The 42,860-nt window shown below is 69.7% G+C and carries 42 protein-coding genes and 2 pseudogenes; 25 read left to right on the top strand and 19 right to left on the bottom strand.

Annotated elements, in window-relative coordinates; genetic code table 11:
- Window positions 1-229: 229 nt before the first annotated feature.
- Window positions 230-577 (bottom strand): ArsR/SmtB family transcription factor, encoded by a 348-nt coding sequence (locus tag IE265_RS35610; RefSeq protein ID WP_190039914.1) that lies wholly within the window; start codon window positions 575-577, stop codon window positions 230-232.
- Between the two features lie 293 nt (window positions 578-870).
- Between IE265_RS35610 and lplAB the strand changes: the two genes are divergently transcribed.
- The 3 genes from lplAB (at window position 871) to IE265_RS35595 (ending at window position 3,203) form a co-directional block, all read left to right on the top strand.
- On the top strand, window positions 871-1,935 hold the full coding sequence (lplAB, locus tag IE265_RS35605) for a lipoate-protein ligase LplAB (protein WP_190039913.1): 1,065 nt from the start codon (window positions 871-873) through the stop codon (window positions 1,933-1,935).
- Window positions 1,936-2,270: 335 nt separating this feature from the next.
- The gene (locus IE265_RS35600; RefSeq protein ID WP_229916926.1) at window positions 2,271-2,564 is read left to right on the top strand and encodes a hypothetical protein; all 294 of its coding nucleotides are present in this window, start codon (window positions 2,271-2,273) and stop codon (window positions 2,562-2,564) included.
- A 123-nt stretch (window positions 2,565-2,687) separates the two neighbouring features.
- Entirely contained in the window at window positions 2,688-3,203 is a 516-nt protein-coding gene (locus tag IE265_RS35595) for a hypothetical protein (RefSeq protein WP_190039911.1), read from the top strand.
- A 367-nt stretch (window positions 3,204-3,570) separates the two neighbouring features.
- Here the strand turns inward: IE265_RS35595 and IE265_RS35590 are convergent, their stop codons facing one another.
- The gene (locus IE265_RS35590) at window positions 3,571-4,794 is read right to left on the bottom strand and encodes an NlpC/P60 family protein (RefSeq protein WP_190039910.1); all 1,224 of its coding nucleotides are present in this window, start codon (window positions 4,792-4,794) and stop codon (window positions 3,571-3,573) included.
- A 248-nt stretch (window positions 4,795-5,042) separates the two neighbouring features.
- Here IE265_RS35590 and IE265_RS35585 point away from each other — a divergent pair, with 248 nt between their 5' ends.
- The 4 genes from IE265_RS35585 (at window position 5,043) to IE265_RS35570 (ending at window position 7,355) form a co-directional block, all read left to right on the top strand.
- Window positions 5,043-5,417, top strand: coding sequence for a hypothetical protein (locus IE265_RS35585; RefSeq protein ID WP_190039909.1), 375 nt, complete (start codon window positions 5,043-5,045; stop codon window positions 5,415-5,417).
- A 204-nt stretch (window positions 5,418-5,621) separates the two neighbouring features.
- The gene (locus IE265_RS35580; protein WP_190039908.1) at window positions 5,622-5,987 is read left to right on the top strand and encodes a hypothetical protein; all 366 of its coding nucleotides are present in this window, start codon (window positions 5,622-5,624) and stop codon (window positions 5,985-5,987) included.
- 505 nt (window positions 5,988-6,492) lie between these two features.
- Window positions 6,493-6,927 (top strand): hypothetical protein, encoded by a 435-nt coding sequence (locus tag IE265_RS35575; protein WP_229916925.1) that lies wholly within the window; start codon window positions 6,493-6,495, stop codon window positions 6,925-6,927.
- Between the two features lie 2 nt (window positions 6,928-6,929).
- Window positions 6,930-7,355, top strand: a complete 426-nt coding sequence (locus IE265_RS35570; RefSeq protein ID WP_190039907.1) for a group III truncated hemoglobin — start codon at window positions 6,930-6,932, stop codon at window positions 7,353-7,355.
- A 119-nt stretch (window positions 7,356-7,474) separates the two neighbouring features.
- On the opposite strand, the gene IE265_RS35565 is transcribed toward IE265_RS35570, so the two are convergent.
- Window positions 7,475-7,969: a hypothetical protein gene (locus tag IE265_RS35565; RefSeq protein ID WP_190039906.1), complete on the bottom strand. Its 495-nt coding sequence runs from the start codon at window positions 7,967-7,969 to the stop codon at window positions 7,475-7,477.
- A 207-nt stretch (window positions 7,970-8,176) separates the two neighbouring features.
- On the opposite strand from IE265_RS35565, the gene IE265_RS35560 reads away from it, so the two are divergent.
- Window positions 8,177-9,376 (top strand): epoxide hydrolase family protein, encoded by a 1,200-nt coding sequence (locus IE265_RS35560; RefSeq protein ID WP_190039905.1) that lies wholly within the window; start codon window positions 8,177-8,179, stop codon window positions 9,374-9,376.
- A gap of 128 nt (window positions 9,377-9,504) precedes the next feature.
- Here IE265_RS35560 and IE265_RS35555 read toward each other — a convergent pair whose 3' ends face one another.
- Window positions 9,505-9,909, bottom strand: coding sequence for a RidA family protein (locus tag IE265_RS35555; protein WP_190039904.1), 405 nt, complete (start codon window positions 9,907-9,909; stop codon window positions 9,505-9,507).
- A gap of 504 nt (window positions 9,910-10,413) precedes the next feature.
- On the opposite strand from IE265_RS35555, the gene IE265_RS35550 reads away from it, so the two are divergent.
- Complete coding sequence (locus IE265_RS35550; RefSeq protein ID WP_229916924.1) at window positions 10,414-11,091, top strand: RraA family protein; 678 nt, start codon at window positions 10,414-10,416, stop codon at window positions 11,089-11,091.
- Window positions 11,092-11,217: 126 nt separating this feature from the next.
- Window positions 11,218-11,922: pseudogene (locus IE265_RS35545) on the top strand (ADP-ribosylglycohydrolase family protein); the annotation flags it as partial.
- Between the two features lie 236 nt (window positions 11,923-12,158).
- On the opposite strand, the gene IE265_RS35540 reads toward IE265_RS35545, so the two are convergent.
- The 4 genes from IE265_RS35540 to IE265_RS35525 form a co-directional block, all read right to left on the bottom strand.
- Window positions 12,159-12,374 (bottom strand): DUF6243 family protein, encoded by a 216-nt coding sequence (locus tag IE265_RS35540; protein WP_190039903.1) that lies wholly within the window; start codon window positions 12,372-12,374, stop codon window positions 12,159-12,161.
- A gap of 393 nt (window positions 12,375-12,767) precedes the next feature.
- Window positions 12,768-14,402: a phytoene desaturase family protein gene (locus IE265_RS35535; protein WP_190039902.1), complete on the bottom strand. Its 1,635-nt coding sequence runs from the start codon at window positions 14,400-14,402 to the stop codon at window positions 12,768-12,770.
- A complete protein-coding gene (locus IE265_RS35530; protein WP_190039901.1) occupies window positions 14,395-14,901 on the bottom strand; it encodes an SRPBCC family protein in 507 nt (168 codons plus the stop codon). The genes IE265_RS35535 and IE265_RS35530 overlap by 8 nt, the downstream gene beginning before the upstream one ends.
- Before the next feature lie 608 nt (window positions 14,902-15,509).
- Window positions 15,510-16,253: an SOS response-associated peptidase gene (locus IE265_RS35525; RefSeq protein WP_190039900.1), complete on the bottom strand. Its 744-nt coding sequence runs from the start codon at window positions 16,251-16,253 to the stop codon at window positions 15,510-15,512.
- A gap of 326 nt (window positions 16,254-16,579) precedes the next feature.
- Between IE265_RS35525 and IE265_RS35520 the strand changes: the two genes are divergently transcribed.
- Window positions 16,580-16,930, top strand: a complete 351-nt coding sequence (locus IE265_RS35520; RefSeq protein ID WP_190039899.1) for a PRC-barrel domain-containing protein — start codon at window positions 16,580-16,582, stop codon at window positions 16,928-16,930.
- Between the two features lie 108 nt (window positions 16,931-17,038).
- Here IE265_RS35520 and IE265_RS35515 read toward each other — a convergent pair whose 3' ends face one another.
- Together IE265_RS35515 and IE265_RS35510 are read right to left on the bottom strand one after the other, a co-directional pair.
- Entirely contained in the window at window positions 17,039-17,419 is a 381-nt protein-coding gene (locus tag IE265_RS35515) for a hypothetical protein (RefSeq protein WP_190039919.1), read from the bottom strand.
- Window positions 17,420-17,529: 110 nt separating this feature from the next.
- Entirely contained in the window at window positions 17,530-18,339 is an 810-nt protein-coding gene (locus IE265_RS35510; RefSeq protein WP_229916923.1) for a leucine-rich repeat domain-containing protein, read from the bottom strand.
- Between the two features lie 161 nt (window positions 18,340-18,500).
- On the opposite strand from IE265_RS35510, the gene IE265_RS35505 reads away from it, so the two are divergent.
- The 7 genes from IE265_RS35505 (at window position 18,501) to IE265_RS35475 (ending at window position 23,713) form a co-directional block, all read left to right on the top strand.
- Window positions 18,501-18,788 (top strand): putative quinol monooxygenase, encoded by a 288-nt coding sequence (locus tag IE265_RS35505; protein WP_190039898.1) that lies wholly within the window; start codon window positions 18,501-18,503, stop codon window positions 18,786-18,788.
- Window positions 18,789-19,096: 308 nt separating this feature from the next.
- Complete coding sequence (locus IE265_RS35500; RefSeq protein WP_190039897.1) at window positions 19,097-19,423, top strand: hypothetical protein; 327 nt, start codon at window positions 19,097-19,099, stop codon at window positions 19,421-19,423.
- A gap of 426 nt (window positions 19,424-19,849) precedes the next feature.
- Complete coding sequence (locus tag IE265_RS35495) at window positions 19,850-20,092, top strand: DUF5302 domain-containing protein (protein ID WP_190039896.1); 243 nt, start codon at window positions 19,850-19,852, stop codon at window positions 20,090-20,092.
- Window positions 20,093-20,293: 201 nt separating this feature from the next.
- On the top strand, window positions 20,294-21,124 hold the full coding sequence (locus IE265_RS35490) for an endonuclease/exonuclease/phosphatase family protein (RefSeq protein ID WP_190039895.1): 831 nt from the start codon (window positions 20,294-20,296) through the stop codon (window positions 21,122-21,124).
- A 141-nt stretch (window positions 21,125-21,265) separates the two neighbouring features.
- Window positions 21,266-22,048 (top strand): sulfite exporter TauE/SafE family protein, encoded by a 783-nt coding sequence (locus IE265_RS35485; RefSeq protein WP_190039894.1) that lies wholly within the window; start codon window positions 21,266-21,268, stop codon window positions 22,046-22,048.
- Window positions 22,049-22,190: 142 nt separating this feature from the next.
- The gene (locus IE265_RS35480) at window positions 22,191-22,688 is read left to right on the top strand and encodes a hypothetical protein (protein WP_190039893.1); all 498 of its coding nucleotides are present in this window, start codon (window positions 22,191-22,193) and stop codon (window positions 22,686-22,688) included.
- A 167-nt stretch (window positions 22,689-22,855) separates the two neighbouring features.
- The gene (locus tag IE265_RS35475) at window positions 22,856-23,713 is read left to right on the top strand and encodes a DMT family transporter (protein ID WP_190039892.1); all 858 of its coding nucleotides are present in this window, start codon (window positions 22,856-22,858) and stop codon (window positions 23,711-23,713) included.
- A 296-nt stretch (window positions 23,714-24,009) separates the two neighbouring features.
- On the opposite strand, the gene IE265_RS35470 is transcribed toward IE265_RS35475, so the two are convergent.
- A complete protein-coding gene (locus IE265_RS35470; protein WP_190039891.1) occupies window positions 24,010-24,405 on the bottom strand; it encodes a hypothetical protein in 396 nt (131 codons plus the stop codon).
- Window positions 24,406-24,546: 141 nt separating this feature from the next.
- Entirely contained in the window at window positions 24,547-24,714 is a 168-nt protein-coding gene (locus IE265_RS38840; RefSeq protein ID WP_229916922.1) for a hypothetical protein, read from the bottom strand.
- 564 nt (window positions 24,715-25,278) lie between these two features.
- On the opposite strand from IE265_RS38840, the gene IE265_RS35460 reads away from it, so the two are divergent.
- Window positions 25,279-25,449, top strand: coding sequence for a DUF5670 family protein (locus tag IE265_RS35460; protein WP_190039890.1), 171 nt, complete (start codon window positions 25,279-25,281; stop codon window positions 25,447-25,449).
- 351 nt (window positions 25,450-25,800) lie between these two features.
- Window positions 25,801-26,151: a ribosome maturation factor RimM gene (locus tag IE265_RS35455; protein ID WP_190039889.1), complete on the top strand. Its 351-nt coding sequence runs from the start codon at window positions 25,801-25,803 to the stop codon at window positions 26,149-26,151.
- A gap of 244 nt (window positions 26,152-26,395) precedes the next feature.
- Here IE265_RS35455 and IE265_RS35450 read toward each other — a convergent pair whose 3' ends face one another.
- Complete coding sequence (locus IE265_RS35450) at window positions 26,396-27,325, bottom strand: LysR family transcriptional regulator (RefSeq protein WP_373303101.1); 930 nt, start codon at window positions 27,323-27,325, stop codon at window positions 26,396-26,398.
- A 282-nt stretch (window positions 27,326-27,607) separates the two neighbouring features.
- Here IE265_RS35450 and IE265_RS39050 point away from each other — a divergent pair, with 282 nt between their 5' ends.
- Both IE265_RS39050 and IE265_RS39045 read left to right on the top strand, forming a co-directional pair.
- Complete coding sequence (locus tag IE265_RS39050; protein ID WP_268255912.1) at window positions 27,608-27,730, top strand: hypothetical protein; 123 nt, start codon at window positions 27,608-27,610, stop codon at window positions 27,728-27,730.
- A 58-nt stretch (window positions 27,731-27,788) separates the two neighbouring features.
- Window positions 27,789-27,911: a hypothetical protein gene (locus tag IE265_RS39045; RefSeq protein ID WP_268255911.1), complete on the top strand. Its 123-nt coding sequence runs from the start codon at window positions 27,789-27,791 to the stop codon at window positions 27,909-27,911.
- A 315-nt stretch (window positions 27,912-28,226) separates the two neighbouring features.
- Here the strand turns inward: IE265_RS39045 and IE265_RS39525 are convergent.
- Window positions 28,227-28,848: pseudogene (locus IE265_RS39525) on the bottom strand (NF041680 family putative transposase); the annotation flags it as partial.
- Window positions 28,849-28,884: 36 nt separating this feature from the next.
- Window positions 28,885-30,363, bottom strand: a complete 1,479-nt coding sequence (locus IE265_RS35440) for a glutamate-cysteine ligase family protein (protein ID WP_190039887.1) — start codon at window positions 30,361-30,363, stop codon at window positions 28,885-28,887.
- A 471-nt stretch (window positions 30,364-30,834) separates the two neighbouring features.
- On the opposite strand from IE265_RS35440, the gene IE265_RS35435 reads away from it, so the two are divergent.
- Window positions 30,835-32,058 carry an MFS transporter gene (locus IE265_RS35435; protein WP_190039886.1) on the top strand — a complete coding sequence of 408 codons (1,224 nt, stop codon included), beginning with the start codon at window positions 30,835-30,837 and terminating at the stop codon, window positions 32,056-32,058.
- 166 nt (window positions 32,059-32,224) lie between these two features.
- Here the strand turns inward: IE265_RS35435 and IE265_RS35430 are convergent, their stop codons facing one another.
- Window positions 32,225-32,794, bottom strand: coding sequence for a DUF2231 domain-containing protein (locus IE265_RS35430; RefSeq protein WP_190039885.1), 570 nt, complete (start codon window positions 32,792-32,794; stop codon window positions 32,225-32,227).
- A gap of 361 nt (window positions 32,795-33,155) precedes the next feature.
- Here IE265_RS35430 and IE265_RS35425 point away from each other — a divergent pair, with 361 nt between their 5' ends.
- On the top strand, window positions 33,156-34,343 hold the full coding sequence (locus IE265_RS35425; RefSeq protein ID WP_190039884.1) for a zinc-dependent alcohol dehydrogenase: 1,188 nt from the start codon (window positions 33,156-33,158) through the stop codon (window positions 34,341-34,343).
- 80 nt (window positions 34,344-34,423) lie between these two features.
- On the opposite strand, the gene IE265_RS39420 is transcribed toward IE265_RS35425, so the two are convergent.
- The 3 genes from IE265_RS39420 to IE265_RS35410 all read right to left on the bottom strand — a co-directional run bounded on the left by IE265_RS39420 (window position 34,424) and on the right by IE265_RS35410 (window position 38,738).
- Window positions 34,424-34,600 (bottom strand): hypothetical protein, encoded by a 177-nt coding sequence (locus IE265_RS39420; protein WP_190039883.1) that lies wholly within the window; start codon window positions 34,598-34,600, stop codon window positions 34,424-34,426.
- A 325-nt stretch (window positions 34,601-34,925) separates the two neighbouring features.
- Window positions 34,926-35,345, bottom strand: coding sequence for a nitroreductase family deazaflavin-dependent oxidoreductase (locus tag IE265_RS35415; RefSeq protein ID WP_229916920.1), 420 nt, complete (start codon window positions 35,343-35,345; stop codon window positions 34,926-34,928).
- Between the two features lie 384 nt (window positions 35,346-35,729).
- Window positions 35,730-38,738 (bottom strand): 3-keto-alpha-glucoside-1,2-lyase-like domain-containing protein, encoded by a 3,009-nt coding sequence (locus IE265_RS35410; protein ID WP_190039882.1) that lies wholly within the window; start codon window positions 38,736-38,738, stop codon window positions 35,730-35,732.
- 1,119 nt (window positions 38,739-39,857) lie between these two features.
- Here IE265_RS35410 and IE265_RS35405 point away from each other — a divergent pair.
- Window positions 39,858-42,650, top strand: a complete 2,793-nt coding sequence (locus tag IE265_RS35405; protein WP_190039881.1) for a glycosyl hydrolase — start codon at window positions 39,858-39,860, stop codon at window positions 42,648-42,650.
- Window positions 42,651-42,860 lie beyond the last annotated feature (210 nt).

Below are 42,860 nucleotides of genomic sequence, written 5' to 3'. Positions count from 1 at the left end.
CACGACGCCGGGCGCCCCGCGCCGCCCCACGGCCGCGACGTGCGCTCCGACTTCGGCGAACCTCTCGACAGCGCGGGTCGCCCGCCCGATCACACTGTCGGGAGCCGAGGGTCACACCCTCAGCGGAGAGGGAACACCGTACGGGAGCCCGCTCGACGGCGACGATCACTTAACGTGACGTCCTCGAATGGGGAAGCCTACTCCGAACGACGTCGCACAGGCCGAGCCCTTAGCCCTCCGCGGCCATGCCCACGTGCGTACCCACGCCCTCCGCGGCCGCGGCGGCGAGGAGGGACGGCAGCAGCCCGGGGAACCGCTCTTCCATCTCGTCGATACGCAGCGTCACGTAACAACGAGTGCCCTCGCCCCGGACCTGTGTCAGGCCCGCCTCGCGCAGCACCTTCATGTGGTGGCTGAGGGTCGACTTCGCGACCGGCACCCGAAGGCTCCCCCAGCCGTGCTCGGCACCGTCGGCCAGCGTGCGGACAATGCCGATCCTGGTCGGGTCGCTGAGCGCGGCGAGCACGCGCGGCAGCGTCGCGTCGTCACGCGCGGAGGAAGCAGTCCGGTCCACCATCCTCACAGCGTAATCCACCTTCGGAACCCAGCGGACAAGGCCGGCGGGCCGCTTCTCGGGCCGCGTGGCACGTCCGGCGGACCGGTCCCGCGAGAGGGCCGGGACCGCGAACGCCCCCTCACAGGCCCGCGCTCACAGGCCCGCCCACTCGCCGCCGACCGCGAGGCCCCGGCGCACCCCCCGCGCCCTGCGCGCCACAGACGTCGACCGTCGGGCGCTCTGTGTCACGCGTCTCGGGGAACACGGCGCCGTCCCACACTGTTGAAGCGCGTATCAGAAAGGATGGCAACGTCGTGCACGGAGAATACAAGGTCCCCGGTGGCAAGCTCGTCGTAGTGGACCTCGAGGTGGAGAACGGCGCTCTGCGCGACGTACGGGTCGCGGGCGACTTCTTCCTCGAACCGGACGAGGCACTCGAAGCCATGAACCACGCCCTGGACGGCGCCCCCGACGACACCGACGCGGCAGGGCTGGCCGAGCGGATCAACGGCGCTCTGCCGAAGGGCACCGTCATGTACGGACTGACACCGGAGGGCGTCGGAATCGCCGTGCGGCGCGCGGTCGCCCACGCCACCGACTGGACCGACTACGACTGGCAACTGATCCACGAGGGTCCGCAGTCGCCCGCACTCCACATGGCGCTGGACGAGGTGCTCACCGCGGAGGTCGCCGCAGGGCGCCGGCCGCCGACGCTGAGGGTGTGGGAGTGGGCGAGCCCGGCGGTAATCATCGGGAGCTTCCAGTCCGTGCGCAACGAGGTGGACCCCGAAGCCGCCGAACAGCACGGCATCCAGGTCGTCCGACGCATCTCCGGCGGCGGGGCGATGTTCGTCGAGCCCGGCAACACGATCACCTACTCGCTCTCGGTGCCCGAATCGCTGGTGCAGGGACTCTCCTTCCAGGACAGCTACGCCTACCTCGACGACTGGGTGCTGGAGGCCCTCGGCGACATGGGCATCAAGGCCTGGTACCAGCCGCTCAACGACATCGCCACGGAGCAGGGAAAGATCGCCGGCGCCGCCCAGAAGCGCCTCGCGGGACCCGGCGGTGGTCCCGGCGCCGTGCTGCACCACGTGACCATGGCGTACGACATCGACGCCGACAAGATGCTCGACGTGCTCCGGATCGGCAGGGAGAAGCTCTCCGACAAGGGCACGAAGAGCGCGAAGAAGCGTGTCGACCCGCTGCGCCGACAGACCGGCCTGGCCCGCGAAACGGTGATCAAGGGCATGATCGCCTCGTTCCGGCAGCGCTACGGACTGACCGACGGCGCGGCCACGGAGGAGGAACTCGACCGCGCGCGGGAACTCATGCGCACGAAGTTCCTCTCCCCCGAGTGGACAGCCCGGGTGCCCTGACAGGTGGTCCACCGAACCCCTGACACCAAGGGGTTCCACGTCCTGCCACGCAGACGGGTGGCCGAGCGCACCCCCGGGCAGGCTCATGCACCACCACCACCGCTGCCCGGCTCGACTCACACGCCCACCTCGGAGTCGGCCGAAGGACGCTCGCTGGACCCCGATTCTCCATGTCGTAGAGGGGAGCGCCGCGCGATACTCGCTCTGTGGAATGGCGCGAGCAGGTACGAACGGCGGAACAGATCAGTGATTGGGATACAGCCATCTCGCTGGTGAGCGCTCGTGCCGAGTGCTACTCCGCAGATTGCCACGCGCACGACAATCATCTTTGGCATATGGATCTGCTCGTCCGGGCAGAGCGATTCGACCAGCTAGCCGAACTTGCGCCCACAGACGTCCACGCCCGTCGGCGACTCAACAGGTCGCTTCACGAGCGTGGGATGGACACAGCGCTGCGCCGCCGTGCCGAGGCCGGCGACAGTGGTGCCTTGTATCACCTCGTGCGTTTGCTGTGCGGGAAGGGCAAGCTTCGGGAGGCCAACGAAGCGGTTGAGTCTCTTGGTCCTGAGAACGAGTACGCGCACCGGCTCGTGGCCGACTTCCGAAGGGCCTCGGACGGCACTCGGTAGCTTTGCGCAACGGAGCGCGTCCGGGCCCGGGTCCGCGTATCGCCTGCGCTCAGGGCGTCCCGAGTGTGCGGGACTCGGTGGTCGGCCCGTTGGGCGGGCGCGCCGGTGTGCATACTGCTCGGCATGAACCTCTCGCCCTCCACACGCCTGTACGCGGCGTTCGCGCTGTCGCTCGCGAGCGTGGCGGGTGTCGGGGGCTACGCCGGATTCCGGCTGGCCGGCGCGTGGGGCTCTCTGACCGGAGCCGCGGTGGGGACGGCCGGGATGCTCCTGGGGGCGAAGATCGCAATGGCGCTCGCCGGCCTGCGGGTTGAGGATTCGGTACGCGCCGCCCTGGGAGACGGCCGTGCGGAGGGCACGGAGGACACCGTCCTGATGGGAATCTCGCTGTACAAGGCAGCTTCCTTCCCACTGACTCCGGGCGGCGTCAGCCCGCACGAGCGGCAGGTCCGCCGTACGGTCGCCTACCGGCTCGCCGCCCATGACGGCCTGCCCCTGGCGGTGAGAGTGGCGGCGGCCGAGGCACTGGAAGTGATCGATGAGAGCCGCGACGTGCAGCAGGCCCGGTCCGCGTTGAACGCACTGGCACTCGCGATCTACAACAGGCGCGGCGCAGTACACGACGACGAAGTGCACTGAGCTCAACGGCCGCGTCATCGGCTGGGGGGACAGCTACGACGTACTGCTCGGCGTCGCGTCGCCCACAGCGGTCCGACCCCAGTGGGGTGCGTGGCCGCTGTCGTTGGCGGGCTGGACCGTCGACCCGCCGTCATCCGAAGTGCCGCCGGGTATGTGATCACCGAGAAGATCCAGTCCCACCACGCGCGAGAACTCGACGACGTCCTCGGCGGGTTGCGCCGTCTGGCGGAGCCCCGCCCCCTTCCGCCGGGCGCGGCGAGTGAGGACCACAGCAACTGCTTGTGCGGTCGAACGCCCTGAGCGATCGNNNGGTTGCGGGAGGCAGGACCTCCCGCAACCGGCCGGCGCGACTGGCCTGGCGGCAGCGTCAGAACCACCCGGTGCACTCGATGGCGCCCCCCGGGCCGTTCGTTCCGCAGGCCCTCATGACGAGGCCGGAGTCGTTCCACTGGGTGGTGTACGCGTCGTTGCCCGTCGTGATGGTGGTGAAACCGAGCATCGGCGACCAGGTCCTGCCGCCGTCGGCACTGCGGTCGACCCAGATCTCGTCGCCCGGCGCACCGCCGGTGATACGTCCCCAAGCGCACTCGGTGGTGCCGTTGTAGCGCAGTTCCACCGTGCGGCCGAACACGGTGGTCGACTTGGCTGTCCAGGCTCCGGCGGAGTTGGGCTCGGTGCCGTCGCCGCACGAGGTGTTGTTCTCCGCGCCGGCCAGGGTGCCCCCGATCTCCGGGAAGTCACCGCAGGACGGTACATCCTTGAGCACCGCCGGCCCTTGCACGAAGAGGTTGCTGATCCAGCTGTGGTAGTCCGGCAGGAAGGACCAGACGTTGTTCACCATGCCGTCGACCGTGGCTCGCTCCCCCACACGTTGGCACAGCACCCGCACCTTCACGGAGATGCCGTTGCCGTTCGTGAAGTTGATGCCGCTGCCCGTGTTCGAGTTCTGCCGCAGGTTGGGCTGGCCCCATGTCTTGTGGAAGGAGCCGCGGCCGTCCCAGGACCAGACCATCGGCGTGACGTCGGCGTGCGGCCGGAAGGCGCCCTGGTAGCGCTCCCAGCGGGCACTGATGTCGTTGACCTGGATGTTCATGCCCGACTGCGGCGCCTCGACCATCTTGCCGTTGCCGAGGTAGAGCGCGACGTGCGTCGGCCCGAAGCCCTCACGTCCGAAGTACATGATGTCGCCGGGACGCAGGACGCCCGACCCCTGGGACTTGTGGAACTTGGTGTGCGCGTAGCCCGGCGCTTCGAAGGTGGCCTGAGTCGTGCGCTCGGTGATGAGGTCCCGGCCGGTCGCCTTGTACCAGGCCCAGCGCACGAGGCCGATGCAGTCGAAACTCCACAGCTCCGGGTCGGCGTAGGACTCCGGTGAGGTGTGGTCGATCTGCCCCTGGCTCGGACCCGGCACGCCCTGCGCGTGACCGCCGCCCCAGGCGTACTGCTGGCCGACGTACCGGCACGCGACCTCGACGGCAGCCTCCGCCGCCGGGCTCGCGCCGGACTGGAGCGGGGCGCATCCGGCTGCCGCCGCCGGAGCCGCCGTCACGGCCGGCAGGCCGAGACTCACCACCGTCACGAGCGCGGCCACGAGGAGCCGCAACCTGCGCCCCCAGGGACGCCCCTCCCGGCCTCTCGTTCCGGACGCTGCTCTTCTGGTTCTCCGGATGCTGCGGATTCCGTCGATCACGGCTCCCCCTGGGTCTGCGATGGTCTCCCCCGAACCTAGGGACCCAGCCTGCGCAGCGGTCCCTGACATCTGTCAGGACACGTCCGGTCGCCCTTCTCGTACGGTTTCCATGATCCGAACGCAAACCCGCAGGAGAGGAAGAATTCGACATGCGCAGAATGCTGCGGCGCACCGGTGCCCTGGCCTTCGCTGCCGTCACCGCGGCCGTGATCGCGACAGGTACCGCCCAGGCCAAGCCGGCCTCCGACTGGGCCGGTTGCCCGTACGGCGCGGTCTGTGTCTACCCGCAGAACCAGAACCCGGCCGTGTCGCCGAGCCACATCTACTGGACCTACGGCGCACACAACCTCAGCAACCAGGTCGGCAACCACTGGGTGCTGAACAATCAGTACGACGGCGCGGTGGTCGAGCTGTGCCTCAGCTACAACGCGAACGACTGCACGTCCTCGATCGCGGCGGGCCACGGCGAGTACCGGGACCTGAATCCCATCAACTCCCTCCACCTGCGCCCGCACTACAACTAGCGGCAGTCGGGGCGGGCGCCACCACGGGGCGACGGCACGGCACCCCGGAGGGGGCCTGTCAATCCGACTCTTCACAGGCGTGGGCCGATGTGAGGTCGCCCCATCGCTTGTCTCCAAGCACCTCGGCCTTCGTGCGGCGCCGGGCCCACCCCGGAGACAGATCTGCCGCACGTCGTCCGTTCCACAACGATCGAGGGGAAACACATGACGCGTACGCCGATCCGGAGAAGGGTCGCGGCGGTGGCCACGACCGCGTTGTTGGCACTCGGCACGGGAGCACTGTCGGCGTCGCCGGCCTCGGCGGCCCCCGCCGGCTGTCCGTCCGGCGCCGCGTGCATCTACGGGGGACCCGACGGCAGCGGTGGTGTGACCAACCAGTACTGGTCCCGAGGGGTTCACAAGCTCTACAACCAGGTTGGCGTCCACACCGTGTTCAACAACCAGACGGACGACTGGAAGTTCCAGCTGTGCCGGGGCTCGAACGGCGAGGACTGCGACTGGACCTTCTATGAAGGTGCCTGGACGGACCTCGACCTCACCCCGTTCAACTCCGTCATCGTCAGCCCGTAAGGTGTCGCGGCAGTCCCGGGAGAGAGTGGACCTCCCGGGGCTCACGCGTGTTCACGCTCCGGAGGCCCACCTGGCCCGCTCGTGGGCGCCACGGTGTGGAAGCCGCGCTGCGAGCCGCGTCCGCCGGGTGGTGGTCGCGCCCCCTCCCTGAAGGGGGTGGTCGCGGCTGGAAGCAGCCGTGTCCGGCCCGCGCCGTTTGGTTCCGTCGGCTTGCTCGGAACTCCGGGCTGCGCCTGAAGCACGGCCGGGCACACCGAGACAGCCGACTCGCTCCAGGCATCGGCGCGGGCGCACGGTGGGGCGGACGGGCCGGGGCGGACGGGCCGGGGCGGACTCGCGGCGGGGCGCCGCGCCTCGGCCGCCGCACGGCGAATTTAAATATGCATCTCGCATGCCAGTTTTGGTAGGCTGAGCACGCCCCCGGTTCCCCCCGGACCGGGGGCGCCTACTCCGTCGCAACCAGGAGGCCGTCGATGCCCCCGGCCCGAATGCCGCAGGTGCAACCGTGAACAGCTTCGCCGCACTCGTCCAGGAGGCAGGGACCTTCCTGTGGCTCGGCATGGTGCTCGCCATCTCGTTCCTGGAGGCACCGCTGAAATTCCGGGCGGAGGGGATCACCGTGCCGCTGGGTCTGGGCATCGGGCGCCTCGTGTTCCGCGCCCTGAACCGCGTGGAGCTGGCCCTCGCCCTGTTCGCGGCAGCGGCGGCGGCGGTGGCCCCGCCGGGTGGCTGGGCCATCGCCCTGCTGGCCGTCGCCGGGGTGATCCTCCTCGTCCAGGTCTTCGTGCTGCGGCCGAAACTGGACCGACGCGCCCTGCAGATCATCGCGGGCGCCCCGCTCCCCCGGAGCCGGGGTCATCTGACGTACGTCGGACTGGAGGTCGGGAAGGTCCTCGTCCTGGCCGCGCTCGGCACCGTACTCGTGCTGGAAAGGCTTTGACCATGGCGCCCGAACACGACCTTGCGGACCGCGACGACGTCTCACTCCTGGTCACCGAGTTCTATCGGCGAGCCTTCGCGGACCCGCTGATCGGTCCGCTCTTCACGGACATCGCGCACATGGATCTGCCCGCCCACCTGCCCGTCATGTGCGACTTCTGGGAGACGGTGCTCTTCCGGGCGGGCCTCTACCGGCGCAACGCCCTGCAGGTCCATGTTCAGCTGCACCGCCTCGCGCCACTCGAGGCCCAGCACTTCTCGCGCTGGCTGAGCCTGTGGAGCGGCACCGTGGACGACCTGTTCACCGGCGAGAAGGCCGAACTGGCCAAACGCCAGGCCGAACGCATCGCCGGATCACTGCTGCGCCGGGTCAACGGCACGGACAGCAGCGAGCTGATCACCATCCAACGCCGGGCGCCCGCAGTCTGAGCACCCGATGCGGCCCTCGTTCCCGAGTCGCTGCGCAGCCCGGGCCGGCGGGGTCTCCGAGAGGGTCGGGCCGGATCGCTTCGATCGGGGCGAAGGAGTTGCTCTCCCCAACTCGGCCGCTACATACGGTCGGCGCCGCTCCGGCGCGCGGTCCACCAGCCCATGAGGACCTGGGCCTTGTCGTCAAAACCTCGGTCGAGCAAGGACATTGGCGCGCGCAGCGTTATCAGGCGTCCATCCGACACGTGCACGGCGACCGTCCGGACACCTGCGGTCCTCCGGACCTCCATGCCGATGACGTCGCGCCACGCGATTTCACGGCGCCCGCCCCCACGGATGACGAGGCAGTCGTCCCGAAGCTCGACACGGTGGTGGGGCGGCAGGACCGGCACGACCACAGTCGCGAGCAGAGTCGCCGAGACCCAGGTCCACAACTCCCCCGAAGTTGGGCGCCCACCACTGGCCCCCACCAGCACGTACGCCAATACGATGCTCGCCAGACCCCCACCCAGCACGGGCGCGGCGATCTGCACCACTCCCAGCCGGAAGACGTGCGGCGCGCCACCCGCGCCGGCTGGGCTGTCGAAGCCGACAGGGTCGTTCATCTGGATCACCCATCACTGAAGTGGATCGACACGATCAACCCGCACCGGAGGTGAAACGTACAGCCGGACGGACAGGCCGTCGACCACGCACCGGTCCACCGGCCGGAAGAGGTCGCCCTGTGGCGAGGGACCTCGAGCCAGCGCAGACTCGAAAGTGGGGGATTTGCGGATCAGTGAGCGAGGCCTTGCCCGCCCACCAGGCCGAGGAGTGCAGTCATGCCCGTCCCGAGTGACGCGACAGCCGTTCGTCCCTTCCAGGTCGAGACCCCCGAAGAGCAACTCGCCGACCTGCGCCGCCGGATCGAGGCGACGCGCTGGCCCTCTCGGGAGCTCGTGCCCGACCGGTCACAGGGTGTCCAACTGGCGACCCTCCAGGCCCTGGCCGGCTACTGGACGGGCGAGTACGACTGGCAGAGATGCGCGGCGAGACTGAACGCCCTGCCGCAGTTCAAGACCGAGATCGACGGAGTGGACATCCACTTCATCCATGTCAGGTCACCTCACGAGGACGCGCTGCCGCTGATCATGACACACGGCTGGCCCGGCTCGGTGATCGAATTGCTCGACACCATCGGTCCGCTGACCGACCCGACCGCGCACGGAGGCAGCGCCGAGGACGCGTTCCACCTCGTGCTGCCGTCCCTGCCCGGCTACGGCTTCTCCGACGCGCCGACGGAACTCGGCTGGAACTCCGGCCGCATCGCCCTGGCATGGGCGGAGCTGATGAATCGCCTCGGCTACACACGCTACGTCGCCCAGGGCGGCGATGTTGGTGCCGACGTCACGGACACGATGGGCCGCCAGGGTCCCCAGGGACTGCTCGGCATCCACGTCAACCTGCTGGCGGGCGCGCTCGGCCTCAAGGGCCAACTCCCCAGTGAGTCCGAGGAGGAGCGCGCGGCGAACGCCGCGGTGGAGACGTTCACCTCGGACGGCTTCGGCTACTTCCTGGAGCAGTCCACCCGACCCCAGACCATTGGTCAGGCCCTGCTGGACTCTCCCCTGGCACTCGCCGCCTGGATGCTCGACCACGACACGGACAGCTACTACAAGATCTCCCGCGCGTTCGTCGAGGGCGAGCCGGTGGGCAATCTGTCGCGGGACACCGTCCTCGACAACATCACGCTGTACTGGCTGACGGGCACCGGGGAGTCCGCGGCCCGGTGGTACTGGGAGTTCGGGCGGTTCGTGGCGGCTGCCACCGCATCGGGCCAGGCTCCACCGCCGGTCACCGTCCCGGTCGCGTTCACCACGTTCCCCGGCGAGATCTGGGCCGCCCCGCGCAGTTGGGCCGAAGCGGTCTACCCCGGCCTCGCCTACTTCAACAAGGCCGACAGAGGCGGACACTTCGCCGCCTGGGAGGAGCCGGCGCTCTTCACGGAGGAGGTACGCGCCGCGTTCCGCCCCCTGCGCTGAGGTCTGGGCCGGCGGGCGGAGTCGGCGACGGCAACCGCGCTTGCACCGAGTGCGGCGGACCGGCCGGCCATCTCGCCGACCGGCAGCAGTGATCGCCTCGGGTCACGGCCTCGACGTCGCCCCAGCGGTCAGCGCTGCACGTCCAGGCGAACGACCGCGCCTATCTCGACGAGCTGATCGGGCAACGCAAGGTCGACGACGCCCATGACGGTACTGGTGGGCCGGTGGTCGCCGCAGTACGCGGAGTGCATGCGGGCCATCGTGTCGAAGTTCTCCCGCAGATTCCTGACGAGGACAGTCGTCTCGACGATCTGACCGCGACTGGCGCCGAAGAACTGCAACACCCGATCAAGGTTGTCGAACGTCGTCTGCACCTGGCGCTCGAAATCGCCCGAGCCTATGAAGGCTCCGGTCTCGTCGTGCGACACCTGCCCGGAGATGTAGAGCGTGTCACCGGCTTGGACAGCTTGGCTGTAGCCGTACAGATCCTCCCAGGGGACACCGAAGTTGAATTCTTTGAACGAGGCACTCACGGTTCCATTCCTCCTGTGGTCCGGTGGTCCCGACTCCGCTGGCACCACGAACGCCCGCGAGAGTCAGCCGTGCCGCAATCGTGCGACAGTCGCCTTGCCAGTAATTGCCGGGAGCTGTCACCTCCATGATGAAACAGTGACCGGCCCCGATCCACCTGGGCCGCGATCAGCATGGTTGACGAGGTGCCGCTGAAATTTCTCCGGCACGCGGTTCCTGGCTTCCCGATGATCAGCGAGACATCGCTTCGAGCGCGCTCGTCCGCCCGCGCCTCCCCGCAAGCGGGACACAAGTACGGCTTTCCTTCCGACGTGCCGTCCCATGCTCGCCGAGCAGTCGTTCCGTGGACAGCGCAAAATAGTGGTGTCGCTTGGGGCGCCTGCGCGTACTCAACCCTCCAGGCGATGTCGTCGTGACCGCATTGCGGATGCCGCTGACGCGATGGGGGTCCCAGCGCGAGTCCCAACCAGCGAAACCTGGACAGTTCCGCCCACAGGAGGCCCGAGGTGGATGACGATGCACGACTGCGCTCCTTGGCAGCCCGCGTACGCACGGCGGACGTGGTCGACGCGATGGGGCGATTCCATCGTCATCGATGCCACCTGACGGACCTGAGGAGTCCAACACCTGAGCGGCAGCTCTTCGGGCCGGCCGTGACCATTTCGTACCTGCCGTCATGTCGGCAGAACATGCCGACCGACCAATACAACTTCGCCGACCTTTTCAGCGAGGCAATTCGCGACAAAGGGCCTGGGCATGTGCTGGTGCTCGCGAGCAACGGCTATCCGGACACTTCACTCTGCGGTAAGGCCAAGTTGTCGCTGGTCGGCGCCCACGGGCTGGCCGGAATCCTCGCAGACGGCCGCTTGCGCGACTTCGCGGAACTCGCGGAGTTCGACTTCGCCGCCTATTGCCGAGGGGAAGCCGTGCGATGGGGCGGTGACGTGGTGACCCCGTTCGAGGCAAACCGTCCCGTGATGGTGTCGGGCGTGCTCGTCCGCCCCGGTGACTACGTTTTCGCCGACGCCGCCGGGGCGGCCGTCATTCCGGCCCCGGAAGTGCTGGCTGTGCTCGAAGAAGCCGTGAATGTGGTCAACGAGGAAGACAGCTTCGTGGAGATGAACCTGCCGACCAGGAACGACGGCGAACCGAGGTCTCGCCCCGGAGAGCAGGCCGCCAGGTAGTCTCACCGGAGGTACCGACGGTGGCAGCGCTGAGACTCCAACCGCCCGAACTGGTCGCCTACTTGGGCGATCACGTCACGTCGTGGGGCGGCTGACGGGCAACAGGGCCCTCCGCTCCCGGATAGCCTGGATCTGCCGGACATCTTCGCCCGCTTCCAGCGGTGGGCAGCATCGGACCCCAAGGACATCGGCCTGCAGACTGAGGACGTCCTGACCAACGGCATGCCCTGGGACCTCGCCGCCGCGGTCCACTTCCAGGTCAACCAACGAGCAGCCGGAAACGGCTCCTTGATGCGGGCATCCACGTCCGCGGTCCACTTCGCTCCCGCCGGCCGGGAAGCCACCATGGACGCCGCCCGCCGCATCGCCGCCCTCACCCACGGCGACCGCGCGGCGTGGGAAGGAACCGCGATCTTCCACGAACTCGCTCGCGTGACGTTCGAGAACACGGACCCCCTCACCGCGCTCCCTGACATCCTGGCCCTCGTCCACCCGGACCACCGCGACCGTTACGCCGTGGTCCTCGCGCCCGACTGGCACCCCGATGAGGCCACCGAGTTCAACGGCGCGGTATGGCCCTGCCTGGGCTCCGCCGTCTGGGCCCTGCGCACGACCACCAGCTTCGAAGACGCCCTACGCGCGGCGATCGACCTCGGCGGGGACACGGACACCGTCGCCGCCGCGACCGGAGGCCTCGCGGGGGCCTACTACGGGCTCGACGCCATCCCCGCCCACTGGACCCAGCCGCTTCATGTACCCCTCCCGGGCTTCGACGGTCAGATGCTGGACCTGGCCGATCTCCTCGACCTGGCGCACCGTCTCGGAGGCTGAACCGGCTCCTGCTCCGCGATGGCATCCCCAGGAGCTTCGGCCCTCCGCCGCGCCCACCTGGCCGGCGGCCTCGTAAGGATGACAACTCGATCGGCCTCGACGTCGAAGCCGATCACCGGTTGGCCTCGGACGCCCTCCGGATTCACGGGCACCACGCCCGGTACGGCGGCAGGGCCCGGACCGCGCGTCGCGGTCCGGGCCCTGCCCCGTACGGTCCGCCCCGCGGCGGAGGTACGTCAGCTCTGCGCAGCGTCGCCGCCCGCCTGCCCCGCGCCCTCGGCCCCAGCCACCTTCTCGCGCATCTTGCGCAGCAGCTCCGCCTTCAGATCAGCCGCACTCTTGCGGTCGAGGTTGCGGTGCGGGCCGTGGTTCTGCCGTTCGGTGCGGGAGAGTTTCTTGCGCTGGCCGCCACCCATGCCCACGGGATTGTTGATGTTCTTGCTCACGGTCACGGGTTCTCCCGGTGGTGATGTGAAGTGATCTACGGGTTCATCGGTGCAGGGCGGGCGGCGACGTCGAAGAACGTCAGCAGAGGCCCATCACGCTGTCACTCGACATTCGGCGCCTGGAAGAACCTGACAAACACGTTACCCGCTTCCGCCGGCCCCACAGACCAAGGACCTTTCCGCCCGCGGTGGCTTGTGGCGGCCGTGCCGCATCCTCCACGATCGCGTTCGGTCGCCCTGTTCGCGGGTGCGGCAGCTGCTGCGGACTGCCCACCACGGCGCTGGTGCCGGGCCCTGACGGCACAGGGTGCGCCTCCCCACCACGACGGCGCGGTTCGCGAGGGGCAGGTCGTGCACCGCGTGCTCCGTGTCTCAGCGGTGCGGCGGGACAGGCGCAGGTCAGCCGGCGGCAGGCAACTTCTTGGCTCCGGTGCGGTCCCGGCGGGCGAGCGCCCGCTGGACGAACGTGCCGCCGGGCGGGCGGTGCCGGCGCAGCGCGGCGCGGGCCGCGTTGGACCCCGGGGCGCCGTGCACGCCACCGCCGGGGTGTGCGCCGGCGGAGGCCAGATACAGCCCGCGCACCGGGGTCTCCGGACGGCCGCTGCCGGGCAGGGGACGGAAGAAGAGCTGCTGGTGCAACGCGGTCGTACCGCCGTTGATCGCGCCTCCGTGCAGGTTGGCGTCGAGGGACTGGAGTGTGGGCGGGGCGAGAATGCGGCGCGCACGGACCAGTGACCGGAAACCGGGAGCGAATCGCTCGACCTGGCGTTCGACGCGGTCGGCCATGACTTCCTGCTCGCCGGCGTCCCAAGCGCCGGTGAGCTTCTCGTCGCCGGCGTCGCCCTCGACGATCTGGGGGACGTGGGTATAGGCCCAGGCGGACTCGGTGCCGGCCGGGGAGCGGCCCGGATCGGAGGTCGTCATCTGGCCGAGGAGCGCGAAGGGACGGTCAGGGATGCGACCCGTCGCGAGCTGAGCGGCGAACCGGGTGAGCTCGTTCACGCCGTCGGCCAGATGCACGGTCCCGGCACGACGCGCCGCCTCGGCCTGCCAGGGCACCGGCCCCTCGAGTGCCCAGTCGACCTTGAAGGTCGCGAAGTCCCACTGGAAGCGTCCGAGGTCTGTGAGCAGTTGGGCGGGCAGGTGCTCCGGTTCCAGCAGCGCGCCGTACAGAGCAGGAACGGAGACGTCGGCCAGCACCGCGCGGTCTGCGGCGATCTGCTCCCCGTCGGTGGTGCGCACGCCCACGGCCCGCCCGCCCCGGACCACGATCCGGCTGGCCCGCTGCCCGCAGCGCAGCACTCCGCCGCAGGCTCGCAGCCGTCGGACCAGAGCCTCGGCGAGGGCGCCCGAGCCGCCGACGGGAACGGGAAAGCCGTAGGACTGGCCGAGCATGGCCATCAGCCAGCCGAACCCGCCGCTGCCTGCGGCTTCCGGCGCGAGATCGGCGTGGAGGGCGTTGCCGGCCAGGAGCAGCCGGCCGCCTTCGCCCTCGAATTCCTCCTCGCCCAGGCGCCGGACCGGCAGGGCCAGCGTGCGGGTCAGTCGCAGACCGCCGGCGGCGCGCAACCGGGCCGCCAGCCGGACCGTGGCCCGCACCGGCGGGAACGGTGTGAACAGTGCGTCGAGGATGTCAGGGCGGAGGTGTTCCCATGTCTCGTACAGGCGGTGCCACGCGGCGCCGTCCCCGACGCTGAAGGCGTCGAGGGATCGGGCGGTGACGTCGACGTCTCGGTCGAGGACCGCGCAACTGCCGTCGGTGAGGGGATGGGCCACGACGTGGGGCGCGTGGCTCCAGCGCAGACCGTGTTCGTGCAGCCGCAGTCCGGTCAGGACCGGTGAGGCGGCGGCGAGCGGGTAGAACGAGCTGAAGAGGTCACTCACGAACTCGGGGTCCACCGATCGGTCGTGCCGCACGGCGCCGCCGGGCTCGGGCTGTTCTTCGAGGACTTCCACGCTCCAGCCCGCGTCCGCCAGCAGGTTTGCCGCCACGAGCCCGTTGGGTCCGGCTCCAATCACTACCGCGTCAGGCATCGGCGCCACCTCCGTTCTGCACCCGTGCCGCGGGCGTCGTCGGGACGCCGTCGGTCCGTGCGCTGCGGGCGTCGGACTCGCACACCTTCGCCAGTCGGCCGAGCAGGGCCCGGTGGCGGAGCTGGGTCAGCATGTCCACGCCGGCGTTGTGCAGGCGCCCGCCGATCCCTTGCAGCGGATGTTCGTCCAGGATCACGAGGCAGTGCCTGCCCCATGGCCGCAGCTCGAAGGCGATCCGTGCCGTGCCGAGCGGGCCCGCCCGCGCCTCCAGCTCCAGCACGTCGGGCTCCCGGCAGCGCCGTACCACCGTCTCATTGGCCAGGCTGACGGGCCCCACACGGATCGAGTAGGCCACCTTCGCGCCCAGGCGAGGCCATTCCCCGGTCATCTCGCGGGTCGACGACGTGCCCACCACCCACTCCGCGTAGCGGTCGCCGTCGGCGAGGACGTCCCACACCGCCTGTGGACTCGCCTTGACCAGGCGATGTCGTACCGCCATCGTGCGCCTCCCGCGATCGCTGCCCGATGCTTCGCCGAGTTCCCTGATCGCCGGAGGTCAACCGCCGGGGGACGCGGGGTGCGGTGCCGATGAACCCGCCGTTGGTGGTCCTGGCCGGTCAAGCTGCCGGCCGCCCCGACGGGTCGGTCCCGGGGCCGACATTCTCGCCTGTGTCGCGGATGCCGATGCGCCGGTTCGTCGCCGCCCTCTTTGCAGCCGCCCCGGCGCTGCGGCGGTCCCGGGCTCAGCCGCACACGACGGCTCCCCTGTCGCCCATCCCGTCACGCAGCGCTACCGGGTCCGGTGCCGGACGGGGCCGCGCACCCGTGCGGCTCGGGCGAGCACGGCTGGGCGGGGCCGTGCGAGCCCGAGGCGGGACGGCTGCGGGCCGAGGCGGGGCGGCTGTTCCGGCCGGGCCGGCTGGGGCCTACGCAAGCCACGCGGCGATGATTCGTCGAGCGACGTCCTCGGGACGACGTTCAGCCAATTCCAGGCCGGGTCCCGAGGACAGGGCTCCTCCGGCAGCCCGCCCGCTTCCGTCCTGGCGGGCAGGGCCGCGCGCTAGCCGGGCCACAGTGGTCCGATCCGCGCGAGGGGGCTGCATGCTTCTACGCGGTGAAATCGTCGAGCAGCCGGGGGCCGTTGTTGCGGACGCTGTTGACCATCGGGGAGACGGGTCGAGTGGTGAGCCGGCCTTCGGCGGGCTGGCTGAGCAGGGCCCGCAGATCGTCCGGGTCCTGGTGGTGGGGGTCCAGCCACGCCTCGTAGTGGTCCGGGGTGAGGGCCAGCGGCATGCGCGGATGGATGCGGCCGGCGGCGTCGGTGGCCTCCGTCGTGAGGATGGTGCAGGTCGTCAACCAGGCGGCCGGGTCGTCGTCCTGCTTCACCTCCGGGTCGCGCCAGTACTCGTACAGCCCCGCCATCGCCATCACCTGGTCATCCTCGGGACGGATGAAGTACGGCTGCTTGCGCGTCTTCCCCGTGGCCTCGTCCTTGACCGGCTCCCACTCGTAGAAGCCGTCCGCCGGCAGCAGGCAGCGGCGTTTGACGAAGGCCCGGCGGTAGGCGGGCTTCTCGTGCACGGTCTCCACCCGCGCGTTGATCATCCGCGCGCCGGCCTTCGGGTCCTTCGCCCAGGACGGCACCAGACCCCAGCGCAGCGGTCGCAACTCCCGCTCCACCGATGCGGGATCATCCGCCCCTCGGCCGGCGCGCGCCAGCACGGCCCACACCTCGTCGGTGGGAGCGACGTTCCAACTTGGCGCCAGCGCCTCCTCGGGATGCCAGACGGTGACCTGGAACTGCTGGACGAGGTCCGAAGGACCGCGAGTGGAGGCATAGCGACCGCACATGCCTCCACCATTCCACAACGTGCACTTCTTCGTTGCGTGTCGCTACGGACAGCGAGGCACCGAGGTGTCTCGGGAGGCGGGTGAGTGCCAGGCAGGCGGTACCGCCGCAGGTTCGGCACGCTTCAGGGACGCTCCACCGGTCCCGCGGCGAAACGGCCGTCCCGCACAGCGCGGCAAGGGCTGCGCCACTCCCGCACCCCACACGAATGACACGCCGAAGTCCGGACGCCCCGGCATGGGAAATCGCCGATGCACCCTGGGCTACCTATTCTGTCCCGAATCGCCACCCGGCAGGGCGTCGGGCATTCGTTGTGAGGAGACGGCTCATGAGCGACGAGATCTGGGGCTTCCCCCCGACCATCAGCCATGTCGTGGGCACCGATCTGACCGGATATCAGGTCGAGGCCACCGACGGCAGCATCGGGAAGGTCGACAAGCACTCGGACGAAGTCGAATCCTCGTACCTCGTCGTCGACACGGGCGTGTGGATCTTCGGCAAGCACGTTCTGCTGCCTGCCGGCACCGTGACGGCAGTCGACCAGCTCGAGAAGAAGATCTTCGTCGACCTCACCAAGGAGCAGATCAAGCACTCCCCCGAGTTCGACAAGGACAAGCACCTCGGCAACGCCGACTACCACGCGGAGGTCGCCAACTACTACCTGAGCCACCGCGCCTGACCGCCCATCACACCGTCATCAGGAGCGTAGTCGCGAAGCGGCAGGTCGGGTGCGCTGCTGAGCAGGTGGCCGCCACCGGCGCCAAGGTCGTCCACAAGCCTGCCGGAGTCATGCCGGGATGAAGCTCGGCCACCAGGGCGGGACGTTGCCCGGGCAAGTCGAGGCGGGGTACGAGTCCGGCATCCCGAGCCATGTGACCAGGAACCAGGTGAACCACAACGTGACGATCAGCCCTGCCATCAGGGCTGTCGTGGGATGGCGTCTTCCGAGGGTGCCGTGCAGGACCACCCACGGAACCGCCGCAGCGATCCAAATGACAGGCGCGAGGAACAGCAACCCCATGCCGTTGGCTCCTGCATTGCTGCCGATGTCACAGGCAGCCCATGCCCTCCCGATCACAGCGATGGCCGCCACCGCGGTCAGCCCGCCGACAAGGACGCCGAAGCCGATTCCGCTGAACCAGCGGCTCGGACGGCTCGACAGTTCCACTCCCACGATCATCTCCCCGTCTCGCTCCGGACGCGGAGAGTACCAATGACCTGCAGCAAGCCGTAGGTCCGAGGTGGAGGCGCCTCGTCGATCGCGGAGTCTCTGTCTGATCAGTCCCAGTCGGACGCCGGCTGTTCGACTCGGCCGCCCGAGTGCGGTGCGGTGATGAAACCCACTGCGCCTTCGGGCAGTTCGGCAACGCAGTCCGAGGAGCACGCGCCGACCAGCAGAGGAAGCGTGTCAGTGGCCACGCGTAGCGAGATCCACACCTGGCGGAATCCGCCGTGTGCGATCGGGCCGTTGCAGACACTGCAGCGACGGACGGCCGTACTGCCCCAACGCCGGGGATCCAGGTTCTCCGGATCGAGGTCCGCGACGGAGTTCCGGGCACTCCGAAGCCTCGGGAAGGGCGGCCGCAGCTTCTCGTTGCCGAACAACGCGCGCGTACTCACCGTGCTCCGGGTCAGCTTCCGGCAACGGGTGATCTCGTAGGGGAACCAGTGCAGTCGGTACGAGGTGTACGGGGTGAATTCCTCCAGGCTCGTCATGGATCCGATCTCGGGCGGGATGCGGACCAAGTTGCTCCCGTAGAGCATCAGGTGTCTGACCGCAGTCAGCTTCGCGATACTGGGAGGCAGGGTGATGACCTGCCTCCGCTCCTCCGGGCTCAGCCCGGTGAGGGGACCGAACTCCTCACGCCCGTCGGCGGCGGCCTCGTCGACCAGTTCGAGCAGGTGCTGCCAGCCCGGCGCAGAGGTGTCCTGCCGTTCGGTGTGAAATCCGACGCGGGCTCGCGGGTTCGGCAGGGACTGGTCGAAGCACCTGCACGCGTCCTGGCGAAGCCCTTGCCGTTCCGGGGCGGGATCCGATGTGTCGCCCCAGCGGTTCACGAAAAGCCTCGGTTCATCCGCGTCCGTCATGGCATCAGGGTACGGAGCTGCTCCGGGCCGCATTGCGGCCGACCCGCCCCGTGTCCGCAGCCGACCCGGCGCCCGATCACTCGTGTGTCACCGACGAATTGCGCTGCGATCGACAGTCATACTCCGCAACAGCCTGTCCAGACCCAGCGCGGGAGTCGATCATGGTCATCGTCGCAGGACACATCGCCGTGGAACCGGAGCAGCGCGAGCCGTACCTCGCGGGCTGCGTCGGCGTTGTCGAACAGGCCCGCCGCGCGCCGGGCTGTCTCGACTTCGTCATCGCCGCAGACCTGGTGGACGTCGGCCGGATCAACATCTTCGAGCGCTGGGAATCGTCGGCGGCCGTCGAGGCCTTCCGCGGCAGCGGCCCCAGCGACCAGCAGAGCACTGCGATGCTCAGCGCCTCGGTGGCCGAGTACGAGATCGCGGACGTGCGCTCACTGACCTGAACGGATCGCCGCGCACACCGACCCGTACGGACGCACTGGCGCTCCGTGGGAGGTGCGCCGGCCGAAGGCACGGCCCACAAGCTGGTCCTGAGAGAGTGTCAAGTCCATCATGCCTGCTCGGAGGCCGTTTCGGTAGGACGGAGCACACGTCCGTTCGGCCTTGTCGGGGACAGCGTGTCACCCGCAGACTCGTCGTCATCCACTCTCCGGCTGCGTGCCGGCATCCGCTCACGGTTGCCGGTGCGTTCGCTGCGCTGTCCCGTCGTTCGACGGGCGCGGCTCGGGAGTGGGCGAGCGAAGGGGCATCATTGGATCAGGACATGGTCATGCGGGCGAGGGTCAAGCTGCTCAGCGCGAACCGCAGGGTGGTGCGCGGCACGGAAGGGCTGCGGATCTACCGCCTTCTCACACAGGTCGCACCGGAGGTGTACGGCTCGAAGCTGGCGTACGTCCTGGTGGAGGAGGCCACCACCTCCCCCCTGGTACGGGAGCTTCCCGAACAGCGGCTGGCTCTGCTGGACGAGGCAGTGTCGGTCGCGACGGCCCTGGCAGCGGCGAATCCGTTTCGGGGGAAGGTGCTGGCGAGGGCACTGGCCGCCAGACAGCGGGAGTTGGCCGCCCGACCGGCGAAGTAGACGATTCGTCGCGCACTGATCGCGGAGCCTCGATGCGGGCGCTCCGACCCGTGGGCCGACCGCCGCCCATGGCCCGACTCCCCCGCCGGACAGGCCGGGCCGCCTGGTCTCCTGTTCGACTCAGGCGGCACCGCTCGCCGGCCGGCGGCTCGGCCCAGGAGCCGGCCATCGATTGAACGGCAAGGCCACACCCACGCCCGCGTGGGTGTGGCCTTGCCGTCGGCTCCTCGGCCGGTGTCCGTCGTCCCCGGTCAGCGGACGGACGCTTCGGACGGGGCGAGAACCACGCAGTGACGCGCCCAGGTCTCGGGTTCGCCCGGCAGCGCTCGCCGCCTTGGCCCCAGTGCTCCGTGAGCAGCGGATGAGTGAAGTACAGGCCCGGCATGACAAGCTGTCCCTTCCATCGTCCCGCCCCAGGAGGTCACCATGACTGCAGAGTCTCCATCGCCCGAAGGTACGGAGCCGGTCGACGACGAGGCCCCTGCCGTTGCGCCCGAGAACGACAGCCAGGACGACCTCAAGCGCAAGTTCCGGGAAGCCCTGGCGCGCAAGCGCGGCATGCAGGCGGACGCCGCCGACCTCGGGGCGAACAGCAACAAGTCGAAGATCCACGGCGCGCACGGCCCGGCCGCGAGCCAGAGGTCGTTCCGCCGAAAGAGCGGCGGCTGATTCCGAGGACTCCTCGCACAGGAGGCTTCGGGCGCGAGCCGTGCGGCCAGGCGACGACTGCGAGGGCAGGGAGCGTGCCCGTCGCCCCGACATCACGGAACTCGATCGCTCCGGCACCGCGCCGCTGACCCTCCCCGCGAGGGCGGCGGCGGTTTCGCGTCCATCGATGGCGAGAGCCAGGGCGACAGTAGGATCAACGCCGTGAGCGGCTCACAGCACAGCGCGACGAGTGGACGGCCGGGGGGCTCCGAGCCCGCGGATGCCTTGCGGCTGCTGACCATGAACACCCTGTTCACCGGCGATGTCCCGGCGCGGCTGGGTGCCCTCGGCGCGGCGATCGACCAGTCAGACTACGACATCGTCTGCCTGCAGGAGGTCATGTTCCGCCGCAATGCCCGGCTGATCCGCCGCGCCGCTCCCGCGTACCGGCACTTCGCCCACTCGGGCACGGCCCTGCTCAAGGGTGGCCTGGTGCTGCTGTCCCGATGGCCGATCAGTCGATGCCGGTTCCTGCCGTACCCGGTGACGGGCCCGGTGCGCGGCGAACTCCTGATGCGCAAAGGTGCCCAGCTCGCGTTCGTCGACACCCCGGCCGGTGAACTGGCGGTCGTGAACACCCACTTGTCCGCCAACCGTGACGACGACTGGTCGCCGACCAACCGGTACACGCGGATCGCGAGTGCCGAACTGGCCAGGCTCACGGAGCTGATCGCGGCCATCAGCCCCTCCCTGCCGGTCGCCGTGGTCGGCGACCTCAACGTCCCGCGCGATTCAGCGGCGCTCGCCGGGTTCTTGACCGCTGCGGGGCTGCGCGACATCCTCGCCGACGACACTCGTCCGACATACCGGCCCACACCCAGGTGGCCGTCGCCGCCGGCCTTGGACCACGTACTGGTCCGGCCCGCAACCGGCGAGACGCTGACCGGCAGCGCCGACTTCGTGTTCCAGGACAAGGTGACGCTGGGCGACGGCCGCCAGGCCTACCTGTCCGACCACTACGGCGTGCAGGCGCGGCTGCTCCGGTCGGGTTGACGCGGAGACCGGCGCCACGGACCAGGACACTCCCCCATCGCGTACCCACACGGTCAGCGGTGGGATCCGGGCGGGGCCGATGTCCACACGAACCGGGGGAACCTGCAACGGGGCCGGTCGGTGATTTCTGAGGGGATTGTCGTGGAGTGGTCGAAGGGACTGCTCGGATTCGCCGCCGGGCTCCTGCTGGCGGTCACCACCGCACCGGTAGGCGTCTCCGGAGCGGTCTTCCTGCTGCCCGTCCAGGTGAGCGTGCTGGGCGTGCCGAGCCCGGCCGTGACACCCACGAATCTGCTCTACAACGTCGTGGCCGGCCCTGGTGCCCTCCTGCGCCACTGGCGGGCCGGGCGACTGGGCGGGCCGCTGACGCGCCTGCTCGTTGCGGGGACCGTCCCCGGCGTCGTCATCGGCGCCGTGATCCGCGTATTCGCCGTTCCCGGTCCGCAGGTCTTCCGTCTCCTCGTCGCGGCACTGCTGCTGCCGCTCGGACTGTGGCTGTGGCTTCGCACCGTACGCCCGGCACCACCGAGCACCCACGACCAGCCTTCACCGCGTACGACGACGTCACTGGCCCTGGCGGTCGGTATCGCCGGGGGCATCTACGGAATCGGGGGCGGCTCCCTGCTCGGCCCGATCCTCGTCGGCCGCGGCACCCCCATCACCGCCGTCGCACCGGCGGCGCTGGCCTCCACCTTCGTGACCTCCGTCATCGGCGCGGCCACCTATGCGCTGCTCTCCCTGGCCACCACGGGCGCCGTCGCCCCCGACTGGCTGCTGGGCCTGTCGTGCGGAGCCGGAGGACTCCTGGGCGGTTACCTCGGCGCACGCCTCCAGCCGCACCTGCCCGAAACCGCCCTCCGGCTGCTGCTCGGCACGCTCGCCACCGGCGTCGGCGCACTCTACGCAGCTCAGATCCTTGCCTGATCGCGCTGCGTCCATTCGCCGCACGGCAGCCAACGGCACTCGGGCTCCGGTCCAACTTCCTTGGGGCCCCACGCTCCATGGCGTGCCGGAACCGGACGGCCCTTCGTGACCCGCTGACAGACCTGTTTGGGATCATGCCCGCATGGACTTCGAACTCGCCCCGCCGATCGGTGTCGGCCCATTGCGGATCGGCATGACCCGGCGCGCGGCCAACACGGCGCTGGACTCGCTCCGCGATGTCTCTGCGATCTCGGAGTCTGATCGGCCGGGGCAGCACGTCTTCCGTCCCAGCGGGCTGATGTTCAGCATCCACTGCATGCGCGACAGGCTTGAAGCCATCGAGTTGGGAAGTCCGTCGTCCCGGACGGACCGAGTGCTGTTCCACGGTGTGGACGTGTTCACGCTTCCGGCCCGCGAGGTGGTGCGGCGCATGGGTGAGGTCACCTCGATCGAGGAAGACCCTGACGACGATGCTTCATTCATCGCCCCGGACTTGCTGCTGAGCTTCTGGCGTCCGTTCGCAGCCGACGACAATCCCGAGGAAGAACAGGGCTACCACTTCAGCTCGGTCCTGCTGGCACGGCCTGGCTACTACGACACCCCGGGTCAGGCTGCCGAGCGACTCCGGCAGGGCTCCTGACGGGCCCGCCGGGAAGGCGGCGGTGAACCGACGCCTCCGCCGGGGCGCCGAGTGCTCGACCCCCGGCCGGCATCCCACTGTCGGGACCTCACCGGTTCAGCGTAGTCAGGCCTCCGGCCGGGCGAGCCGGGATGCCGCGGCCACCTGCACCGGGGCATGGTGGTGGAGTGATCGCGCTGGCCGTACTGTTCGCCCTGCTGGGAGCCGCGAGCAATGCCGTGGGTACGGTGTTCCAGCGCAAGGCAGCCGCCCGGATCCCCCAGGGCGGTGGACTGCGCCTCATCCTCCAACTCGCGCGGCAGCCCGCATGGCTGGTCGGCATCGCGGGTGTGGCCGGGGCAGCGCTGTTCCAGGCCCTCGCGCTGCTGAACGGCCCCCTTTCACTGGTGCAACCCCTGTTCATCCTGGAACTCCCGTTCGCCCTGATGTTCGCCGTTCCGCTGCTGCATCGCCGCTTGCCCCGCGCGGGATGGTGGGCCGTGGCGGGCGTCGTGGCCGGGCTCGGTCTGGTCCTGGTCGCCGCCGACCCGTCGGGAGCGGAGGTGGCCGCCCCCATGAGCCGCTGGATTCCGGTTCTGATCCTGTGCCTGTCGGCCGTTGCCGTAGCCGTGGCCGTCTCGCGCCCCTCACGCCCGCCGCTGTTCCGCGCGGCCGTGCTGGGATCGGCCTCAGCCATCAGCAACGCCCTCACCGCCGCGCTCCTGAAGTCGTCCATGGGCACCCTTGAGAGCGAGGGCTTCGTCGCCTTCCTCTCCGTATGGCAGACGTACGGATTCGTCGTGACGGGCATCGGCGCCGTACTGCTGCTGGAGAATGCCCTGCAGGCGGGCCCGCTCGCCGCCTCGCAGCCCGCGCTGACGATCGGCGACGCGACGGTGAGCCTTTTCCTCGGCGTCTTCCTCTTCGACGAGACCGTCCGCAGCGGCTGGTGGCTGCTGCCCGAACTGGCCGGGGCCGGCCTCGTCCTGTGGGGCGTCCTGAGACTGACCCGCGTGGTGCCGCAGGTGGGGGAACTCGCACGCTGACAGGCCGGGGCACGCCCTTCCAGATCGAGTCGGCCGCGTACGACCGCCCGCCGGCATCCGGAACTGGAACGGGACCCCGTCGAAGCCCGCACCGTCAAAGGGCCGCTCGCCCCGGGTCGGCCCGAGAGGCGGAGCGGCCCTGTCCGGACGCCCGCCTCACAGGGCACCGACCACCACGCGGCGGAGCAGACGCCGACCCTTGCCGGCCTTCCAGGATCTGATGCGGCGACCCCTCCGCGACCATCCGGTCGCCGACCACCCGGACGCGACCACGGGCCCGAGGCCTCGACCGCGCGCTACTTCAGCGCGTGCGCCGCAGCCTGCGCGAGGACGCTCGCGGCCTCGGAACGCTTCGCCTTGGTCGACTTCTTGTCGGCGAGCACCTTGGCGGCGGCGGTCAGGGCCTTCTTGCCCGGCCTGCGCGACGAGGCGGCCGGGGACTGTGCCAGCGCACTGGCCGCGGCCCTCTTCTCCGACTTGGACGGCTTCTTCGCCCGCACCGTCTTGCCGGCGTCGGAAGCCGGGCCGGACCCAGTCGTCCTCGCCTCAGCCGTACCCGCCTTGCCGGAGGTCTGCGACAGTGCGCTCGCGGCGGCCTTCCTGCTGCTCTTCGACCCACCGCTCTTCGCGGCCCTGCCTGCCGCCGAAGCGGCCTTGGGATGCGTGGTACCGGATGCCTTCGTCTTCGCCATGTCGCTGTCCCATGCTCGTCCGTCGGTTCTGTCGTCCGCCTCGGGTACCCGAACTTCCCCGTATGCAACGACTGAAGGCTCCGGCGGCCGGACAACGCCCGTTGTCGGCGCACGAAGGTGCAACCGCGGAGCAACGTTGTCTCACGACCGGACGAGTCGTCCTTCGGAGACCTCGCGGACCGGATGGTCGCCATCGGCGATCCTCGTGAGCGTGTCCGCCACGGAGTCGAAGTAGTGGGCCAGTGACTCGTACTGACCCGTGATCGTGATCTCACCCACGACCCACCGGCCGACTCGTCCGTCCCGCACGTCGACGAACTTGCCCGACCAGCCGTCCTGGTCCGACAGGAACGGGATCCACTCATTGCGCCAGAACGGGTGTCCGGCTGGTCCGGAGGGTCGAATCCACCAGGCATGGAGCGGTTCGCGTAGAGCTTCTCCAGCGCCCGGATGCCCAGAAAGAAGGTGCCTTCGTCCGGGAACCCGGCGAAGCCGCAGCATGCCGCGTCGTCGTCCACGTCCTCTTCGGGACAATCCAGATGCTCTGCAGCAGCCACGCCCGCAGGTCCTGAGGAAGAGTGATGTCCATCCGTTCCTCGGCCGCCGCGAGCATGTCCCGTGTGCGCTGTCGAGCCACGTCGCGGAGCAAAGACCCGACGGCCAGTGATCGTACTGCGATCAGACGCAGGGCCGATCGGGCGGCGGTGGCCGGGGTCGGCGAATCCAGGCTGAGCCCCTGTCGACCCATTTTCACCTTTCCTGCACTTCTGCGAGGGAAAGGTTCATTTTGCGGGGGCGCTGTAAAACATCCATAAGATCCGCAGGAGTGGAGATCCTTTCGCGGGGCACCCGAGGGATCGGAGGTTGATAAACATGGTTCCTATTCTTCTGGTTCTCCTGCTCGCCCTGATTCTCTTCGGTGCCGGTTTCGCGCTGAAGGCACTGTGGTGGATTGCCATCATCGTGCTGGTGCTGTGGCTTCTGGGCTTCGTGGTCCGCCCCACGAGCAGTGGCGGCAAGCGGGGCCGCTGGTACCGCTGGTAGACATGCGCACATCGCACCATCCCGGGTGGGCCCCGGCGCCGTCGGCGCCGGGGCCCACCCGTGTTGCAGCCCCGCGACGCACGGAAGACCACAGGTGGGCCGCTTGATTCGGGGTAGCCGGAGGTGGTGGCCGGAGGTGCCGTGACGCCGGGAACCATGGCCTCCAGCACGGTACTTCCGGCCATCCGCATTCCCCTCGACATGGACGTGTGGGCTCCGGAGTGCGGGGCACCCACCCCTTCGAGGAAGCGTCACGGAACCCGATGGCGCCAATTGCACCCGCGGTTCAAGGACGACTGCGAAACAGGCCGTTGAACCGTGGATGAAGAAATTCGATGAGGGAGCCGTTTTATGAGTGACAACATCTGGGGCTACCAGCCGGCCACCGGCCACATCGCGGGCACCGACCTGATCGGATTCAAGGTCGAGGCCACCGACGGCAGCGTCGGCAAGGTCGACAAGCACTCGGACGACGTCAACTCCTCGTACCTCGTCGTCGACACCGGGGTGTGGATCTTCGGCAAGCACGTCCTGCTCCCCGCCGGCACCGTGAGGACCATCGACCACGCCGAGCGGAAGATCCACGTCGACCTCACCAAGGAGCAGATCAAGGACTCTCCGGAGTTCGACAAGGACAAGCACATCGGCGACGCCGGCTACCACGAGGAGCTCGGCAGCTACTACCGGAACCGGCGCGCCTGACCTCGCGGGGCGTCCCAAAAGCGTGGGGCCGGGCGGAGACCTCTCCGCCCGGCCCCATTTCTCATGCGGCGGCCCGCCCGCCTGCGAGGGTTGCTTCCGTCATTCCTTGTCGTCGGCCGTCACACAGAGCGACGATACGGACACCGGCAGAAGCTGCGCCGGAACCCCTGAACTGTGACGCTCCATGGCTGGTGGCGCTGTGCGCCATCTATCGAATTTGCGGCACCCCGAAGCCACAGAAGCGTCAGACGGCTTCGCCGTAACCCCGGATCGTGGCTTCTTGTGCAGCGTGCCGGATGGCTCTGATGGTGGATTCGGAACGCCTTCGCCGCAGCCAGGCGAGGGCGGATGTGGAGGGGGTGAGATCGACCACGTCGATGTATCTGATGCCTGCGCGTGGAAAGTACTCACGGGCGGCCTTCGGCAGGAAGCACATTGCCTCTCCGGCGGCCACCGTGTGCAGTAGCGATTCCATGTCGGTGACTACCGGCCCATAAAGGACGGGGCTGCCGTCGGGGCGGGGATCGACCGCCCAGAAGTCCCACCACAGTCGCGGAACCTGCTCGGGCATGTCGACCACCGGAACGCCGGAGAGCTGAGCCAGGGTGAGCCGAGGCAGGATCGCCAGGGGATGCCCGGTGGACAGGCAGGCCACGCGTGGCTCGGTGGCCAGGTGGTGGAGTTCGATGTCGTCCGTCACCGGAGGGCGGACGAAGACCACGTCGACCTCCTGCTGTGCCAGCGCGGCGAGGTGGTCGCCGAACGCGAGGTTGACCAGCCGCACGGCCGTTTCGGGGTGGCGGTCCTGCAGGAGGCCGAGTACGGCACGGGTGTGCGCCATGGATGCCTCGGCTCCCATGGTTCCCACGACGAGTCGTCCGGAGACCTGTCGCAGCTGCGCGTCGGCTACGCGTCGCAGCCGGTCGACCGCCGCGACCGCCGCGCGGGCTTCGGGGAGCAGGACCTGCCCTGCCTCGGTGAGCGTGAGCGTCCGGCTCGTGCGCTCCACCACGCGTACCCCGAGGCGTTTCTCCAGCTCCCTGATCTGCTGGCTCAGTGCCGGCTGCGTGATGAACAGGCGCGCGGCAGCACGCCCGAAATGGAGTTCCTGGCTCAGCGTGAGAAAGAGCCGAAGCTGATGAACGCTCGGTTCCTTCGATGCGGACACCCCCACGGAGAAGCCCCCTTTCACTCTCCAACCTGCTGCGATAACGGGCATGTTATCGATCGCCAGGCATCCTGTGCCCCTGGTCCGATGACACCCCTGTGCTGGCCGTGTGATAGTCGACGGCGTCAGTGATCAGCCTGACGGTCCACCAGTTCGGAACAGGGTTGGTGACCCCTTCCTCCGGCAACGCCCGGGGACTGTCGCCTGCTGGTGGCACGGGCGCTCCCGACAAAGGGCCCTCGTCGGCGGAAGCGCTGGACAACATTCCCCCTCAACGAGGAGAAGTTAATGCGTAAAGCCGTACTCGGCCTCTTCGTGGCACTGGCCGCGGTGCTCGCGGTGGCGCCCTTCGCCGGTGCCGACCAGACCCGGACCGTCGCCTGCTGCGGCGGCATGCCCGGCCACGGGTAACGGGGCCCTCGCCGACGGAAGTGCTGGACCAAGGTTTCCTCCTCGACAAGGAGTTGTGATGCGTAAAGCTGTACTCGGCCTCTTCGTGGCACTGGCTGCGGTGCTCGCGGTGGCACCCTTCGCCGGTGCCGACCAGACCCGGACCGTCGCCTGCTGCGGCGGCACGCCGGGCGTGCCGTAAAGGGGCCATCGCCAGTGGCTCGACTGTGTCTGAGGGTCCGTCAGCTCGCCGGCGGGCCCTTCGCCCTCGTTCAGCGCGGGCCAGTCCGAAGCTGACCGGACCCGACCATAGGGTGCGGGGCACCGCACGCGTTCCGCGAAGCGCCCCGAAACCATCAGCGTAGGAGCGGGCCGCGCTGTCAGCCGGCGGCTGGCGTCTTGCGTGTCCCGGTCGGCGAGCTGGGCGAGGACCTGCTCCGGCTCAAGGCCGGTGCCGGCGGCGATCGAGCGCGGTCGGCGGCTGGTGTCGGCGGGCAGCCACACCTGCGCGTTCAGCTCAGGTTGTTCCTTGTCGTCGACTGTCAGGCAGAGCGACGAGCGACTCGGGGCGCTCGACGGTCCTGCCCACGTCGTAGCGGGTGGCGGGGTGCCGGTTCTTGGAGCGGGGTGGTCGTCCTGGCCCCGGCCGGGTGGGTTTGGGTGCACGGGCCTGACTGCCGAGGCGAGGGCGGATGCTTCTGAACCCACGTCGGACGCGGGTCGGGGTGAGCGCGGTGCCGGTGCGGGTGGTCTTCTCCCAGGGCTTGCGCTGGTCGGCTGCGAGCGGAACGACTTGCGACGAATCAACGTGCCCTCCACCAGAGGGAGTTCGCCGTCCAGTTCGATCCAGGCCGAGCGGTGGGTGAGCCGGGCGTGGACCGGTCCCAGACGCGGGCCTCGGCCTTGATGTAGCGGGGCGTGTCCTTCATGGTCACCGCCGTCGGCTCCGGCCAGGTCTCCGGCTTCGCCAGGCGGACCTCCGGTCCGTGTTTGCGTGGCCGGCCGCCGTTCGGGTCGTAGACGCGCGGCGCCTTCGCCAGTCGCGGGACGCGGTCGGAGCACAGGCGTCCGACCAGCTCGACGGGCAGGTCGGACAGGAGTCAGGCCAGGCGCATCGCGTCGTAGCCGGCTTTGAAGAGTGCCCACACGACCGGGCCCGACGACAAGGAACAAGCTCAGTCCACCGGCCATGTGTGGACCGGCGCGTTGAGGTGCATGTAGTCGATGTACTGCTGCGTCATGCGCCGCAGCGCCTCCGCACGGCTGTAGCGGCCCGAGTCCTCGAGGCGGTGCACGAGCTCCTTCTGCCAGACCGCGCCGTTGCGTGCGGTGACGCAGCGCTGCTCGATGATGCCGAGCAGCGGTTCCCGCCAGGCCGCGTCCATGCCCGAGCGCTCCAGTCCTTGGTGCGCGAGCGGCAGCAGGCGTCGCAGGACGAGTTCGGGTGCGGGGACCTCTCCGGCCCCCGGCCAGTAGAGGCGGGCGTCGATGCCGTGCCGTGCCGCGGCGTGCAGGTTGTCCTCGGCGGCCGAGAAGGACATCCGCGACCACACGGGCCGGTCCTCGTCCACCAGGGCGCGGGTGAGGCCGTAGTAGAAGGCGCCGTTGGCGAGGGTGTCGGCGACCGTCGGTCCCGCGGGCAGCACACGGTTCTCCACCCTCAGGTGCGGTCTGCCCCGGGCGACGTCGTAGACGGGACGGTTCCACCGGTAGATGGTGCCGTTGTGCAGGGTGAGTTCGGACAGGTCCGGCGTGTCCCCCCGATCCAGCGTCTGCGCGGGGTCCTGGTCCTCGCACAGGGGCAGCAGGGCCGGGAAGTAGCGGAGGTTCTCCTCGAAGAGGTCGAAGACGCTGGTGATCCATCGCTCCCCGAACCAGACCCGGGGCCGTACTCCCTGCGTCTTGATCTCCTTCGGGCGGGTGTCCGTGGCCTGCTCGAAGAGCGGGATGCGGGTCTCGTGCGCCAGTTCCTTGCCGAACAGGAAGGGCGAGTTGGCCGCCAGCGCGACCTGGACGCCGGCGATCGCCTGCGCCGCGTTCCAGTAGCTCGCGAAGTCCTCGGGTGAGACCTGGAGGTGGAACTGCGTGCTGGTGCACGCGGCTTCCGGCGTGATCGTGTCGGCGTAGGTCCTCAGCCGGTCCACGCCGTCGACCTCGATCAGCAGGTCCTCGCCGCGGGCCGCGAACACCTGCTCGTTGATGAGGTGGTAGCGCGGGTTCTCCGACAGTGCCTTGAGACCGATGTCGCTCTCCCGCAGCGTGGGGAGGATCCCCACCATGATCAGATGCACGCCGATGCTCCTGGCCCGCTCGTCGGCGTGGTTCAGCGCGGCCCGGATCTCGTCCTCCCACGCGTCGGGGCCGCCCGCGGTCAGCCGCCGGGGCGGAATGTTGATCTCCAGGTTGAACCGGGCCAGCTCCGTGTCCCAGGCGGGATCGGCGATGGCCTCGAGCACCTCGACGTTCCGCATGGCGGGCTCGGCATCGGCGTCGGTCAGGTTCAGCTCGATCTCCAGGCCCACTTGGGGCCGCTCCGCGTCGAACCGTGACTCGCGCAGCATCTGCGCGAGGGCGTCGAGGCAGTCCTGCATCTTCGTCCGGTACTGGCGACGGTCCTCGCGGGTGAAGATCAGCGCCGGAACGTCGCGTCCCATCGGCCCTCCCGGGTGGCCCCACGGATACCTCTCACCTACAGCGTCGCACCACCGGGCGGGTCCGACCATGCGGGACCGGGTTGCCCGCGGTGGCCGAGGCCGGGGCGGACGATCCGGAAACCGTCGACGTCGTCCCCCGCTCGTCCACGACCCTCGCCGGCGCCAGCGCGGCGATCGGCGGCTCCCACGCCGGACCCGGCGGCCGGGCCGCGTTGCCTCCGCCACCGATCCTGGGTCATGGGGCTCGACATGACCGGGACCGCCGCCGGGACCACATCAACCGTGATGTCGGTTTTAGTTCGAAAATGTGCATGAATTGTGCAAGACGACGCCCGGACTGGGTAGGCTGCGTCCGATCTGGGGCTGCCGGGCAATGGTGCTCAGCGCGACGGGACACGAGGACCGGACATAGTTCCGGACCCGCCCTCGCCTCCCATTACCGGACTGCTGTCCTTGAAAGGCTCCCGCACCATGCCCTTGGCACTCCTGGCCCTGGCCGTCGTCGCGTTCGGCATCGGCACCACCGAGTTCGCCACGATGGGGCTGCTGCCCCAGATCGCCGACGGGGTCGGCGTGTCCGTGCCCAAGGCCGGCAACCTCGTCTCCGCCTACGCGCTCGGGGTCGTCGTCGGCGCCCCCGTCCTGACAGGCATCGGTGCGCGCATACCCCACAAGCGGCTGCTGCTGCTCCTGTCGGGACTGTTCGTGATCAGCAACGCCGCTTCGGCGCTCGCCCCCAATTTCGGCCTCCTCTTCGCCGCCCGCTTCCTGGCAGGCCTGCCCCACGGAGCACTCTTCGGTGTAGGCGCGGTCGTCGCCTCCCGGCTGGTCGCCCCCGACCGCGCGGCACGCGCCGTGTCGAAGATGTTCCTCGGGCTGACGGTCGCCAACATCATCGGCGTCCCCGCCAGCACCGCACTGGGCCAGCAGCTCGGCTGGCGCTCCGCCTACTGGGCGGTCACCGCCATCGGCCTCGTCGCCCTCGCGACGCTGGCCCTCTTCGTCCCTCACCAGCCCCGCGGGCAGCAGTCCGGCGTCCGGCACGAGCTGCGCGCCATGGGCAATCGGCAGGTCGCGATCGGCCTGGCCACAGCCGTCGTGGGATTCGGCGGGTTCTTCGCCGTCTACAGCTACCTGGTGCCCATGCTGACGCACCTGACGGGCTTCTCCGACTCATCGACCACCCTCGTGCTCGCGCTCTACGGCGTCGGCATGACCGCGGGCACACTGCTCGCCGGCCCGCTCACGGACCGCGCGCTGCGGCCGACGCTGTACGCGGGACTCGTCCTGCTGGCCGCCGCCCTGGTCGCGTTCTACTTCACCGTCCACAGCGCCGTCCCCGCCCTCATCACCATCGCGTTCATCGGTGCCATGGGCTCCCTCATCACGACACCGGTCCAGATGCTCCTCATGGCCAAGGCGAAGAACGCTCCGACCATGGCCGCGGCCTCGAACCACTCCGCCTTCAATCTGGCCAACGCCGGCGGCGCCTGGCTCGGCGGTCTGGTCATCTCCGCGGGCTGGGGTTGGGCCGCTCCCAACCTGGTCGGCGCGGCCCTGGCCGTGGCAGGCCTCGGCCTCGCCTTCACGGGAAGCCTCATGGATCGGGACGGCGACCGGTCGGAGAAGGTCACCTCGTCCTCGCCAGAGACATCCACGACCGCCGACGCCATCGCCGTGTCACGGCGGACGTAGCCCGGAGCGGCGTCCAGCTTCCACGCCCCGGCGCCGGGGCGTGGAACAGCGCGTCCCCGACCGCGCCCTGTTGAACAGCGGGCCCAGGATCAGGCCGATGCCACGCGCTCCCGGCTTGCGGGCCCATTCGCTCGAGCCCGACCACGGCCGGTGGGCGACGCCCGGCTCAGGGAAGGACGTCCAGGGCTTCTTCCGCGTGGTCGGCGCCGTCGGCCCGGTGAAAGGTCATGTGCCCGCCCAGCAGACCCCCGGCTCCGACGGCCGTCAGACCCACGAATCCGAAGGCCCGGCCTGCCGTCGGATGTCCTTTGACCCGGCACACGAGGGAGGCGGCGTACAAGCCCGCCGCCATCGTGTTGGCCAGGGCATGCACGATTCCCACTCGCTGCTGCCGCTGTCCCAGCTCCGCCCAGTCGACGGCTCCCGTGAGCACCGCCGGGCCGACGGCAGCCAGCCCCACGCCGATCAGGAGACCCGCCTCCCTCGAACGGCCGGGGCACAGGTCCAGGACCGCCGCGGACAGCCAGCTCCCGATCGGCACCTGCACCATCAGGGGATGGACGGGATGCCCCACCCATTTTCCTCGCAGGCCGTCACGGACACGTCCCAGGGACACGGACTGTATCCGCGTGCGAAGCGCGTCGATCAGCGGATCCGCCCCCGCCTCCTGTTCCAAGCGCTCCAGGAGCCACGGGATCAGGTTCTGCTCCACCGGGTGAGAGGGCACTGTGCTCATAGGCACTCGAGTCCCCGTCACCACACAGGGCAAACGGATCCGGCAGCACCCCTCGAAGCACACCCAGCCACGTGGCTCCGGCCACCCGGCGGGACGGAAGCGGCCCCTGCGCTGCCGCCGACTGCCGTGAGAGCCGCCCGGACCGAACCCCGGCCTTCCCGGACACCGGACTGGCACAGCCGGATCGCCTCCTACGCGCCGTCTTGCCCCCCACCCCGCCCAAAAGCTCATTTCGGTCTTTGTGCGTCAAGCGGGCACCACGGGTACTCGTCGAAGCGCGGCCCTCCGTCGCACGTGAGCGGGTGGCCGACGCATGCCCCCCGCGATGGGGCCGGCATACGGCGCGCCTGAGGAGAATGCGATGAAGGCACTGGTGTGGCACGACAGGGGGGACGTACGGGTCGACACGGTTCCCGATCCGTCGATTCGAGATCAGACAGACGTGATCATCAAAGTGACCACGAGCGGCTTGTGCGGCTCCGACCTGCACCTGTACGAGGTTCTCGGTCCCTTCCTCGACGCCGGCGACATACTGGGGCACGAGCCGATGGGCATCGTCCAGGAGGTCGGCTCCGAGGTGAGGAACGTGCGACCCGGCGACCGCGTTGTCGTACCGTTCAACATCTCCTGCGGCACGTGCTTCATGTGCAAGCAGGGGCTGCAGTCGCAGTGCGAGACCACCCAGGTCCACGAATACGGCTCCGGCGCGTCCCTGTTCGGATACACCAAGCTGTACGGGCAGGTACCCGGCGGGCAGGCCGAGTACCTGCGCGTTCCGTTCGGGAACACGCTGCCCATCGCCGTCCCTCCGGAGCCTCAGGACGACCGCTTCGTCTATCTGTCCGATGTCCTGCCCACGGCCTGGCAGGCAGTCGAGTACGCGGCCATTCCCCCGGGTGGCAGCGTCGCTGTGCTGGGCCTGGGGCCGATCGGGGACATGTCCACACGCATCGCCGCCCATCGTGGTGCGGGAAAGGTCATCGGAATCGACCTCGTGCCGGAGCGGCTGGACCGGGTCGGGGCGCGCGGAGCACACACCCTGAACCTCGAGGAATACGACGGCGACGCGATCGTGGAAGCAGTCCGCGACCTCACCGGCGGGCGCGGCCCGGATTCCGTCATCGACGCCGTGGGCATGGAGGCCCACGGGACCACAGCCGCCAAGGCCGCCCAACAGTTGACCACCCTGCTGCCCGACAGACTGGCCGCCCGGATCATGCGCCGCGTCGGCGTCGATCGCCTCTCCGCCCTGCACCTGGCCATCAGCCTCGTCCGCCGCGGCGGCACCATCTCCGTGTCCGGCGTCTACGGCGGGATGACCGACCCGCTTCCGCTGCTGACCATGTTCGACAAGCAGATCCAACTGCGCATGGGCCAGGCCAACGTGTGGCGCTGGGTGGATGACATCCTCCCCCTGCTCACGGACGCCGACCCGCTCGGGGTCGACACCTTCGCCACCCACCACCTGCCGCTGGACCGGGCCCCCGACGCCTACGCCATGTTCCAGAAGAAGCAGGACGGCGCGGTGAAGGTCCTGTTCAACCCCTGACGGCCGTCGGCATGCGCCGTCCGACGCGGACGACCACTGCCCGCGATCGCCACGGCTCAGAAAGGTGCGCACATGAAGCCTCAACGACCTCTGGACGGCCGGGTGGCCGTCGTGACCGGGCAGCACGCGGCCTGGGCGAGGCGACCGCCCGGCAACTGGCCCGGCGCGGTGCGCGGTTGGCCCTCGCGCAGAACCGCGTGCTGGTCCGCGTTGCGGATCATGTCGGCGTCCGACCAGTTCAGAGACGCGATTCCCACGGCGACGTCCTGAGGGCCCAGCCAACTGCGCTCGCACATGCCCGGGCCCGCCAGGAGGATCTACCCCGTCGGCTCGGTCGCCGTACGACAGGCGGCCGCGGTGGAACGGCGTGCCTCCACCGTGTACGTCCCGGGCCGGCTCCCGGCCGTTCAGGCGGTGCGTGCGGCGGTGCCGAGCGCGGTCGCGCGCTTCGCCCATCGCACGCTCGCCCGCACGTCCTTCACCTCCACGGGGCCACTGGGTGCCGGCGGCCGCGCAGCCGCGCATCCCGCGGCCGATCCACGCCCGACGGATCACTGAAAACGGCAGCCACCCCCTTCGCCGTCACGTGGAGACCGGCTCCAGGACCACCACGGGGATCTCGCGGGTGGTCGCCCTCTGGTAGCTCGCGTACTGCGGGAACAGCCCCGTCATCAGCGTCCAGAGCCGCGGCTTCTCCTCGGCGGTCGCCGTGCGGGCCCGTACGCCCAGGTGCTCCGCACCCACCTGGACGTGGGCCTCGGGGCAGGCGACCAGGTTGAGGTACCACAGCGGGTGCTCGGGCTTCCCGCCGTTGGAGCCCACCACGACGAGGTTGCCGCCGTCACGGCCGTAGATGACGGCGGTGCGGCGGAGCACGCCGGACCTGCGGCCGCGGGTGGTGAGGAGCAGGGTGTCGAGCCCGTACCACTTCTGCCCCTCCTTCCCGCCGCTGCTGTCGTAGCGCCGGATGTGCGCCGCGACCCAACCCGTCGGGCTGTCCACGGGCGTCTCGTCCCCTTGCCCCGACGGCAAGGGCTCCGACGGAAGGGGCACCGTCTGCTCGGGCCCCTCCGGCGACGACGGCCCGGCGCTCCCGGCCGGTGCGGTCCGCTCCGGGCGCCCGGCCCGCTCGCGCCCCGGCTCCGGCGGTTCGCTCCGCTGCCCCGCCCGCTCCGGCTGCTGCTGGTCCGGCACGACACCTCCCGGCTGATCGATCTCGTCCAGTGACGGCCCCGGTCATGTGCCCCGAGACCGCACTCACATACGGAATCGCCCGCCGGAAGGTTCGCTCGACGCCCGCCGATCCTTGAGATGTCGTCCGTATCGCACTCCCGTGGCCCGGGCCGGGCGGTGCGCGTCGCCCACCGACCGGCCTGGGCACGGAACTCAGCCGAGCGGTTCGATACGGATGTTCCGGAACCGGACCTTGTTCCCGTGGTCCTGGAGGCGGATCGCCCCCGCGGCGGGGGTCTCGGCCCTGCCAGAGGCGGTGGGCCCGTCGAGGGCCACGTCGTCGTGGACCTTCTTGCCGTTCCACACCACCGTGACCCGGGCGTCCTCGACCTTGCGGCCGTCCTCGTGGCGAGCCGCGCGGAAGACGATGTCGTAGGACTGCCAGGTCTCCGGCGCGGTGGCCTCGTTGCTGTCGGGTGACCGCTTCAGATAGAACGCTCCCGCCTCGTTGGTGGCCGGCGTGGTGTCACCGTACGAGTCGAGGATCTGGAGCTCGTAGCGGTCCTGGAGGAAGATCCCGCTGTTCCCCCGGTCCTGTCCGGTGACGTCGTCCGGGAGCAACGGCACCCGGAACTCCACGTGCAGCCGGAAGTCCTGGTACGCGTCGATGGTCCGGATGTCGCCGCAGCACACCTCCATCGACTGCGCGTCCGTCAGCGGCCACTTCAGCCGTCTGCCGTCCGTGTGCTGCCAGTTGGACTGCGAGGACGCCGTGCCGTCGAAGAGCCCGACCGCCTTTCCACGGGGTCGCACCGTGATCAGGTCGAGGTTGACGTGCCCGGTGTCGCCCGCCTCGTACCGGTAGGAGACGGTGTTGCGTCCCGCGCGCAGGACCAGGCTCTCGGTCTGTGTCGACCAGGTGTCCCAGTCGCCGGTGGAGGCGAGTTTCGTCTGCCTGTCCTTCGTCCCGTTCACGTACAGCGAGAGGGACTTGGTCCCCTGGAACGGGTTCGGCCCGTTGGAGTAGCGCAGGTTGACGTCGTAGGTGCCGCCCTTCGCGACCGTCACGTCGAAGGTCGTGGCGACCTTGCCCTCGGTCGCGTAGCGGTCGACGAAGCCGCTGCCCGAGTAGCCGGCGTGGTCGGTGTTGATGCCCGCGGTGCCGGTGAGGCGTGCTTCCTCGGCCTCGTACAGGGTGGCGGGGGGCGGCTGCTTGCCGGGGGTCCGGTTCAGCGTGTACCAGGCCTCGGTGCTCCACAGTTGCTCGCCGGAGGCCGAGGTGAAGGGCCGTGCCGATCGGACGTGCACCACACGCCCCGGCTTCAGGTTGTCCAGCCGCAGCTTGACGGTCCTGCCGTCCTTGGAGAGCGTGGCCGAACGCACCGGAAGGCTCTCCTCGGCGATCTTCGGGCCGCCGTACGCCGAGGTCGGCGAGTAGCGCCACTGCTCGGCGCGGTAGTGCCCCGCCAGGGCTTCGGCGGTGGCGGCGGACACCGGCTGGGTGTACTTCAGGTCGAAGCCGCCGGGCACGGCCCGCATGCTGTGGATGTCGAAGGTGTTCTTGCCGTTGGGGGCCAACTTCTGCAGGCCGAACTTGAGTTTGCCCTCCTGGCCCCAGTTGCCGCCCGCGCCCAGTCCGCCGGCGTAGACCGCGCCGTCGGGACCGAGGGTGATGCGGTTGACGCCCGCTTCGAGGCCCTGGGTGTAACGGAACACGGCGCCCTGGTACTGGCCCTTCACCTTCTCCAGATAGGCACGCTGGAGGCCGCCGTATGTGACGTCGCCGAGCAGCATCTGCCCGGCGAACCGACCCCTCTTCAGAAGCAGCGGAGTGGAGGGCGAGTTGGCGATCTCGTTCTGCGGCAGCCAGAGCACCGGCTCGGTGACGGGCTTGTCGTCGAACGGGCCCGCGGGCTCGGTGTAGTGGTTGAAGAAGCGGTCCTGCTTGATCTGGACGAGTTTCGAGGAGGGGAGCCATCCGCCCTGGTTGTCGGTGGCGAACATGGTTCCGCCAGGCCCCCAGCCGATGCCGTTGGGAGTGCGCAGACCACCCGCGACAGGTGTGATCCGGCCCGTCTTCCGATTCACCTTGTACGTCACGCCGCGGCCCGGGGCGGGCTGCGGAACCGTGGTGGCGCCGCCCAGGTTGATGGAGACGGACAGGTTCACGTAGAAGTGGCCGTCGCGGTAGAGCAGGCCGAACGCGAACTCGTGGAAGTTCTTGCCGTACGGCCAGGTGGCGACCGTGCGGTACTCGTCGGTGACCTCGTCGCGGTCCTTGTCGACGAGCCGGGTCAGCTCGTGCTTCTGCGACACGTAGAGCGAGCCGTCGACGTACTTGATGCCCATGGGCTCGCGCAGCCCGCTCGCCACCTTCTTGACGCGCACCTGGTCGCGGCTCGTCGAGCCGGTGACGCCGTCGAGCAGGTACACCTCTCCGGCAACGTTGTCGCTGCCGCCCCAGGTGCTGATCGCGAGGCGTCCGTCGGGCAGCCAGTCCATGCCGGTGACCTGCGGTTCGAAGCCCTCCGGTCGCAGGTCGGTGAGGGTCAGGTCGGGGCGCACCGAGGTGAGGGGCAGACCGTCACCGGGGGAATCGCCGCTCGCCTCGCACTCCTTGCGGCCGGGAGCGGTGACCCGTACGACGTCGGCGTCGGTGCTCAGCGCCTCACGGGGTACGACGGCGAAGTCATCCTTTCCCGGCGGCTTCCAGGCCAGCGTCAGCTGCTGCCCGCCGTCGCGCTCGAAGTGGTCTATGCGCAGGGGGTGCAGACCGGCGGAGAGTTGGACGGCACCGTCCTTGGGCTCGGCGCCGTGGAGTCCGTCGTGGTCGATCACCGTTTCACCGTCGATGGCGAGCCGAGAGCCGTCGTCGCTGGTGAGGCGGAAGGTGTAGGTGCCGTTGCTCGGCACGTCGAGGTAACCGGATGCCTCGGAGACGAAGTTGTCGCCGAATCCGCCGAAGTCGGCCGTGGAGGACCAGTCGACGGTCGGCATGAGCTTGTCGTGGTTGGGGGTCTGGCCCGGTTTCAGGGTGCACAGCTTGCTCAGCGGCGTCTGTACGTCGAAGACGCGCAGGGTGATGCCGGGTTCCTGGGGCGGGACGTCGGGGACTGCGGCGGAGGCGGACGGCGTGGCCCCGAGGCCACCGCCGACCAGGACGCTGCCGGCGATGAGGGGGATGAGGTGTCTTCGGGTTCGCTGGAACAAGCGTGGGCGCATTGGTCCTCCATCGGACGGGGACCGGACCGTGCCGAATTTCGCTCCGGTCTGCTGCGGTGGGGTGGACTTACGCCGCCAAGGTAGGAGACTTCTGCGCAGGCTGTCCATACTTTGTCATCAGAGAGTTCAAAGTCCCCAAGTCCGCTGTACAGCAAGGGGGTTCAGCGGGCACACCCGTACGGGGCGCGGCCCGACGGTACCGGCTCGCGCGGGATCGGGGCCCACCGGACAGCGCCGAACCGGAGGCCGCACCGCGCCCGAGCACGGTCCGGCACGAAACCCTTCGACACGACAGGACACGACTCGGGCACAGGGAAGGGGCAGCGGCAGGTACGGGAACCGGATGGGGTGACGGTCGCCGGCCCGTCAACTGGCCGACGCTGAGGCACCAGTTCCGCGGCACGCATCACGCGCCGGCCTCTCGCCCGCCCCCCACTCACACCCGGCCGGGCCTCCGACACGGCGCTCGCCCCTGGCCCGTTCGATGAAATCGCGCCCACGCGCTCGTAGCGCGGCCCGCGTTCAGTGCACGCACCCGGAGCGCCGTACCGGGTCGCCTTCATTTCACATCGCGTAGGCCATCCACCGCGGTTCGCACCGGATGCCCGGCGCATCGCGACCCGGTACGCAGCGACTCGCACGGTGATCGCCACGGAGGCGGACCCGCTCCCGCGGAGCCCTCGACCGACGGGGCCGGGCCGGAACTCCCACTCCTCCTCGACACCCGTACCGTCGGCGTGCCGAGCGGCGACGCCACGGCCGGGATTCCGCCCAGAAACAAGCTCTGACCAGCGGATTCGAGCGACTCGGACCCGGTGGCCGCGATCGGCGCCGACTGCGCGACACGGCCGGCAGTCCGCGATGCCGCGCCTCCGGGGCACTGGCGACGGGACGGACGCGCGCACACAGGAAGGTGCCCCGGCACCGCCTGCCACGGGACTCGGTCCGTTCGGGGCCCGCGGACGCTCCAGCCGTCGGGACGCGAAAGCCGCCCGGCTCAGGTTTCGCCGTCAACTGCCGTTTGTGTTCAACGTATTGACGTGCCATTGCGGAAGCTTTACGTTCCGGTCATCTGAGAGCGCTCTCAATCCCCCCGTCTGTGAAGACTTGAGGTGCCCCATGAGATCCCCCACCACCGCCACCAGACCAGCGGTAGTACTGCTGCTGGCCTCGGCTCTCGCCTTCGTCGGCCTGGGCCCCGCCGCCGCACCGGCAGCCGCCGCCACCATCCCCGTCGGATCCGGCAGCTACTCCGACACCCGGCCGGCCGGCACGTCGGGCCCCACCACCAACACCGGAACGCCGGTCACGCCCAAACTGACCGCCGGTGCCCGCAACCGGCCCGTCCCGACCAACGACTGGTGGTCCTCCCTCGCCTTCCAGCGCTACGGGGACAACCCCCACTCCACCCCCATGTACGGACACCCCCTGACCTACCAGGCCACGGCCGGCGGGCTCGACGTCGGCTACCCGACCTCACCCGCCGTCGTCGGCGACGGCCGACAGTACGAGTACGCCCACAAGCGGGATCTCACGGTAGGACTCGCCGGCCTCAACTCGCCCGACACCAAGGCCGACGACTGGTCGGACTGGACCGTCACCCCCCTGTGGTCCGACGGCACCCGCACCCTGCGCACGACCATCGGCCACGGCTCCCCGTTCGTATACGCCAAGGGATCCGGTGGCGACGCCCGCGTCACCACCGCCGAGGCACCCACGGTCTTCGCCGACCAGGGCAACACCCTCGGCATCACCGTCGCCGGACACCACTACGCCCTCTTCGCGCCGACCGGCAGCGACTGGACCGTCTCCGGGTCCACCGTCACCGCGGGCCTGGGCTCCAAGGACTACTTCTCCGTCGCCGTGCTGCCGTCCACCGGCGCACTCGCGACGTTCAAGAAGTACGCCTACAGCTTCGTCACCGGCTCGGAAGTCACCTGGAACTACACCGGCGGCACCGTCAAGGCCACGTACACCCTCTCCACCGAGGCCAAGGAGGGCAGCGAGCGCGGCACGCTCCAGGCCCTCTACCGCCACCAGTGGCTCAACACGAGCGACGCCCTCACCTCGTACACCTACGTGTCACCCCGCGGAACCATGAAGGTCCGCGAGTCCGCCACCTTCGCCACGAGTCAGAAGGCGGCGGCGGCCCTTCCGGCGCTGCCCAAGACCAACGCGGTGGACACCGCCCGGCTGCGCGGCTACCTCAACGACGTCGTCAACGCCGCCGACCCCTTCTCAGCGGCCTCCGACACCTACTGGACGGGCAAGGCCCTCGGACGCCTCGCCTCGCTCGTGCCGGTCGCCGAGCAGATCGGTGAGACCGGCATCCGCGACCGCCTTCTCGGCCTGCTCAAGGGCAAGCTCCAGGACTGGTTCACGGCAGGGGGCGCCAACGAGTTCAGCTACGACAAGGACTGGAAGACGCTCACCGGCTACCCCGCCTCGTACGGCAGCGACACCGAACTCAACGACCACCACTTCCACTACAGCTACTACGTCCACGCCGCCGCGATCGTCGCCCAGTACGACCAGGCATGGGCGGCCGACTCCGCCTGGGGCGGCATGGTCAAGACCCTGATCCGCGACACCGCCAACCCGAGCCGGACCGACTCCGCGTACCCCTTCCTGCGCGGCTTCGACGTCTACGCGGGCCACAGTTGGGCCTCCGGCCACCAGGGCTTCGCAGCCGGCAACAACCAGGAGTCGTCCTCCGAGTCCACCAACCTCAGCGCGGCCCTGGTGCTCTGGGGCTCCGCAACGGGCGACACCTCGCTGCGCGACCTCGGCACCTATCTGCTGACCACCGAGGCGGAGTCGATAGCCCAGTACTGGTTCGACGCCGACGAGCAGGTCTTCCCCTCCACCTTCGGCCACGACACGGCCGGCATGGTGTGGGGCAGCGGCGCCGCGTACGCCACCTGGTGGACGGCCAACCCCGAGGAGATCCACGGCATCAACGTCCTTCCCGTGACCGGCGGTTCACTCCACCTCGGCGGGGAGAAGGCCGCGATCCGCCGCAATCTCCAGGAACTGGAACGCGAGAACGGCGGCCCCGCCGTCGAATGGCGCGACATCCTCTGGGAGTTCCAGTCCCTGGCCGACCCGTCCACGGCCAAGGCGAAGTGGGACGCGGGCCACGCCGACTACACCCCGGAGCAGGGCGAGTCCAAGGCGCACACCTACCACTGGATCAACACCCTCGACTCCCTCGGCGCCCCGGACGCCACCGTGACCGGCGACATACCCACATCCGCCGTCTTCGCCAAGGGGACGACCCGGACCTACGCCGCCCACAACTACACGGCGTCGGCTCGCACCGTCACCTTCTCCGACGGCAAGACCCTCTCCGTACCCGCCCGTTCCACCGCGACCGGCACCGGGACGGGCAGCCCCGAGGACCCCGACCCCGACCCGGACCCCGACCCGCCCACCGGCAACACGTTCCAACTCCGCACCGGCGGAACGCTGACCACGGCGACCGGCGGCACCGCCGGAAGCGACACCATCGCCTCCGCCGGCGGAGCCAACCGCGACGGCACCCCGTACCAGCCCCTCGTCTACGAGGCCCGCGGCGTCGACGGCACACTCACCTCGGGCGCGCAGACCGCGTTCAAGCTCCAACTCGACGCGGGCAGCGCGGTCGGGCTGGGCCAGCAGGTGCGGGTCAGCTACGACCTCACCGGCAACGGCGACTTCGAGCGCACCGAGACATACAACTACTTCGCGACCGACCCGGTCTCCGGATGGGAGGAGTACACACAGGCACGCGGCCTCAAATCGTCCACCGGCACACCCGGCAACCTGGACGGCGGGACCGTACGTCTCGAGGTCTGGAGCGCCATCGGCAACGCCACGTCGAGACTCCAGACCGGAACGGACAAGTCCGTGCTGGTGATCCCCTACAGCTGACGGACCGGCGGCGGGCCGCAGCGCCTCGCGGCTGCCCGCCGCCCGGCTCTCCCGTACCGCCCGGCAGCACGATCCGGCACGAATGCGCGCATTGCCGCCGAAGCTCCCCCTTCGACGTGCGTCGTCCCTGCTCAGGCTCTTGCCGCCGCCCCGCCCGCCTGGTCTCCTGTACGCCGGTGATCAGCAGTGCACGGCGTCGCCACGGACCGC

It is taken from the genome of Streptomyces fructofermentans (assembly GCF_014651055.1).
GTDB lineage: Bacteria > Actinomycetota > Actinomycetes > Streptomycetales > Streptomycetaceae > Streptomyces > Streptomyces fructofermentans.
This window is presented reverse-complemented; position numbering and strand designations above follow the sequence as displayed.

What these genes read in the sequence shown, in the direction of transcription:
- IE265_RS35610 (WP_190039914.1), bottom strand. Translation starts at nt 577, where the DNA reads ATGGTGGACCGGACTGCTTCCTCCGCGCGTGACGACGCGACGCTGCCG.
- IE265_RS35600 (WP_229916926.1), top strand. Translation starts at nt 2,271, where the DNA reads ATGGATCTGCTCGTCCGGGCAGAGCGATTCGACCAGCTAGCCGAACTT.
- IE265_RS35595 (WP_190039911.1), top strand. Translation starts at nt 2,688, where the DNA reads ATGAACCTCTCGCCCTCCACACGCCTGTACGCGGCGTTCGCGCTGTCG.
- IE265_RS35585 (WP_190039909.1), top strand. Translation starts at nt 5,043, where the DNA reads ATGCGCAGAATGCTGCGGCGCACCGGTGCCCTGGCCTTCGCTGCCGTC.
- IE265_RS35580 (WP_190039908.1), top strand. Translation starts at nt 5,622, where the DNA reads ATGACGCGTACGCCGATCCGGAGAAGGGTCGCGGCGGTGGCCACGACC.
- IE265_RS35570 (WP_190039907.1), top strand. Translation starts at nt 6,930, where the DNA reads ATGGCGCCCGAACACGACCTTGCGGACCGCGACGACGTCTCACTCCTG.
- IE265_RS35560 (WP_190039905.1), top strand. Translation starts at nt 8,177, where the DNA reads ATGCCCGTCCCGAGTGACGCGACAGCCGTTCGTCCCTTCCAGGTCGAG.
- IE265_RS35535 (WP_190039902.1), bottom strand. Translation starts at nt 14,402, where the DNA reads ATGCCTGACGCGGTAGTGATTGGAGCCGGACCCAACGGGCTCGTGGCG.
- IE265_RS35530 (WP_190039901.1), bottom strand. Translation starts at nt 14,901, where the DNA reads ATGGCGGTACGACATCGCCTGGTCAAGGCGAGTCCACAGGCGGTGTGG.
- IE265_RS35525 (WP_190039900.1), bottom strand. Translation starts at nt 16,253, where the DNA reads ATGTGCGGTCGCTATGCCTCCACTCGCGGTCCTTCGGACCTCGTCCAG.
- IE265_RS35520 (WP_190039899.1), top strand. Translation starts at nt 16,580, where the DNA reads ATGAGCGACGAGATCTGGGGCTTCCCCCCGACCATCAGCCATGTCGTG.
- IE265_RS35510 (WP_229916923.1), bottom strand. Translation starts at nt 18,339, where the DNA reads ATGACGGACGCGGATGAACCGAGGCTTTTCGTGAACCGCTGGGGCGAC.
- IE265_RS35505 (WP_190039898.1), top strand. Translation starts at nt 18,501, where the DNA reads ATGGTCATCGTCGCAGGACACATCGCCGTGGAACCGGAGCAGCGCGAG.
- IE265_RS35495 (WP_190039896.1), top strand. Translation starts at nt 19,850, where the DNA reads ATGACTGCAGAGTCTCCATCGCCCGAAGGTACGGAGCCGGTCGACGAC.
- IE265_RS35480 (WP_190039893.1), top strand. Translation starts at nt 22,191, where the DNA reads ATGGACTTCGAACTCGCCCCGCCGATCGGTGTCGGCCCATTGCGGATC.
- IE265_RS35470 (WP_190039891.1), bottom strand. Translation starts at nt 24,405, where the DNA reads ATGGCGAAGACGAAGGCATCCGGTACCACGCATCCCAAGGCCGCTTCG.
- IE265_RS35460 (WP_190039890.1), top strand. Translation starts at nt 25,279, where the DNA reads ATGGTTCCTATTCTTCTGGTTCTCCTGCTCGCCCTGATTCTCTTCGGT.
- IE265_RS35455 (WP_190039889.1), top strand. Translation starts at nt 25,801, where the DNA reads ATGAGTGACAACATCTGGGGCTACCAGCCGGCCACCGGCCACATCGCG.
- IE265_RS39050 (WP_268255912.1), top strand. Translation starts at nt 27,608, where the DNA reads ATGCGTAAAGCCGTACTCGGCCTCTTCGTGGCACTGGCCGCGGTGCTC.
- IE265_RS39045 (WP_268255911.1), top strand. Translation starts at nt 27,789, where the DNA reads ATGCGTAAAGCTGTACTCGGCCTCTTCGTGGCACTGGCTGCGGTGCTC.
- IE265_RS35440 (WP_190039887.1), bottom strand. Translation starts at nt 30,363, where the DNA reads ATGGGACGCGACGTTCCGGCGCTGATCTTCACCCGCGAGGACCGTCGC.
- IE265_RS35435 (WP_190039886.1), top strand. Translation starts at nt 30,835, where the DNA reads ATGCCCTTGGCACTCCTGGCCCTGGCCGTCGTCGCGTTCGGCATCGGC.
- IE265_RS35430 (WP_190039885.1), bottom strand. Translation starts at nt 32,794, where the DNA reads ATGAGCACAGTGCCCTCTCACCCGGTGGAGCAGAACCTGATCCCGTGG.
- IE265_RS35425 (WP_190039884.1), top strand. Translation starts at nt 33,156, where the DNA reads ATGAAGGCACTGGTGTGGCACGACAGGGGGGACGTACGGGTCGACACG.
- IE265_RS35410 (WP_190039882.1), bottom strand. Translation starts at nt 38,738, where the DNA reads ATGCGCCCACGCTTGTTCCAGCGAACCCGAAGACACCTCATCCCCCTC.
- IE265_RS35405 (WP_190039881.1), top strand. Translation starts at nt 39,858, where the DNA reads ATGAGATCCCCCACCACCGCCACCAGACCAGCGGTAGTACTGCTGCTG.